We start from the raw sequence: 57671 nt of genomic DNA, 5'->3' as shown, positions 1-57671 counted from the left end.
TAGACTTACGAAGCGATACGATCACAAAGCCTTCTGCAGGCATGCTTAAAGCGATGATGAGTGCTGAGGTGGGTGATGATGTATATAAAGAAGATCCTTCTATAAATGCGCTTGAGAAAAAGATCGCAGACCTTTTTGGGATGGATGATGCGCTGTTTTTTCCTACCGGGAGTATGGCAAATCAAGCGGCGATAAAAATGCATACGCAACCTGGCGAACAGCTTATTGCTGATAAATATGCGCACGTTTATAATTATGAAGGTGGCGGCGTTTCGTTTAACAGCGGCGTGTCTTGTAAGTTGATAGATGGTGATCGCGGTATGATCACGGCAGAGCAGGTTAAAGAAAGTATCAATCCGCCAGATTTTTATCACAGTCCATTGACGTCACTGGTGTGTTTAGAGAATACAACAAATAAAGGTGGCGGCGCGTGCTATGATTTTGGAGAAATTCTTGAGATCAAAAAAGTATGTGACGATCACGGTCTGGGTTTGCATCTGGATGGCGCTCGTTTATGGAATGCGCTTTTAGTAACTGATGAGTCGCCTAAAGACTATGGTAAAGTGTTTGACACTATCTCTGTGTGTTTAAGCAAAGGTCTAGGATCGCCCATGGGATCTGTACTGGTGGGCAAAAAGAAGTTTATGGATAAGGCTATGCGTGTGCGCAAGGTGCTAGGTGGCGGGATGCGCCAAGTAGGTTTTATGGCTGCCGCCGGAATTTACGCCATAGACCACCACTGGCAATTGATGAAAGATGATCACAGACGCGCCAAAGAACTCGCTGCGGCACTTGCCGGTCATGCTAAAGTAAAAGCGGTAGAGCCAGTAGAGACAAACATCTTGATCTTTTATCTTAATGACGATGTCAATGAAGCCGACTTTATGGCGGAGCTTAAAGAAAACAACATCCACATAAGCTCAATGGGACAAGGCAAACTACGCATTGTGACCCATTATGATTACACGGCAGAGATGCATGATAAGTTTTTAGAGTTCTTAAGTTAGAAACTTAGAAGTATGTAAAACAAAAAGACGGCACTTGCCGTCTTTTTTATTTTAGAAAATTTAGATTGTTATAAAGCTAATTTCTCTAGCCATTCTAGGTTGCGTTTATCCATAGCCTCCTGTGATATCAACCTTCCATTTTTAATGTCGTCTTCGCTCATATCAAGCATTTCTTTTTGAGCTAAAGTCAACTCAACAACATCTGATTCACTCTTGCTAGTAGAAATTAGATGATCAATTGCCATTAAAAACTCTTTGTTATTTATATTCATGATCTTGTCGATCAGTCCGCTGCGTATTTTGTCTACCGTTGCCATGAATCTACATTTATTTTACAATTTCGGGAATTATAATGAGATTTTATAATCTTAATTAATTCTATTCTATCGCTTTCGCGGAAATGAAACACAATAGCATTAATGACTTTTAATTAAAATTTTGCTTCTTGATTGAGACAATATAGCTCTTAAACCCATTAATGATTGAGAAGCATATTGCTCTATCGTCCAATCAGAAATAGGTATGGTGTTCAATCCTTTTTTAAAGTCTTTATGAAATGTACTCCAGAGGTCTGGTAGTAAAAGCGCACCAAATAGAAATATGGTAAATGACGGAATAGAATAATTGCCATTACCTATCATAAAGGCCTGCATGCGTATCTCATCTTCTGGTGTCATATCATACCCTAACAGAACATGCTTTAGATCATGACTTTCATAACGAGGCACAAGAGTAACATTATGGTGTGCTAGCGTATTAGCAATTTCTTTTCCTAATGAACCTTCTTTTAGAAGCTGTAAATCATCAACCTTTTTAGTATAAACATCCATTGTGCTAAAAAGCTGAATACAATAAACAGAAGCATCAAAGCAATACTTGATTATTGATCGAGATATCTTTTGGAGCAGGTTCAATTTTTAAGGTGGGTTCAAATTAATTAAATATCGTTTTTTCTAAAAAGGCGATGCCTAATAACAGCATCGCTTAATTTGCTCCACTGTAAAGAATCGGCAAGAACGAATTTGATATTCTGATTTCCGGAATTAAGAAGATGTTTAGGTATGTTGCGAAGATTATCTTCTTTAGTGTAAAAATAAAAGATTATATCGCTCGTGAAAATGGAATAGCAATCATCAGACATTTGAAAAGCGGTGAATATTCCTTTAAATTCTCTTTTGCCGGCTTGTGGTTTGTATGCAATAAATTCAAAATCTGGAGAATTAATAATATTGTCTATATTTCTAAGAAGCTCTTTATGCGAGTCGAATAGGTTTTTATCTAAAAAGGATCTTATAGTCGTTTCTACAAAATTTGATAATTTAAAGTTCGTGAACATTGGATGTGTGCAAACAGAAATTCTCCATAGAATTGAATAATAAAAAAGTTTGAAGATTGATGAATTTAGATCTAAGCATTCCAAAACTTTATTAGGAGATATTTCATAAATCTTAAATTTCTCTTTTCTGTTATTGTAATCATTTATACTGATAAGTTTTCTTGCAAAGTATGTCTCAAGTACTTCAAATCGCTTTTCACATGAGGAGCAGATTAGATGATCTTCTTTAGGAGTGTCCTGTGTTTTTAGAATTTTTCCATTTCTATTTATTTGGAGAGAGTGTCGAGGTTTACTTTTTTCGAATAGTGGTTTTCCTAAGAATTTAGGTATAATGTGAGAATTCTCATTATCAGCCTCATTAATTTCACAAAGAGGGCAAATTTTCATAAGTATTCTTATATATAGAGTTTGTCCTTCAATATACCACTTTCTCCTTCAGTACAATACAGTCACCCGCTAACAAACCTAAAAACTCTACCAAACGTTAAAGCCGCTGCACAGTCCGCTAAGGCAATGCAGAGCGTGCTAAGGCGTTGCACAGTACGCTAAGGCGATGCAGAGCCCGTCCCGGAGGTTGCAAAACGCGTTCCGGCGATTACACAGTGCGCTAAGTCGCTGCAGAGCCCGTTCCGGAGGTTACACAGTGCGTCCTGGAGGTTACACAATGCGTTCTGGTGATTACAGAGTGCGCTAAGTCGCTGCAGAGCCCGTTCTGGCGGTTGCACAACGCGTTCCGGGCGTTGCACAATGCGTTCCGGGCGTTGCAGAGCCTGTTCCGGAGGTTGCACAACGCGTTCCGGTGATTACACAGCCCGTCCAGACGCTGCACAGCGCATCTGCAAGGCGCCTAACTGAGGTGCATAAAAAACAGATGACCCCTTTGCAGTGATCATCTGTTTGTTCTTTTGGCGAAAGCCATATTCTCAGTTTGCAGTTTGCAGTTCTCAGTTCTCAGTTCTCAGTTCTCAGTTTACAGTGTTCAGTTTACAGTTTTAAGCAGTAAGTTGTATTAGCTTCACTGCCTACTGAATACCGCCGACTGCCGACTGATTACTGAATACCGCCGACTGCCGACTGAACACTGCCCGCTGAATACTGACTATTTAAACATATCCAGCCCTGGGATGTCTGGCATACCTTCTTTTGCCACAGCGGCAAGCTCAGTGTCGTGAGTGGTTTTTGCGCGGTCTAGTGCTTTGTTAAGCGTTAAGATCAGGTAATCTTCCAGCTGCTCCTTGTCTTCTAGCAGTTCGTCGCTTATCTCAAGTGATTTGATCTGTCCTGCCACAGATACAGAGGTTTTTAGCAGTCCGTCGCTGCTGGCTTCGTCAATATATACGGTCTCTAAGCGTTTTTTAGTCGCTTCGGCTTTTGCTTTTGCTTCCTGAATTTTGGACATCATGCCCATCATATCTCCAAACATATCTCTCTTTTTAAGTTTTCAACCCTCAAAATTACTAAATTGAAGAAGTTCTAAACGTTAACCATTCATGAAAAAAATTACTGCTGTTGCCCTCGTAACGTTTATTTTTGCGGTTGCTTGCAAAACTGAAAACAACAAAGATTTGAAGAATACCATAGCCCCGCCGGTAGCACAAAAGATCCCCAAAGAACTGGAGAAACACGGCGACGTTCGCATAGATGATTATTTCTGGATGAACGAGCGCGACTCCCAGCCAGTGCTAGATTATCTCAATGCAGAGAACGACTATTATGATGCGCTTACCGCACATACAAAGCCACTGCAGCAAAAACTTTTTGAGGAGATGAAGGCGCGTATTAAGGAGGACGATGCTTCTGTGCCGTATAAATACAACGGCTACTGGTATTACACCCGCTATGAGACGGGCAAGAACTACCCGCTGTATTGCCGCAAAAAAGAAAGTATGGATGCGCCAGAAGAGGTGATGTTTGACAACAACGCCATGGCAGAGGGGCATTCTTATTTTAATCAGGCGGGTTACAGTGTGAGCACAAATAATCAGTTGGCTGTCTTTGGGGTAGACACCGTGAGCCGTCGCAAGTATGTGATGCAGTTTAAGAATCTTGAGACGGGTGAGATCTACCCAGAGAAGATAGAGAATACTACCGGTCGCGCCGTTTGGGCAAACGATAACAAGACCATTTTTTATACCCGCAAAGACGAGCAAACCCTGCGCAGTAGCCAAATCTTCATGCACGTTTTGGGCGAAGACCCAGAAAAAGACACCCTGGTATATGAGGAGGAAGACGAGACCTTTAGCGTGGGAGTTTTTAAAACCAAGTCTAAAGAGTATATCATGATCGCTAGCAGTAGCACGTTAACGTCAGAGTATCGTTTCGCTTCCGCGAAAGGGACGCAGTTTGACTTTAAAGTGGTGCAACCCCGTGAACGCGGACTAGAGTATAGCGTGTCGCAGTTTGAGGATCATTTTTATATCCTGACAAACAAAGACGATGCGACAAACTTTAAACTCATGAAGACGCCTGTAAGCCTTACGGCGAAAGAGCATTGGGTAGAGGTGATTCCGCATCGAGAAGATGTCTTGCTTGAAGATATTGAGATCTTTCAGGATTATCTTGTGGTAGATGAGCGCAGCAACGGTCTTAATAAGATAAATATAAAACGCTGGGATGGGTCAGTAGATTATTACTTACCATTCTCTAGTGAAACATACACCGCATATATTGGTATTAATCCAGAGTTTGAAACCCATAAGTTGAGGTTTGCATACAATGCGATGGATACGCCACCATCTGTGATAGAGTTTGATATGCAAACTAAAGAAGAGGTGGTGCTTAAGGAAGCTGAGGTTTTAGGCGGTGATTTTGAGAAAGAGAATTATGAGACTAAGCGTATCTGGGCAACCGCTGAAGATGGCGTTAAAGTGCCTATATCATTAGTATATAAAAAAGGCATTGAGCTAGACGGAAGCAATCCTGTGTTGCAGTATGCGTATGGTAGTTATGGCCACACCACAGATCCTTCGTTCTCAACTTCGCGCATCAGCCTATTAAACCGCGGATTTATTTTCGCAATAGCGCATATACGTGGTGGAGAATATATGGGTCGCCAGTGGTATGAAGATGGTAAACTCTTTAAAAAGAGAAATACATTTACAGACTTTATCGCTTGCTCAAAGCATTTGATCAATGAGAAATACACCAGCGCAGAACATCTTTATGCTTATGGCGGTTCAGCCGGTGGCTTGTTAATGGGTGCAGTAGTAAATATGGCACCAGAATTGTACAATGGCGTGATAGCGGCAGTCCCTTTTGTAGATGTGGTTACCACAATGCTAGATGATTCTATACCGCTCACCACATCAGAGTATGATGAGTGGGGTAACCCTAATGAGAAAGACTATTATGAATATATGAAGTCATATTCTCCATACGATCAGGTGGTAGATACAGCATTCCCAAATATCCTAGTAACAACAGGATATCATGACAGCCAGGTGCAATACTGGGAACCTGCAAAATGGGTCGCAAAAATGCGAGAGCATAATACAGGAGAAGCTAAGATCCTTTTTCATACAAATATGGATGCCGGGCACGGCGGTGCATCGGGTCGTTTTGAGGCACTTAAGGAAATTGCGGAGGACTATGCTTTTATTATTGATTTAGAAGGTAAGAACGAGTAATTGAAATAGAATGCGTAAATTTGCAAGGTTTTGAAAAAAGGATTTACTAGAATCCATTCAAAAAGCAAGTTGGCAACAAAACTTCTTTTATGAAAGAACAACTCAACGTTTACGATAACGTACTTCAGCTTATAGGCAACACACCGCTTATAAAACTCAATAAAATTGTAGAAGATTTTCCTGGTGAATATTTTGCTAAGGTAGAAGCTTTTAATCCTGGTCATTCTGCAAAAGACAGGATCGCTTTCCATATTCTACAGAGCGCTGAAGAGCAGGGAATTTTAAAACCCGGCGACACCATTATTGAGACTACATCTGGTAACACCGGTTTTAGTATCGCGATGGTTAGTATCGTAAAAGGATATAAGTGTGTTCTTGCAGTAAGTTCAAAATCTTCTAAAGACAAGATCGATGCATTGCGCAGTATGGGAGCAGAGGTACATGTTTGCCCAGCTCACGTTGCAGCAGATGATCCTAGAAGTTATTATCAGGTTGCTAAAAGACTACATGAAGAAACTCCGGGTTCTATATACATTAACCAGTACTTTAATCAGCTTAACACAGAAGCGCATTACAAAACTACTGGTCCTGAGATCTGGAAACAAACTGAAGGTAAGATCACTCACTTAGTTGCATGTAGTGGTACTGGAGGTACTATTTCTGGAACAGCAAGATTTTTAAAAGAGCAAAACCCAGAGATCAAAATATTAGGTATTGATGCATACGGAAGTGTGCTAAAGAAATACCACGAGACACAAGAGTTTGATAGCAATGAGATCTACCCATACCGCATAGAAGGTTTAGGTAAGAACCTTATTCCTACAGCAACGGACTTTGATGTGATAGATCACTTTGAGAAAGTATCAGACGAAGAAAGCGCGCACATGGCTCGCAAGGTTTCAAGAACTGAAGGTATGTTTGTAGGATACACTTGTGGAGCAGCTGTGCAAGGTGTGAAGCAAATGGCCGAAGATGGTGTTTTTGACAAAGACAGCAAGGTGGTTGTTATCTTCCCAGACCATGGTAGAGCATACATGAGTAAGATATATAGTGACGACTGGATGCGTGATCAAGGCTTCTTTGATGATCATGAAATTGACCAGCCAAAAAAGATAGAGTACGTTAAATAACACTAAATGCACTAATAATCAAGGCTTCTCACGCGAGAAGCCTTTTTTAATTTTATTGAATACTGCGATGTGTTAATTTATTGTTATGCTGTTAAAAATGTGTAGTTTTGCTACCTGTTTGAAAACCGTTGTATGAAAGACTTATTTGATAAAATTTACAAGGATAAAGGCCCCCTTGGGAAGTGGGCATCTCAAGCTGAAGGTTACTTCGTATTCCCAAAATTAGAGGGTCCTATTTCAAACCGTATGAAATTTCAGGGCAAAGATGTTATCACATGGAGTGTGAATGATTATCTAGGTCTTGCAAATCACCCTGAAGTGAGAAAAGTAGATGCAGAAGCCGGTGCTGAATATGGTTCTGCATACCCTATGGGCGCTCGTATGATGAGTGGTCATACTTCTCTACACGAGCAATTACAAGATGAACTTGCAGCTTTCGTGAAAAAAGAAGCAGCATATCTATTGAACTTTGGATACCAAGGGATGGTTTCTACAGTAGATGCTCTTGTTTCTAAAGATGATATTATCGTTTATGATGTAGATGCACACGCATGTATTATAGACGGTGTTCGTTTACACATGGGTAAGCGTTTTACATACAAGCACAATGATGTAGAAAGCATTGAGAAAAACCTGCAACGAGCTACTAAACTTGCTGAGCAAACTGGCGGTGGTATCTTGTTGATCTCAGAAGGTGTTTTTGGGATGCGTGGTGAGCAAGGAAGACTTAAGGAGATCGTTGCGCTTAAAGAGAAGTACAACTTCCGTCTTTTTGTAGATGATGCACACGGTTTTGGAACATTAGGAGCTACAGGTGCTGGAGCAGGCGAGGAGCAAGGCGTACAAGATGGTATAGATGTTTATTTTGCAACTTTCGCAAAGTCTATGGCAAGTACAGGAGCTTTTATCGCGGCAGATAAAGAAATTATAGATTACCTAAAATATAACCTGCGTTCACAAATGTTCGCAAAGTCGCTTCAAATGCAACTTGTAAAAGGAGCGCTTAAGCGTCTTGATATGCTACGCAGCATGCCAGAACTTCGTGAGAAGCTTTGGGAGAATGTAAACGCACTACAAGGCGGACTTAAAGAAAGAGGTTTTGATATCGGTACAACACAGAGTTGTGTAACGCCAGTGTATCTTAAAGGTAGCATTCCAGAAGCGATGGCGCTTGTAAAAGACCTTCGTGAAAACCACGGAATTTTCTGTAGTATCGTTGTATACCCTGTGATCCCTAAAGGTTTGATCTTACTTAGACTTATCCCAACGGCTACGCACACGTTGCAAGATGTTGAAGAAACACTAGACGCTTTCTCAGCAATACGTGAGCGACTTGAGAACGGTACTTACAAAAGACTTTCGGCTAGCGTTGCTGCGGCAATGGCAGGAGCAGAATAAGCATATTTAGCTTTCGCTAAAAGTACAAAGCCGTCCCATCTGGGCGGCTTTTTTATTTTGGCTTAAAGCCAAAACCATAAAATCTTAAACCTTAAAATCCTCCGGAAAAACTGAAATATCAAAATCCCAAATTGCCGGCAATAGGAAGTATGTAAAAAATGTGATCAGCACGATTGAAAATATATTCAGCCAAATTCCAGTTTTCATCATGTCTGGAATTCTTAAATATCCAGAACCAAATACGATCGCGTTAGGCGGTGTCGCTACCGGAAGCATAAAAGCGCAAGAAGCTGCAACAGTAACGCCCACCATTAGTAAATAAGGATGCGTATCAAACAAAACCGCAACCGGAACTATGATAGGAAGCAACATTGCTGTGGTGGCAAGATTAGAAGTTATCTCGGTTAAAAAGTTTACCGCAGCAACCAGCAGAAGCACAAGAACAAATAACGATATCCCTTGAATAGAAGTGAGTTTATCACCAATAAACTGAGCCAAACCAGAATTAGTAAAACCTGTGGCGAGTGCTAGACCGCCGCCAAAAAGCAGAATAATGCCCCATGGTAATTTAATGGCTTCTTCCCAATGTAGAATACGTTTCCCTTTTTCGCCGGAAGGCAAAATAAAAAGCACAATAGCAAAGAAAATCGCGATCACTGTATCGTCAATTCCCGGTAATAGCTTTGCTAGTATAAAAGATCTGGAGATCCAGCAAAGCGCTGTAAGAATGAAAACTATGAGGACTGCGCGTTCTTGCTTTTTCATTTTTCCTAGTTCGCTGAGTAATCTTTTTACTTCAGCGCGACCACCTGGGAAGGATTCAGGGATTTTGACATCTTTACTTTTAAAGGCAAAGCGAGTGAGATAAACCCAGCATACAAAAAGCATGATCACAGATATGGGTAAACCGTATTGAAGCCATTGCATAAAGCTGATCTCAACACCGTATGTTTTCTCGAGTACGCCGGCTAGAACCAGATTAGGCGGTGTGCCGATCAATGTCGCAACACCACCTATGGACGCAGAATACGCAATCGCAAGCATCAGCGCTTTGCCAAATGCTTGCTGTTCATTTTCTTTTGTGGCGGCGTTATCTTTTAATTGCGTTACTATCGCCATACCTATGGGTAGCATCATTACGCTTGTCGCCGTGTTTGAGATCCACATAGATAAAAACGCGGTTGCCGCCATGAAACCTAAGATGATTCGGTTTGTTTTTGTGCCCATGAGATTGATGATGTTCAAGGCGATGCGGCGGTGTAAATTCCATTTTTCAATAGCGATGGCGATTATAAAGCCGCCCATGTATAGAAACACATATTTATGACCGTACGACGGTGTGACTTCCTCGATATTCAGTGCTCCCGTGAGCGGGAAGAGAACAAGCGGTAATAAGGCTGTTACTGCAATGGGTACAACTTCTAGCATCCACCAGACAGCCATCCAGATCGCGGTTGCGAGTACTGCGTGGCCTTTTGGCGAAAGCCCATCTAACTGAATGAATTGAGTAAAAAGTAAGAATAAAAATGGCCCTAGAATTAGACCAATGATCTTTGAAACTTTCATAAATAGGGTAAATGAGACGGCTTACAAGATAGTGAAATAGCGTTAACGCTGGTTTAAAATTGAAAAACTAGGCGGTATGCAGGAAGTTTCTTTTTTACATAAATATGTATTTTGTGAGCTGAAAATTATCCAAATAAAAAATAAGCGTATTTTTTACGTTTTATAACGAAATCGATGTATATTTAACCCAGTTAAACCTTTTTTAACTGCTTAAACAATTTTAAAGATGACTACATTTCGCTTAAGCGCAACGGCATTATTACTATGTTTAGTGAGCCTATCCTGCAAAAATGAAAAGAAAGAAGCGGTTACAGAAACCGAAGCTCCTGCACCAGAATATTTGTATGCTCAGCATATAGATTCTACTGCATTTATTCAAGATTCTGATTCTATACCGTTAAAATTATATACCCTCAAGAACAAAAATGGTATTGAGGTGACTTTTACAAACTGGGGTCAGCGATTAGTTTCGTTATACACGCCAGACAAGAATGGAGAGTTTGATGATATCGTTCTTGGTTTCCCAACGCTTGATGGGTACAAGAATGCAAATGAGGTTTACATCGGGTCTACAATAGGTCGTTATGGAAACCGTATTGCAAAAGGTAAATTCTCAATAGGTGATGAAGAATACACGCTAGCGACAAATAATGGTGAGAACCATTTGCACGGTGGTGGTCCAGCAGCTTTTAATAAAGTGCCATGGAATGCTGAGCAAATAAACGATAGCGAAGTTGTATTTACACGTCTTTCGCCAGACGGCGAAGAAGGTTATCCTGGTAATCTTGAGGTGCGTGTAGAATATACACTTACTGATGATAATGAACTTGTGATCAAATATTTTGCAACTACAGACAAGACAACTCCGGTTAACCTTACGCATCATAGCTTCTTTAACCTTACGGGCGAAGGTAGCGGCGAATCTGTAAATGGAAATTTACTTACCATTAATGCAGACAAATTCACTCCGGTAGATTCTGGTTTAATCCCAACGGGAGAATTAAGATCTGTAGAAGGAACTCCGTTTGACTTTAGAGAAGCAAAAGCAATAGGTCAAGATGTAGAGGCAGATAACGAGCAACTGGCAATGGGTAAAGGTTATGATCACAACTTTGTGCTTAACGCAGAGCCTAAAAATGACGACGGACTAACATTTGCAGCAAAAGTTGTTGACCCAAAAAGCGGTAGAACACTTGAGGTTTATACAGATGAGCCAGGACTTCAATTCTACGGAGGTAACTTTATGGATGGGTCTGACACTGGTATCGCTGGCAAAGCTTATGAATTCAGAACTTCATTTGCGTTAGAGACTCAGCATTTTCCAGATTCTCCTAATCAGCCAGACTTTCCATCTACGTTGCTAGAGCCAGGACAGCAGTACACTTCAACGTGTGTTTACAAATTTGGTGTAGCAGAAGGTCAAGAGTAAAAAACAGTCGTCATGAAAAAACAGATCTATATTTTACTTGTTTTGGCTTTAAGCCAAATACCTTTTACTGCGACCGCTCAGGGCGAAAGATGGACCATTGAAGAAGCCGAAGCTTGGTATGCAAAATACGACTGGCTGAATGGTGCAGATTTCTTGCCTAGCACAGCGATAAATCAGCTAGAGATGTGGCAGGAAGACACGTGGGATCCTGAAACAATTAAGAGAGAATTGGGTTATGCTTCTAAAATTGGCATGAACATAATGCGTGTGTATTTACACAGTTTAGCATACAAAGCGGATCCAGAAGGTTTTAAAAAACGCATGGATGAATATCTTAAGATCTCTGATGGTCTGGGAATAAAAACCATGTTTGTGATCTTTGATGATGTGTGGAATGATCAACCAAAAATTGGTAAACAACCTGAGCCAAAACCAGGAACACACAACTCTGGATGGGTGCAAGATCCAGGTTACCCAATGTCTAAAGATGAGAAGAACTTCCCTGAACTTGAGAAATATGTAACTGATATCATGACGACATTTAAGGATGATGATCGTGTGATTTTTTGGGACGTATATAATGAGCCAGGAAACTTCAATAAAGGAAATGAGAGTTTACCATTGCTTAAAGCTATCTTTAAATGGGCACGCGCGGTAGATCCTTCTCAGCCTATTTCTGCAGGGATATGGAGCTGGCCACTTACAGACCTTGGCGCAGTACAAGCTTTAAATTCTGATATTATTACATATCACCACTACGGTCCGCCAGAGGATCACCGTAAGATCATCCAATTATTAAAAACCCATGGTCGCCCTATGATCTGTACAGAGTATATGGCGCGTACGCGAAATAGCCGCTTCTCTAATATCATGCCTGTTCTTAAAGAAGAAAATGTAGGAGCGATAAATTGGGGTCTTGTAAATGGTAAAAGCAACACGATCTATCAATGGGATACACCCATAGATAGTGGTGAAGAACCGGATGAATGGTTTCATGATATCTTTAGAAAAGATGGAACTCCATATCGCCAAGATGAGGTAGATATGATCATGAAACTTAACGGAACAAAAGAATAAACACAATCAACCTATAACAACAATGAAAAAGTACAATTTTCTACTTCTTGCTTTTTTGGCGAGCACATTAACTTTTGCTCAGTGGAAGCCGGAAGGAGATAAAATTAAAACAAAGTGGGCCGAAGAAATTAACCCAGATAACGTATTGCCAGAATATCCACGTCCTATTATGAAACGTGGTGAATGGAAGAATCTTAACGGACTTTGGGATTACAGCATCGTAAAAGCCGGTAGCGCAAAGCCATCTAAATTTGATGGTGAGATCTTAGTTCCTTTCGCAGCAGAATCTTCTCTTTCTGGTGTGATGAAAGAAGTAGGTAAGCAAAACGAACTTTGGTATGAGACTTCGTTCTCTGTGCCATCTAGCTGGTCTAGAAAAAATGTTTTGCTACACTTTGGCGCTGTAGATTGGAGAGCTGAGGTATATATCAATGATGTTAAGATCGGGATGCACGAAGGTGGTTATGATCCTTTCTCTTTTGATATCACTCCTTTTATAGGTAGAGGAACTCAAAAACTTTCAGTTAAAGTTTGGGATCCATCTAACGAAGGTCCTCAACCTCGCGGTAAGCAGGTAACAAAACCAGAGGGAATTTGGTACACACCAGTAACTGGTATTTGGCAAACCGTTTGGCTAGAGCCAGTAGCAGAAAAAAGCATCGCAGATCTTAGAACTACTCCAGACATTGATGCAGGAACGATCAAGTTTGAGGCAGAAGTTGATAATGCTTCTTATGGCGATGTTGTAGAAGTAACCGTTTATGATGGTGGCAAGCAAATCGCAAAAGCATCTGCAGAGGCTTCACAAGAGGTTGTGATCCGTATTCCAGATGCTAAACTTTGGTCTCCAGAGAGTCCATTTCTTTATGATACTAAAGTAAAAGTGATCAGCAATGGTAAAACTACTGATGAGGTAGAAGGATATTTTGCTATGCGTAAGATATCATCTAGAAGAGATGATAAAGGTATCATGCGTATGCAGCTTAACAATAAAGATTACTTCCAGTTTGGTCCTTTAGATCAAGGATGGTGGCCTGACGGATTGTACACTGCTCCAACTGACGAAGCATTAAAATATGACATCGTTAAGACAAAAGAGCTAGGATACAACATGATCCGTAAACACGTAAAAGTAGAGCCAGCGCGCTGGTACACCTATTGCGATCAATTAGGTATGCTTGTGTGGCAAGATATGCCAAACGGTGACCATCAGAAGGACTGGCAGTCTAGAAGATTTTATCAAGGTAGCGAGTTTGAGCGTAGCGAATACTCAGAGAACATCTACAAAAAAGAATGGAAAGAGATCATGGATGATCTTTACTCATATCCTTCAATCGTAGTTTGGGTGCCGTTTAATGAAGCTTGGGGTCAGTTTAAAACTGTAGAATATACAGAGTGGACAAAAGAATATGACCCTTCAAGGTTAGTGAATTCTGCGAGTGGTGGTAACCACTTCCTTCAGGCGGGAGATATTCTTGACCTGCACAGCTATCCAGATCCTAATATGTTCTTGTTTGACGCAAGTCGTGTAACAGTATTAGGCGAGTATGGAGGTATAGGTTTACCGCTTCAAGATCACCTGTGGAGACCTAATCAAAACTGGGGTTATGTGAAATTCAATAGCTCTAAAGAGGTTACAGATGAGTATGTGGCTTACGCCAAAAAACTTCAAGACCTTGTAGCTTCAGGATTCTCTGCGGCGGTTTACACACAAACCACAGATGTAGAAGGAGAAGTCAACGGCCTTATGACGTATGACCGTAAAGTAGATAAAGTAGAAATTGCTCGTGTGCGTGCAGCAAATGAAGCTGTAATAAACGCGATCAATGATTAAGTTCAGTTTAGTGTTTTAATTAATGAAATAGCCTCGACTACAATCGAGGCTTTTTTAATTTTTATCTTTTCGCCGAAAGGCAAAGTAAAAAAATAGCGAAGTGTTTTAAGTTCTGGCTTACGCCGAAATATACTTTATGATAGTCTCATTCACATCATCACTATACAGCGAGTGATTTAAACCTTCAGTCACTACAAGTTGTGAATTCTCCCAATGTTTATGAATGTTCTGTGAACCGCTACACGATGTGATCCTGTCATCCTTATCATGAATGATCAACCCGGGAATCTTAATTTTTTCGGCAAAGATAGATCCGGCAAATGCATCAGATCTAAATCCAAACCTTTCTAAGAAGTACTGATCCATCTGATTCATCACCCTTTGGCTCAAGCCAAGTATTGATCTGTATTCTTTAAGAATGCTATTTAGATCATCTGGCGGGCCTAGGATCACTGCTTTTTCAATAGCATGATCGTTGTTTTGTGAAAGATGATAGAGCGCTGTCATTGCACCAACGCTGTGACTTATGATAAGACTAGGGCTGCAATAAGATATAACTTCTTCTAGAGCTTGCCTGTATAGCGGGACATACAGATTACTGCCGGTGCTGTAGCCATGCGCTGGTGCATCAAAGGCGTAGATGTTAAAATCCTTTTTCTGTAACTCTTCTATGAGCATCTTCCAGCGGTGCGAGTGACTTTCCCACCCGTGAACAAGTAATACCGTTTTGCCTTTGCCCGGCCAATGATAGGTCTGTAGCTTGAGGTCATTTAAGTTGATGATCGTGTCTTTTGCAGGATCTAGAAATGGAGTGTGATGTTCTCCTATCGCACCACGACGCGGTTTACTAAACAGGTCAAAGGCTTTTTCTTTAGTCGCAGAAGGTGAGATATAGCTCAACGTGTTGAGGTATTTGCCTATGATCTTAGGGACTAATTTTTTGAAACTTTCGCGCATAATAAAACCCTCTTAAGAGAGGGTTCAAAGATAGGGGTTAAAGGCGGAAATGTTATTTGTTTTCAGCCTCAATAACGTCTGTGTCTTTTCTGTACTTTAATAAAGAAATTCCCGAAATAAAGAATATCACTCCAAGAATTGCTAGTGCCCATGGGCTAATTCCTAACGATGCGCTACCAAAAATTCCTAGCACACCTGCTACTAAACTAATAGCTCCACCTACGGCCAAAATTATTCCTAATATCTTGATCATTTTTTCTAGTTGTTATGGTTATGTGGTGCAATGTATAAAGAAAGGTCACTGGCTTGTAGGTAATTAACGATGCTTTAGATGCATTTTGGCAATTTTTTAAAGAATCTTATTGCTTCATATTGATTTTGAAAATGTTATAATATTCTTAAAATCAAATATAAATCCTTCGCCTAAAATGATTTATTAGCCGTCAAAATACTTGTATTATTAAAAATATGACGAGCGTCATTTTTTTAATTGTCACTATGAGACACTTTTGTAGTGTTATGATTCCCAGCGAGAATATATAAAGAGGGCTCCTGAAATCTCATTCACCCCTAAAATTAGATTTTTTAAGGAAGCTCTCTTTTTATTTTCGAATCACTACAAAGTTCTAGGTGTTTAATCAAATTCTACTGCCATGGTAATCTCAGAAGGTATATTTCACGATGAAGCTTCAGTAAATGCTATTGATGAACGTGGCGAATATGTAAGATACCGAGTGATCTTTAGAAAAGAATCTTGGGATTTTGATATCAAAAAACTAGATGAATACGGCTTCATCAGCACCGAAAAAATGGCTCTTGTGCAGGCTTATAATTTGTACAAATCTCTACGCAATTGGATTAAAAATTGATCTTTAGATCATGCCGTTTTTTAATTGATATCTCTTCTTTGAAGCTGCATTTCAAATAGTTTTTTGCCTTTCGGCGAAAAAATCGCATCGTCAATTTCTGATTGTTTTGAGTGGATTGCAGTTAATCAACTGAGAACAACAGATAATCCATTCTCTATTTAAAATCGTGTTTAAGCCCAGCATCTTTGGGTATCAATTTTAAACAAAACACGATGAAAGGTTTACTAAGATTTTTAATGATAGCCATCTTGCTTTTTATGGGCGTTACCACTGTTGCCCAAGAAATAAATACTGATGGTTTGCAGATTGCGCCACGCGTAGGATACGATTTTCCTACCTACGAGAACAACACGCCTTATATAGATTATAAAGGCGGTCTTGATTTAGGTTTGTCAGTAGATTATTACTGGAAATGGTTTGGTATAGGAGCAGATTTTGATTTCATAAAAAACCGACCAGAGAGTACGTATCCCACCGAAAATCTCCTTGATGTCGGGGCAAATCCCTTTACAAGCTTCAGCCTTAGTGAAGACAAGATCACCCGCATGTTTTATGGCTTAGGTCCAGATTTTAAATGGAATAATAAGAAAGGTAATTTTATTGCAGAGTTAAACACTCGTGCCGGTTTAGGTTCAATAAAAGGAGGACGAACACTACTTGAAGGAAATACCGCAATGTCCTCAAATCAATTATTGAATTTTCATGCGGGTTATGACGTGAAGAATGTTTTTTCAGCAAAAGGGCAGTTGAGGTTTACTTATATGTTCAACAGGAATATAGGGGTGAATCTAGGAGGATATTATTTAAGGCATTTTGGTGCCACAGAACTTATAGAAAGCGGAATTTCTACAGCTTATCACCCCATAAATGCTGATGGAGACGTGAATATGCTCTTTCAGGGAAACCCTACATTTAGAGAAGAGCCTTGCGACTGTGATATATTTTCGGTTGGAGTTTTTGCAGGGTTGACCATAAAATTCAATAAAGTAGAAAAGGATGCTTGCCCTGTTTGTGGTGAAGACCACCAGCCACATTGCTGTGTCACTTGTGGATGTTCAATTACAGTGACTGCAAAAGACAAATTTACCGGTCAAGTGCTACCTGATACTGATGTTGTGCTCGTAGACCTTCAGGGGAATATAACTCATGAAGGAACGACAAATTCATATGGTGTAACTGTTTTCGACGATGTGAAAACTGATGATTACATTATAAAAGCTAAACTGTACGAGGTAGATCTTGAAGAAGTTGTTTTGGCGAAAGCCGATTTTAAAGACTGCCAAAAAACAGCGGGCATACAAAAAGAAATCTTTTATGATGATGAGAATTTTATCTTGAAAGGAAAAGTGCTTGAGTGTAGCACTACCGCTGGGATTGATGGAGTGGATGTAATCCTGAAAGATACCGTGAATGCTATGCAAAAGAATACACTTTCAGATACTGACGGCGACTTTATTTTCCACCTTAAACAAGCTTCAAATTACACGCTCAAAGGAAATAAAGATGGCTATTTTTCAAATGAAGTGGGTGTTTCTACAACTTCCTATAACCGTAACAGTACATTGTATATAGACTTTGAAATGTGCGTAAATCCTTGTGGTCAAGCGATAAGGTTAGACAACATAAACTTTGATCTTGATAAATGGGAGATCTTGCCAGAGTCAATCCCAGATCTACAAAAGGTTGTGAATCTGATGAAGACAAATCCAACTATTAAAGTTGAAATGTCATCTCACACAGACTCACGAGGAAGTAACGCTTACAATCAAGAGCTTTCGCAAAAAAGAGCCCAGGCTACCGTAGATTATCTAGTAGCACAAGGAATTGTAAGAAATAGGCTAATCGCGAGAGGCGCAGGTGAAACTGAACTCCTTAACAAATGTGCTGATGGCGTTTCTTGCCCAGAAGCAGAGCACCGTGTAAACCGTAGAACTGAGTTTAAGGTGGTTTGTCCAGAACAATAATCTCATAAAATTTTTGAATTAGCTAAATAAGGTACGGCCCACTTTACTAAGTGGAGTGGGCTTGCCTTTTAAAATGATACCATTATGAAAAATTTTAATGTAAATAATACGGAAGGCCCAGATAAAATGGGGCTTAACATAGCGAATATCATCGCTATCATCATAATTCTACTTTCACTACTGGCATGTAGTACTGAAGATTGTGAGTATGCCGAGTGTAATGATGAATGTGTAATCTTTGAGGATTTTGAGAACACTGAAAAAGGAACCACAGGAAATTGGATAGGAATTGACGTTCAGGAGATAGAAGTGCGAAATAATGGAGGTTCAAACGTGTTGTACGTGCAAGACGGTAGTGGTGGTTCTTGGGCTTATAATACAACAGATTTTCCATCAAATCTATTAGCGCAGGGCTGTGATCTTAATTATGATGTACAATATTTGGCAGGTGCTATCAATGGTACAACAAGTGATAACGGTATCTTGATTTTTTCTGGAGGAAGTGATCCGCTTTCGGCTACGAGCAGGGCTATCTTTATTTTGAACAGCTCAAATTTGATTACTTCAGGAGGTGGTTTTCTAAATGTTACGGTGCCACTTGAACTCGCCACGGGTACTACTTTACCTACAAATAGTATGGGAACTTGGTATATCAATGGGGTTTCAAATAGTACGCCGCCCACGGCATCAGACATAGCCGCTTTTAACACGCTTATCCAAAACATAGATGGAGTTGCTTTTGCAATTGATGAAGGCGGTAACCCTGCCGAGCAATGGTGGTTTGATAATTTTTGCTTTAAGCAATGCTGCGGTAGATAATTTATTAAACTAAAAATTACGTCTGCTAATAATTTGATGAGCAAATGCAATAAAAATCAGATATTTATAAACCTAACTTTAAAATTCAAAACAATGAAAAATCAAATTTTTATAATTTCAATTTTAATAACAGGAATATTTCTTTCCTGCAGTCAAAATGATGATGACAACAATAATAATGATGACTGTTCTCCCACTGGTCTTCTGACTTACGAAGAGGCTAATACAATGGAAGAGAATTATAAAACAAATCAGTATGCTGCGCTTTCTGAAGCTTTTGCTGAAAACGGTGTTGCTTTTTCAGATAAGCGTGAGTTTAAATATTCAGTTGAAGAATTGCAGTGTTATCTTGATTATGTCAAGAAACTAGGAAATGATAACGGTATTCCAGTTTCACAAATGGGGATAAGAGTTTATTTAGGAGCTAAATATGAAAATGATGAAGATACAAGGCCAAAGACTCAGGTGTTTTTTGTGCCAACGGTAAATAGTTCTAGCAGAAGTATTGCTCCTAACGAAGCATTCTACCCAGCACAACCTAAGGACTATGGAAGTTCAGGAAGACCACCCGTAGAATTAGAAACTCAAAATTAACACCTATGCAATTGGCTCTTAGTATAGTTCTCTTGTTAATTCAGGTGGCTGCTCTTGTGCAGGGCTTAAGGAATTTTTCCTTTTTAAGAACCACGACTGAAAAGTATCTTGTTTATTACATGGTGCTCGTGGTTCTTGTGGAGGTTCCGGGATTTATCATGAGTAGATGGTTGATCAATACCTCACCGTTGTACAATACTTATATGCTGCTGTCATTTTCAATTTTCTTTATCTGGTTCTTTAAAATATTAAAATCAAGATCCATTGTGTTATTGAGCGCTTTTTTGTTTTTGGCGGGTTATGTCTATAGCTTGATCACACAGGATTTTATGTATGGTTTGCTTAGCTATGCACTGGCAGTAGGCACTGTTGCGATTTTGATTTTGGTTTTTATGCTTTATCTGCATATGCTGCAGTCTGATAATGTGATCAACTATAAGGATTCAAGGCGTTTTTGGATAGCGACGGGTTTGTTACTCTTTCATATAGGTTTTTTACCCATTAGCTTTTTTCAATCTGTTGTTGATGTGTATGGTTTAGAGTATAGTTTTATCCTAACAGGATTGAACGTGATTGTGTATGGATGTTTCATCAAAGCCTTTTCATGCATAGAGAAGTAGACGACATATACCTTATTCTTCCGGTGATCGTTACTATCATTGCTTTTGCTATGGTGGTAATGTTTATCGTATTCAATAATCGGAAGAATAATCTTTTGAAGAAGAAGTATGAAGATGAAATTGCCTTTCAAAAGAAACTCCACCGCATAGAACTCGATGCATTGCGAAGCCAGTTAAATCCGCATTTTATCCATAATTCACTCAATGCAATTCAATATTACATTCAGCGGAACGAAGTAGAGATTTCAGAGAATTATCTGACTAAATTCTCAAAACTCATGCGCCTGTTTTTTGAGTACTCAAAAAGGCCTAGTATCACAATTTCAGAAGAAGTTTTCTTGCTGAAAACTTATCTTGAAATAGAGAAACTTCGTTTTGAAGAAAAGGTGGATTACAAAATTCATATAGACAAAAAATTAGACGCCGAAAGTATAGAAGTGCCTACGATGATCGTTCAGCCTATTGTTGAAAATGCCATAAACCACGGACTTTTTCATAAAAAAGGAAAAGGAACTGTTGAAGTGAATTTTATACACCTTGACCAGAATTCTTATAAAATTGTGGTCAAAGACGATGGCGTAGGAATCAAGAAAACACTTGCTATGAAGGTAAAAGGAGTTAATAGATTAAACTCTTCTAAAATTATTGAAGAGCGTTTACTGTTGCTGAAGAAATCAGAGCAAGTGAACATAGAACATAGTATTGTAGATCTTTCAGAAAATGGAGATTCTACAGGAACCGAAGTTACTTTGATCATCACTCAAAACAATGAATTATGAAAATCAGGACCGTGCTTGTTGATGATGAGCCCAAGGCTATTGCAATACTTCAAAACAAACTGCAGCGTTTTTGCCCCAGCATAGAGGTTGTGGCTACAACACAGTCTGGCCATGATGCCATTGCTTTAATACAAAATATAGGTCCAGATCTGGTTTTTCTGGACATCGCCATGCCTGAGATAAATGGCCTAGAAGTCCTCAAGCAGTTTGAAAAACCTGAATTTGAAGTCATTTTTGCGACAGCTTTTGATGATTATGCCATAGAGGCCATTAAGCATTGCGCCATAGGTTATCTCGTGAAACCTGTGGATAATGAAGACCTCGTGATTGCAGTAAATAATGCAATCACAAATATTGAAGAAAAGACAGCCTTGCGTAAAAACATGAAGTTGATTGAAAACCTTGGTGTACAAAACTTCAGGAATAAAACAATCGTCATACCCTCAGTTGAGGGACTTGAGTTTGTGAAAATTGAAGAAATCGTACACTGCGAAGGCGTTGATGGCTACACAAAAGTCTACCTTAAAAATGATAAACCTATTTTAAGCTCTAACAGTATCGGTCACTTTAACAAGATTCTCGATAACCATAATTTTTATCTTATACACAAGTCACACCTCATCAACCTAGATTATATTGATAAATATCTTAATGAGGGTTATGTTGTCATGGGTCAAGACAAACTACCCGTTTCCCGGAACAAGAGAAGTGCCTTCCTAGAGATGATGCGCAATGCATGATTTGCCTTGCGGCGAAAAGTAAACAAGTTTGTTTTATAGCATTTTAATGTAGATATTACATATTCTAAACAGTTGTATGAAATATCTCAAAATTATTCCGCTAGCCTTGTTATTATTGTTTTCTTGTTCTAAAGGTGATGACGGTTCTACAGAGCCTACAAATCAGCCTGACCCAGAAAATCCAGAGCCTGAAAACCCAGTTGAGCCAACTGAAGTAAATCTACTAACACTAAAGAATACTTCTAATCTGTCTGGTGATGCTGAATATTACGTTATTATTTCTGACGTAGATGGTGAAGCGATCACTACTTCTAAAATCACGAATGATTTAGAATTAAAAGCGAAAACGGAACTAGACCAAGTAAATATCACGCTTCTTACGGCCATCCAAGAATATGATAATTTTAAATTGGTAACATATACAAATGTGCCGATTGGTAAAACCTGGATTTTTCAAAAAAGCGTTCAATCTTCAGCAACTGGATCAGAAACTTCAAAGTCGATTGCTATAAAGAATTCTAACCTAGTTCAAGGAAATAATTATTTCAATGCGGTTGCGAGCAATAAGAATGGAACAATTGCAGTGGGAGGTGGAACAGTTGAGGATATAGAGATGAACTTGACGCTTAAAGAAAACGACTCAAAAGATATATTGATCATGCTTCATGACGGTATAACGCATCCCAAATTTAAATGGCTCGATTTTGACTCGCTTTCTGATGGAGCAAATTTTGACTATGAAACTGATCTTAATAATGTAAACAAACTTCTTGAGTATAATTTTCAAAACTTAGTTGGTTTGTCCATGAGCATAAATGCTTTTGAGCCTCAGACAAGTAATGTGATTAGTGCTGCGAATGGCTATCAAATGACAGATTTTGTCTACGACGGTAATACTGCACCTGGAGATTATCTAGCAGTTGGTTATTTAGAAGGCGACTTTGATTATTATAGTAAAATGTTTTTAAATTTTGGAGACTATAACTACCACTATATCAAATTTGGGGATGCGCCAGAGGTATTTGATGAATCTTTTTTTGATAGCGATTTTGAGATCACAGATTGGTCGGTAGATAATTTCTCTTTTACTACTACAGGAGATTTTGAAGTCGCCTCAGGTTTTTATACAACGACTGATGGTAAAATACAATGGCAAGTTTACTATCCAGAATCTAAAGAAGCCAACAAAGTGCTAACGAGCATTCCTACAGATATCGCTGTGCTTTACCCAGATCTCAATATTGCAAATCTTGATTTCACATCCGCGCGTTTTACAGATATGATTCAGGATGAAGGCTATAATGTTTTTCTAGAAAATATCTTCAATAATGAACTTAATAATAATGTTCGCGAAGAATATGTTCTAAGTAAAAACAAGCAATAATTTTCTTTGCCTTTCGGCGAAAAGCAATCTTTGGTATAAATATAAGAAATTAGAGGTGTGTATTTTTGGCGAAAGCCAAATGCTTACCAGCCTATCATAAAATATTTGATCTTAGCAGTATCTGGGATCTGAGCTTCGCTGATCTTAACATCACGGTCAAACTGTAACTCGCTTGAAAGTTCTTGCTTGTCAATAGTGAAACTTGCGTTGATCTCGTCTACAATAATTACAACGCTGCTAAGTAATGTTTGGATTTTAGAGATCTCATAGGCATCTCTAATGTCGCCAAATGTACTTTTAAGGTTGATGCCTTCTGAGGTTTTGTATCTGTCGTCAAAGACCTGTACGGTTCTAATTTTACTGCTATCTGCAGCGGTTGCAGGCGAAATGCTCAACAACTGGTCGCCACCTTTTGCATAAACCTCTATTGAACCTAAACTGCTCAAGGAATTATCTTCAGTAGGTTTTACAATACTATCATTGCTGAAGAGTGTTTCTAATTCGCTTACCTTAGTTTCTTGAGTTAACGGGCCTACACTTGTGGGTGTAACTTTGTAAGCGGTATCTCCTTCACAAGAGATGAATAGAACAGATGTTAATGCTAGTGCAGATAGTATTTTTTTCATTTTTTAAATTTCTTTATTGAATATTTTATTTGATCATTTTTCCTAAAATCCCAAGAACTCCGCGTATTACAGTAGCACTTGTGAGTACTTTGATGATCGCTTTTTGAGTTGTGTTTGAGGAGCGTGATCTGGTTGATCTTTGTACTTTTTCCCGTTCTTTTTTTGCCTTAGCTTTTACTTCTTCAGTTTCGGCTTTTTCTATTTTTTTGTTCAGCAGTTCGTATGCGCTTTCTCTGTCAACAACGTCATTGTATTTTTTTACTAAAGACGAGCTTTCATTAATTGCATTTATTTCGGCTTGTGATAGAATATCCATTCTAGACATAGGTGCACGCATCATAGTTGCTGCAAGCGGCGTTGGTCTTCCTTTTTCATCTAAAGCAGAAACTAAGGCTTCTCCTATTCCTAACGATGTCAAAACTTCTGTGGTATCATAAAATTCAGAAATAGGATAATTTTCTGCTGTGAGTTTTATCGCTTTTCTGTCTTTCGCCGTAAAGGCACGCAAAGCATGCTGAATTTTTAACCCTAACTGACTTAAAACTCCATCTGGAACATCTGTGGGATTTTGGGTGACAAAATAAAGACCGATGCCTTTAGAACGTATTAGTTTTACAATACTCTCTATCTGATCATGCAGCGCTTTTGAAGCTTCTTTAAAGATCAAATGCGCTTCATCAATAAAGATCACAAGTTCTGGCTGTCCGCTGTCTCCTTGTTCTGGGAATGTGCTGTAAATCTCAGCCAGCAAGCTAAGCATAAAAGTAGAGAAGAGACTAGGCTTGTCTTGAATATCTGTAAGACGCAAGATGTTTATCATCCCGTAGCCGTTCTCGTCTAAGCGAGTAAGATCTTGCACGTCAAATGATTTCTCACCAAAGAAAATATCAGCGCCTTGTTGCTCTAATTGTACGATCTTTCTCAAAATCGCCCCTGCAGAAGCTGTAGAGATCCTGCCATAAAGCTCTTGAATTTCTTCTCTTCCTTCGTTAGTAGAATATTGTAATACTTTTTTAAAGTCTTTTAAATCTAGTAACGGCAGCTTATTGTCATCGCAGTATTTAAATAAGATCGCAATAATGCCGGCTTGAGATTCGCTTGCATCAATAATTCTAGAAAATAACACTGGGCCAAATTCACTCACAGTCGCTCTTAAGCGTGTTCCATCTTGTTCAGATAGCGTGAGAATTTCAACAGGAAAACCTTTTGCTGTAAATGGTAAACCTATTTTTTCATGGCGTTCATCAATTTTAGGATGGCCTTCGCTCGCTTTTGCGATTCCGCTAAGGTCTCCCTTCATGTCCATTAACAAAACAGGAATACCTTTTTCGCTAAGATTCTCAGCAAGCACTTGCAGCGATTTTGTTTTTCCGGTTCCTGTTGCGCCGGCGATGAGTCCGTGGCGGTTTAAGGTTTTTAACGGGATCTTTACATGTGCACCGGTAATAGTTTCTCCATCCAACATGGCGGCACCCACGGTGATACTATCTCCTTTAAAGGTGTTGCCTGCAATAATGTGTTCTTTAAAAGCGTCTACGTTAGCCATTAGCTCAAAATTTGCTCTAAAAATAACGAATAGAATTTAAGCAACATCAAGAAATTAGTCTTCTAAGATTTAGTTCATTTTTGTAACACCTATGTTGAAAAAGCGTGCGCTCACTGTATTCCCATTATTATTTAGCACATATCGAAAGGTAATCTGATCGTTTACATCTAAATAATACATGAGTGTACCGCTTGTCCCAAAATAATCTGTACCGCTCATATCAACAAAACCGCGAGTGAGGTAACCTATTAAACTACCATTGAGCTCTACAGCAATAATATATTTATGATTACCAGAAGGAAGATTTGTTACAGAAAACGATGCTGTCATCACAAAAATACCTGCTTGCTCTATGCGTAAAGTGCCGTTAGAAAGTACTGTATACACACTGGGGTCTCCCGTGCCTGCCAATATATGTGATGTTCCTAGCGGGAAGTCGTAATAGGTATTGTTGGCTGTTGAGACGGTACCGCCACTTCTGTTTAAAACAATAGAGGAGTTTGAAATAGTTTTCCAGGAAGAATCTGAGTAAATATAATATGAGCTAGTGTCTGTATTATACACCATAGCGCCGTTGAGTGGCGATGGGATAGCATTCATTTGCGCAGCAGTCATGCGAGGAGGTACAAAGGCTCCACTAGTACTTTCTATTTCAAAGGCAGAACCATCATCAGGATTTGTAGTTCCCACCGCAACTTGAGCATGGGTTATACTAGAAACAATTAATAGAAAGCTAAAGGCAAGCTTCTTATAGAGATTCATAGCTATTGTTTTCTCTGGAAGTTAAGCTTTTAAAATTAACAAGTAAAAAATATAACGTTTTTTTCAATTTAATGGCATAGATATTTAAATGGAGTTAAATAGTCTTAAATTTGCGCCCTTATGACAAAAGAAGCAATTGAAAGTAGGGTAGAGTTAGGCGAGTTATTACCGCTTATGGAAGAATTCTACACTATACAAGGTGAAGGCGCGCATACGGGTAAAGCTGCATATTTTATACGTGTGGGCGGTTGTGATGTGGGATGTCACTGGTGTGATGTTAAAGAAAGTTGGGATGCAGCGATCCATCCACCCACAGAGGCTACACAAATTGTAGAAAATGCTTCAAAATACAGCGACACCGTTGTTGTTACAGGTGGCGAACCACTTATGTGGGATATGGCACCGCTTACAAGTATGCTTAAAGAAAAAGGGATGAACGTGCACATAGAGACATCTGGCGCTTATGAACTTTCGGGTGAGTGGGACTGGATCTGTCTTTCGCCAAAAAAACGCATGCTTCCCAAGCCTCGTATTTATAACGAAGCGCATGAGCTTAAGGTTATAATTTATAACAAGTCAGATTTCGCTTTCGCGGAAGAACATGCGGCAAAAGTCAATGATAAATGTGAACTGTATTTACAGCCAGAATGGAGCGTGCGTGAAAAAATGACTCCGCTTATCGTGGATTATGTAATGCAAAATCCAAAGTGGAAGATAAGTTTGCAAACACATAAATACCTTAATATACCATAACAAAAAAGCCTTCCACATCTGGAAGGCTTTTTTGTTGTACGGTTGCGGATCTTAACTCTTTTCGGCGGGCACTGGTGCTGTGGTAAAAGGAATTTTCACGTAAGTGCTATCCCAACCTATCAACATATCTGCGCCATTTGCCGCTGGTTGAAAAGTGATACTAAAATCTTGAATGGTCGCGCTGGTTTTTCTTGCCGGCGCTGTGATGCGCGCAATGTCTCTTTCTTCTTTATAACCAAAAGCGCCCCAAGTATTCACATCTTTATTAAGGATCACCGTCCACTCTTTTTCTCCTGGGATGGTAAATAAAGTATAAGTGCCGGCTTTAATAGTTTTTCCGCCTACGGTCATATCTTTATAAAGAGTGATCTCTGTAGACTCATTAGCTCCTGTTCTCCATACTTCGCCAAATGGCACTAACTCGCCAAAGATCTTACGATCATTAACCTGCGGTCTACTGTAGATCACGCGTATCAGCGCGCGCTTGTCTGGCGTTCTGTACATCGCGATATCTAGCGGACTAGCATCTGGTTGGTCAAAAGTTTGTGCGGTCACAGTGTCTGGCAATGCGATCGCAAAGACCGTGAACATTGTGATATATATAAGTTTTTTCATGATTTAAAACATTGGGTAAAAAACACTGCAAAATTAGTGTCTTCTAGTGATTTGCAAGTTAATGATTTGATAAGTTTTATAGGTTTTTTGGCTGCAGCCAAAAGATATTCTAAACGATTACAACTTTATTTGAATAATTTGCTCCTTTTTGATTTCAAATTTCAATAAAAACCATTTTAAAAATTACATTTTGTAACTGAAAAGTGTTTAAGGGTTTTAAAACAGAACCTGTATGCGCACTTTTGAATCAGATTTAAAAACAAAACGAAAAGATATGTGCGGAATTGTTTGTGCTTATGAATTAAAGCAAGGAACTGAAGAAGTTAGACAACAAGTATTAGAAATGTCTAAAAAAGTGCGCCACCGTGGTCCAGACTGGAGCGGTATCTATAGCGATGATAAAGCTGTTTTAGCGCACGAGCGTCTTTCAATTGTAGATCCAGCCTCTGGGAAGCAACCACTTTTTTCTCCTGATGGGAAACTTGTTCTTGCTGCTAATGGCGAAATATATAATCACCGCGAATTGAGAAGACAATTTGAGGGTAAATACGATTTTCAAACCGAGTCTGATTGTGAGGTGATCCTTGCATTGTATCAAGAAAAAGGTGCAGACTTTGTAGATGAGTTAAACGGGATTTTTGCATTCTCAATTTATGATTCTGAGAAAGACGAATATTTTGTTGCTCGTGATCATATGGGGATCATTCCGTTGTATCAAGGATGGGATAAATATGGAACTTTTTATGTAGCATCAGAGCTTAAGGCTTTAGAAGGTGTTTGTACAAAAATTGAACTTTTTCCTCCGGGGCACTATTTGTCTAGCGCAAAAGGAGAATTGACAAGATGGTATAAGCGTGACTGGATGGAGTATGAAGCTGTAAAAGACAGCGAGACTAGCATTCAGAAATTAAAGGATGCTCTAGAAGCTGCGGTAAAACGCCAGTTGATGTCTGATGTGCCTTACGGAGTTTTACTTTCAGGAGGTTTAGATTCTTCGATCACTTCTGCTGTTGCAAAAAAATATGCTGAAATGCGTGTCGAAAGTGATGATACGCAAGGCGCATGGTGGCCGCGACTGCACTCGTTTTCTGTAGGTCTTGAGGGATCGCCAGATTTGGCTGCAGCCCAAAAAGTAGCAGATCACATAGGTACCGTGCACCACGAGATAAAATTTACAATTCAAGAAGGTCTTGACGCTATTCGCGATGTGATCTATAACCTTGAAACGTATGATATCACAACAATTAGAGCTTCGACCCCGATGTATCTTATGGCTCGTGTGATCAAGTCTATGGGTGTGAAGATGGTATTGTCTGGTGAAGGAGCAGATGAGATCTTTGGAGGATATCTATACTTCCACAAAGCGCCAAACGCTCAAGAATTTCATGAAGAGACTGTGCGTAAATTGAGCAAACTTCACATGTATGATTGCTTGCGAGCAAACAAGTCGCTTGCTGCATGGGGAATTGAAGGTCGTGTGCCATTCTTAGATAAAGAATTTATGGATGTTGCGATGAGCATCAATCCGCAGGATAAAATGATCAACGGAGAACGCATGGAAAAATGGGTGATTCGTAAGGCTTTTGAAGAATATCTTCCAGAGAGTGTGGCTTGGCGCCAAAAGGAGCAATTCTCAGATGGTGTAGGTTACAGTTGGATCGATACCTTAAAAGAAATGGTAGGAGAGAAGGTGACAGATGAAATGATGGCAAGTGCACATTTCCGTTTCCCAATCCAGACACCACAGAACAAAGAAGAATACTATTATAGAAGCATTTTTGAAGAGCACTTCCCAAGTGATGCTGCTGCGCTAAGCGTACCCCAGGAAGCTTCTGTAGCTTGTAGTACAAAAATAGCGTTAGAGTGGGATGAAGCGTTTAAGAACATGAACGATCCTTCTGGGCGTGCAGTTGCAAATGTACACACAGACGCGTACAAAAAAGGTGTGGAGACACCTGTTTAATTTAGAATTAGAGTCAATATTCTAGGCAGGCTCGTCACAGTGTGGCGAGCCTGTAATTTTTGGTAAAAATTGAAGTTGAGGTTGATCTGTTGCATAAGCTTCAAAAAAGTGGCTGTTTTTCCACAATTTGTTGATAACTTCAAGGGTTTGTGAGGCGCTTATAAGGTCATTTGGGATGGCTTTTTTTATATTTGTTTGCTAGCGAAATTTTAGTCAATTGTGGCTTTAGTTTTTTGGCGAAAGCCAAATAATCACGCTGGTTGAAAACCCGGATAATAAATACTAAACAATATGAGCGAAGAACCGAAGAAGCAATATTCGGCGGATAGTATTCAGGCGCTGGAGGGAATGGAGCACGTGCGCATGCGCCCCTCAATGTATATAGGTGACGTAGGCGTACGCGGTTTACACCACCTTGTTTATGAAGTTGTAGATAACTCTATTGATGAGGCTCTTGCAGGGCACTGTGATCACATAGATGTTGTCATAGAAGAGAATAATGCTATTACCGTTAATGACAACGGTAGGGGTATTCCTGTTGACCTTCACAAAAAAGAAGGTGTTTCTGCACTTGAGGTTGTAATGACTAAGATCGGTGCGGGTGGTAAATTTGATAAAGATTCTTATAAAGTTTCTGGTGGTCTGCATGGTGTAGGTGTGAGTTGTGTGAACGCACTTTCTGATCATTTGCATGCAAAGGTGTATCGCAATGGCCAAGTCTGGGAGCAGGAGTATGAGCGTGGTAAAGCGCTTTATCCTGTAAAATCTACAGGAGAAACTGATCTTTCTGGTACGGTAGTGACTTTCTTGCCAGACAAGAGTATCTTTCAACAAACTACAGAATATAACTACGATACGTTAGCAAGCCGTATGCGTGAGCTTGCTTATCTTAATAGAGGTATCACCATCACGTTGACTGATAAGCGTGAGACTGACGAGAAAGGTGAGCATCCTACTGAGATTTTCCACTCTGAGGAAGGTTTGAAGGAGTTTGTTCGTTTCTTGGATGGTAACCGTAATCCTATTATTGCGGATGTTATCTCTATGGAAGGTGAGAAAAACGACATTCCTGTGGAGGTTGCGATGATCTATAATGATAGCTACGCAGAGAATCTACACAGTTATGTAAACAACATTAACACGCATGAAGGTGGTACGCACTTGGCAGGTTTTAGAAGAGGACTTACTGGTTCTTTGAAAAAATATGCTGATGCCAGCGGAATGCTTGATAAGCTAAAGTTTGATATTACTGGTGACGATTTCCGTGAAGGATTAACGGCGATCATTTCTGTAAAGGTTGCAGAACCACAGTTTGAAGGTCAAACAAAAACAAAACTTGGTAACCGTGAGGTTACATCTGCGGTGTCGCAGGCCGTTTCTGAAATGGTAGAGATCTACCTAGAAGAACATCCTGATGATGCTAAAACCATTGTGCAAAAAGTGATTCTTGCTGCTCAGGCACGCCATGCGGCGAAAAAGGCTCGCGAGATGGTACAGCGTAAGACCGTTATGAGTATAGGTGGTCTTCCTGGTAAATTATCAGACTGTTCTGAAACTGATCCTGCTGAATGTGAAGTATTCCTTGTGGAGGGTGACTCTGCAGGAGGAACTGCAAAGCAAGGGCGTGATAGAAACTTTCAGGCTATTCTTCCATTAAGGGGTAAGATCCTTAATGTTGAGAAAGCGATGCAGCACAAAGTTTTTGAGAACGAAGAGATCAAAAACATCTTTACTGCGCTAGGTGTAACTATAGGAACAGAAGAAGATAGCAAGGCGCTTAACCTTTCTAAACTGCGTTATCATAAGATCGTTATTATGTGTGATGCAGATGTGGATGGTAGCCACATTGCAACGCTTATTCTTACATTCTTCTTCCGTTATATGCGAGAGCTTATTGAGAACGGACATATCTATATCGCAACGCCACCATTATATCTTTTGAAAAAAGGAAAGAAAATGCGTTATGCATGGTCCGATAAAGAGCGTGATGCGATAAATGCAGAAATGACAGGAGGTGCATCAGTACAGCGTTATAAGGGTCTTGGTGAGATGAATGCTGAACAATTATGGGATACAACAATGAATCCTGAGTTTAGAACATTGCGTCAAGTAACTATTGATAATGGTACAGAGGCTGATAGAATTTTCTCAATGTTAATGGGTGATGAGGTGCCGCCTCGTCGTGAATTTATTGAGAAAAACGCGGTTTATGCAAATATCGACGCGTAAGTCAAAATATATATAATGTATTAAACCTCAAGCGCTAAGCTTGAGGTTTTTTTATTTAATGTGTTGAGGTCTAATGTTTTTACCTAAATTAGCATCACTCCAAATTATCTAACATGAAAAAAAATACTTTACTTCTTTTTGTCTTTATTATGTCCTTTTCGGCGAAAGCCCAAGTAGATGGCGGATTTGAATCTGTGATCGCTGCAGGAAAACAAGATGCTTCTACATTGATGGGAGCATATATCAATCCTGCGATGGAAGGTTTGATCTTTGCCATGAATGGCGGTTGGTATCACACAGCAAAAACGCATAAGAAACTTGGTTTTGATATTACTATAGGTCTAAATGCTTCAATGGTTCCGACGGAGCAAGAGAATTTTAATTTTTCTGATTATAATTTTGAGGGGACGCTAGTTGCTAGTCCAAATTCAACGCCAACAGTTATGGGTAACAGTAATCCTGCGACTGTAATGTATACGACAAGTGATGGAGAAGAAACGGTAGAGTTTGAAATGCCAGAAGGTATAAAAGATGATCTTCCTTTAAATGCTGTGCCAGCGCCGATGATCCAAGCGACGATAGGTACATTTTTTGATACAGATGTGACTGTGCGTTATACGCCAAAGGTGGGTGATGACTCTGTAGAAGGTCAACTTTATGGTGTGGGGCTAAAGCATAATATCATGCAATATTTTGGTCCGCTTGAAAAATTGCCGCTTAATGTTGCGATCTTGGGCGGTTTTACAAATATGACTGTAGATTATGATATAGAAGAAGGTGAAAGTTTTGATGGTAGTAATCAGCGTGCTGAGTTCAAACTTAATTCTTACACTGTTCAGGCGGTGGCTTCGCTTGATTTTCCTTTTGTAACGCTTTATGGTGGCTTAGGTTATGCAGGCGGGAAGTCATCGTTAGGAGTGCTGGGAACGTATATTGTGCAATACAGTAGTGGTGATACAGATACGATCATAGATCCTATTAATATTAATTATAATCCAGGCGGTGTGCGTGCTAATGTGGGTGCAAAATTAAAGCTTGCTTTCTTTCATATTTTTGCAGATTACACCATTCAAGAATATAGAAATCTTACGGCTGGGGTAGCATTTAGCTTCCGCTAAAATTTCTCAGCCTCGATCGCCATTTAAGTAGGCGATTTTATGGATAAAACCCTGTGAAGTTGTAATTTCGCAGGGATTCTTTTTTTTGGCTACAGCCAAATAGAAAAATCATAAAATTTAACTGTTAATTACTCAATAAAACCACATACAATGAAAGTTACCGTAGTAGGTGCAGGTGCCGTGGGCGCTAGTTGTGCCGAATATATCGCAATTAAAGATTTTGCATCAGAAGTAGTTTTACTAGATATCAAAGAAGGATATGCAGAAGGTAAAGCGATGGATCTTATGCAAACTGCTTCGCTGAACGCCTTTGATACTAAAATTACTGGTACAACTGGTGATTATTCTAAAACTGCAGATAGTGATATCGCGGTAATTACAAGTGGTATTCCGCGTAAGCCAGGAATGACTCGTGAAGAGCTTATAGGTATAAACGCAGGTATTGTAAAGGATGTTTCTTCTAATTTGATCAAACATTCTCCTAACGTGATCATTATTGTTGTAAGTAACCCAATGGATACTATGACATATTTAGTGCACAAAACTACCGGTCTTCCTAAAAACCGAATCATTGGTATGGGTGGAGCTTTAGATAGCGCACGTTTTAAGTATCGTCTTGCTGAGGCTCTAGAATGCCCTATCTCTGATGTAGATGGTATGGTAATAGGCGGTCATAGCGATACAGGTATGATTCCTTTAACAAGACTTGCTACACGTAACAGTGTGCCAGTTTCAGGATTTCTTGCAGAAGATCGCTTAGAGCAGGTAAAAGAAGATACTAAAGTAGGTGGAGCTACGCTTACAAAACTTCTTGGTACTTCTGCGTGGTATGCGCCAGGAGCAGCGGTTTCTGGACTAGTACAAGCGATTGCTTGCGACCAGAAAAAGATGTTCCCGTGCTCTGCTTTATTAGAAGGAGAATATGGTCTAGAAGATATTTCAATAGGTGTTCCTGCGATTTTGGGACGCAATGGTCTTGAGCAGATCGTTGAGATAGAGCTATCTGACGCTGAGAAAGAAAAACTTCAAGAAAGTGCAGCAGCTGTTAAGAAAACTAACGGTTTGCTAGAATTATAAGAGAATTTATATTCTTGATAATCAATAAAAAAGGATCGAATTCTTCGGTCCTTTTTTTATGTGTTAAATGTTAAGGAAATCTGAAAAAGATTTATTGGCATTTCTACCATATAACCATATATTTGCACGTTTTAAAAATTAGCCGCAAAAGTGCGGATAGAATACTAAATCTTAAAAGAGAATGCAGAACAAAGGACTCATTAGAGTATTTGCGATTTTATTTGGATTAGTGAGTTTGTATCAACTATCGTATACATACTTCACTTACAAAGTAGAAGAAGAGGCAAAAGTCTTTGCAGCGAACAAGGTGCCTAATACCGTTGAGGGGTATGTAGATGAAAGAGGCGCGGTAGAAACAAAATATCTTGACTCTGTAGGAGATAATCCTGTTGCGCTAGGTATTACTTACAACGAGGCTAAAGAAAAGGAGCTTAACAAAGGTCTTGACCTTAAAGGTGGTATGAACGCCACTCTTGAGATCTCTGTTGCAGACATCCTTGTAGGTCTAAGTAATAACAGTACAGATCCAGCTTTTAGACAAGCCCTTGATGATGCGGCTGAGCGCCAAAAGGACAGTCAGCAGAGTTACCTAGAAGACTTCATTGATGCATTTGAAGCAATACCAGGAGACAACAAACTTGCGTCTCCAGATATTTTTGCTAATAGCTTATTAAGCGAAAAGATCAACTTCAATATGACCAATGGTGAAGTTGAGCCTATCATCACTGATGAGGTTGAGCAATCATTAAGTTCTGCGTTTGAAGTATTGCGTAATCGTATTGATAAATTTGGGGTAACTCAACCTAATATTCAACGTCTTGATAACCCTAGCCGTATTCTTATCGAGCTTCCGGGTGCTACAGACATTGAGCGTGTAAAATTCCAGTTGACATCTACAGCTCAACTTGAGTTCTACAAGACGTATCTTACAGATGCTTCTACTTCTCAATTCTTGATCCAATCAAATGCTTTATTGAAAGATCTTATCAGCCCAGAAATTGTAAATGAAGAAGAAAGTGCAGTTGTTGCACAAGATTCTACTGAAGCAGATGAGGAAGGTCTTGATGGACTTCTTGCTGGTGATGATGAAGCTGAAGAGCCACAAGAAGGAGAGAATCCTTTATTTGAAAAATTTGTTCCTACACAATATCAAGGTGCATCTATCTTAGGGTATGCTGCTGTGGAAGATACTGCAACTGTAGGAGAATATTTAAGAATGCCAGAGGTTATGAGACTTCGTCCTCAAAACCTAAGATTTGCAAAATTAGCATGGGGTATTCCTTTAGGTGATGATGAAGATGTTTTACCATTATACTTCTTGCAATCTAACCGTGCAGGTGAGGCTGTAATGAGTGGTGATGTTGTTCAAGATGCGCGTCAGGATTATACACTACGTAGTGAGCCTAACGTATTGATCAACTTTGATGGTCAAGGTCCTGGTCAATGGGCAAAACTTACCCGTGAAGTTGCTCAAACAGGTGAGTCTATCGCTATCGTATTAGACGGTGTTGTATATTCTGCAGCGACGGCTAAAGCAGAAATAAGCAGTGGTTCTACAGAGATCTCAGGAAACTTTACTGTTTCAAGAGCTCAAGATTTAGCAAATGTTCTTAAAGCTGGTAAACTTCCGGCGTCTGCCAAAATAATTTCTTACGATGTTGTAGGACCATCTCTAGGTCAGGAAGCAATTAACAGCGGACTTATGTCTTTCGTAATTGCACTTCTACTTGTACTTGTATGGATGATCTTCTATTATGGTAAGGCTGGTCTTTATGCAGATATCGCTCTTGCGGTAAACATCCTTTACATTTTTGGGATTCTTGCAGGTCTAGGAGCTGTGCTGACATTGCCTGGTATCGCTGGTATCGTATTAACTATAGGTATGTCTGTGGATGCAAACGTACTTATCTTTGAGCGTATTCGTGAAGAGCTTGCAAGAGGTAAATCACAACGTGATGCTATCAAGGACGGTTTCAACAATGCGTTGTCATCAATTCTTGATGCAAACATCACTACGTTCTTAACGGCGTTGATCTTATTCTTATTCGGTACAGGACCTATTCAAGGTTTTGCCACTACGTTAATGATAGGTATTGGTACTTCACTATTTACTGCGATCTTTATCACAAGATTATTTATTGATAGTTATGGTAAGAATGGTAAAGCATTAGAATTCTCTACTGCTGCAACTAGAGGTCTTTTCCAGAACATCAATAGAGATTTCTTAGGTAAGCGTAAAGTAGCTTACATCATCAGTGGTACTTTGATCACGATCAGTTTGATCTCTTTATTTACAAACAGCCTTGATCAAGGTGTGGATTTTGTAGGAGGTCGTAACTATACTGTGCGTTTTGATAAAGAAGTTAATCCAACTGATGCTGAAGCTGCGCTTGTGGATGAATTTGGTAGTGTATCTGCTAAAACTTATGGTGAAGGAAACCAACTTAAGATCACTACAAAATACAGAATCGATGAAGAGTCTACAGAGGTAGATGATGAGATCCAAGAGTCAATGTTTGAAGGATTGAAACAATTCCTTCCTGCAGATATCACTTATGCAGAATTCGTACGTGGATCTGGAGAAGATAAAATAGGTATTCTAGAGTATAACAAAGTAGGTCCTACTATTGCAGATGATATTAAGAAAGATTCATTCTGGGCAGTTCTTGGTTCACTTGTAGTTGTATTCCTTTATATTCTTCTACGTTTTAGAAGATGGCAATTTTCTCTTGGTGCGGTTGCGGCTGTATTCCATGATGTGTTGATCACGCTTGGTATCTTCTCGCTTACGTATAAGTTCATGCCGTTTAACATGGAGATCGATCAAGCATTTATCGCTGCGATCCTTACGGTAATTGGTTACTCATTGAACGATACCGTGGTTGTGTTTGACCGTATTCGTGAGTATCTTAATGAATATGGTGGTAACAAGACTATGTTTAACATCATCAACAGTGCTATAAACAGTACTTTGAGCCGTACGTTAAACACCTCTATGACTACACTAATTGTGTTACTTGCTATCTTCATCTTTGGTGGAGCAAGTATAATGGGCTTCATGTTCGCATTGATAGTAGGTGTGATCGTAGGTACATACTCATCAATCTTTATCGCAACTCCTGTAATGTTTGATACAGTGAAGAAGAAAGGATTGAAGATGAAAGAAAAGAAAGAAGAAGAGCAGGTTAATGCTTAATTCTCTCAAGATATATGAGTCGTCCTAAAATAGGTTGACAGTTTTTAATAATTTAAATCAATCCCTTGGAGCTAACTTCAAGGGATTTTTTGTTGTGTATAAAATTAGGTGTTTTGTAGTTAAGGCTTAGATGTGGTCTTTGATTATTATAAGTTTTAATAGACTGCTGAACTAGCAGGCTGAGTTCTTTGCCTGTATTGCATTTGTTTATTAAGAACTCACTCTTCAATATCCCGTTAATTCGTTCTGCTAATGCATTTTGATAACAGTCATATCCATCTGTCATTGAAGGTATCGCATTTGATCGCTTCAATTGAGTTTGATACAACGAAGAACAATACTGCAAGCCTCTGTCAGAATGGTGTATTACCTCGCTTGATGTGGTTCTACTCTTATTAGCCATTTTCATTGCTTTAACTACATTTTCTGCACTCATGTCATCACTTAGATGATAGCCCATTATTTTTCTGCTAAAAGCGTCTGTCACCAAGGAAAGATAATGTGTCCTTTCTCTACTCTTGATGTAAGTAATATCGCTTACAAAGTATTGCTCTGGTCTTACGGGTGTAACATCTTTCATTAGGTTAGGGTGTTTTTTTAGCCAATGCCGAGAGTCTGTTGTCCTTGTGTAATTCTTTCTTGGTTTTATAAGCATTGATTCTGACCTGAGATAATCAAATAAGGCGTCCCTGCCTATTTTAACTCTCATCTTTTCAAACTCAACGTTGAGTAAATAATACAGTTTACGAGTACCTAGTCTTGGCATTTGCTGGCGCACCCTTAAAATCAGCGGTTTGATCAAGGCAAGTTCATCAGCTCTTGTCCTTTCTCGCATTTCTGCTTGATAGACAGCCTGTCTGCTTATCCCAAACAATCTGCAACAACGTGACAGGCTTAGTCGGTGTTCTTGCCGGATTCGTTGGATTGATTGGGCAAATACTTTTTTCGAATAGAAGTTCCGTATTGCTGATCTGAGATATCGATCATCGTGTTGAGAATCTTATTCTTAAGCTTCTCATCTGACAGCTCTTTTTCAAGCCTCTTGATCTTTTGAGCAGGTGTTTCTTTCATTGTATTACAGCTAAGTCTTGTCTTTGGTTTACTCCAGTCTAAGATACCGTGTTTGCGCAACCAAACCAAAACAGTACTCCTTCCTTGAATACCGTACGCTTTTTGGGCTTGCTTATAAGTCATTTCGCCCTTTTCTACCTGAGATACAACCGCTAATTTAAAGCCTAAATTGTAATCACGCTGAGTCCGTTTCTTCTCAGCTCCTTCTGAGTCTTTCATAAATAAGTCGAATTTGTGTCAACTTATTTCAGGACGGGACAATAGATGTAAAAAAGCCCTCGCAATTGCGAGGGCTTTTTTTATGTCGTGTATTTGTTTATTTCGCTTTAAGCGAAAAGGAATCTCTTATAAAGTCTGGTAAGAAATGCTATCGCCTTTTTCTACGCCCCATTTTGAGGTCATGCCAGCATTTACTTCAAGAACATACTTTACAGGTTCGCCAGAAGGAATAGAGGTCTCATCCATAGGCTGAGCGTTTGCAGCGATCTTTTTGATCTCCATATCTTCGCCTATGTAAAGAATGTCTAAAGCGATCTCTGTATTTTTCATGTAGAAGAAGCGTTCTCTCACCTCTTGAAAGACAAAAAGCATTCCGTGGTCTTCTTCCATTGAAGTGCGGTACATAAGGCCTGTTTCAGTCTCAAAAGCGTTGTCTGCTAGTTCTACTTTAAGATTCTTGATCGTTTTGCCTGAACGCATGATCACAAGATCGGCCTCGTGCTTAAACTTTACTTCTTCTCTTAAATTTTCAGTAGAAGTTTCGCCTGTGTCATTTTTGCAACTAGCCGTTAACAGTGCAGAAAGTAATGCTGCAGATATCCAAAGTTTACGCATATGTCTTGATTTCTTTTTGCTTTAAAGCTCTTAATACAAGAAATATACCTAAGATCATAAAGGGTATACTAAGTAGTTGACCCGTATTTAGGTTTAAAATAATGTCTTCGCGTTCTTCTAGCTGAGCGCGTTTAAAGTTTTCTACAATGAACCTTACGGTGAAAAGAAGTATTAAAAACAGCCCAAAAAGCAATCCTTCTTTTTTTCTTGCGCTGGTCTTCCAGTAAGCAAACATCATAATAAGGAATACGATCACATAACCTGCAGATTCCATTAATTGTCCTGGGAAGCGGTAAGGGATCTCTGCGATATAGTTTGCAAATTGAGGGTCGTCTGTAAGCGCCTGGAAGGCTTTTTGCTCATTTTTAATACCTGTGATGCGCATCGCTTCGTATTTGCTGTATTGATCTTGCACAAACTTGATCCCGATGTTGCTGTTTGTAATTTTTCCTACCATCTCACTGTTGAAAAAATTTCCTATTCTCACAAAAATAGCTCCGAAGCTAACAGCAAGAATTACACGATCAAGCAGCCATAAAACACTTTTGTGCAATACTTTCTTGTTGTAAAGCCACATAGCAAAGATCATCCCGATGGCAGCGCCATGACTCGCTAACCCTTGAAAACCGGTGTATTCAATTTCTGGAACAAATCTAAATGGAAGAAAAACAGCAAAAGGGTCAGTCCAGATAAGATCTGTTTGATAAAATATCACATGTCCCAATCTTGCGCCCACAAGTATTGCAACAACTGCATAAATAAATAGAGAGTCCAACTTCTCCATTGCAACTTCTTCTCTCTTGAAAACGGCCTTTGTAATATACCATCCCACCATAAAAGCCACTACAAACATCAAGCTGTAATAGTGAATGGTTAAAAAGCCCAGTTCGATTCCGGTAGATGGGTTCCAGGTCATTTTTAAGAAGTGTGTCATGGTCGTTTTTCGGTTTGTTGTAAATATAGAAAATGCGTCAGCCAGGCTGTCGCATTTTATTCGGTTTTATGATTATGTTTTTTCGGTACAGGGTCGTAACCACTGCCTCCCCAAGGATTACAGCTTGCAATTCTTTTGGCGCCCAGCCAACTACCTTTTAATAATCCATACTCTTGCAATGCCTCAATGGTGTATTGTGAGCAGGTGGGTTGATATCTGCAGGCAGATGGTAAAATTGGAGAAATAAACCGCTGGTAGAACCGTATCAAGATGATAAATGGTGCTGTGGCGATCTTCCTCACAATGCTTAGTTTATGCTAAAGGTAGTTCCTTCGCGACCGTCTTTAAGTTGAATTCCTATTGCAAGAAGTTCATCTCTTATTTTATCGCTCATGGCGAAATCCTTATTAGCGCGAGCTTGATTGCGAAGACGAATAAGCATTTCTACAGCGCCATTAAGTTTATCTGCATTATCATCTGCAGAAGCATTGACATCATCTAATCCTAACACATCAAAAACAAATGTTGTGATCGTTTCTTTAAGATCGTCAATGTCTTCTTGTGTTAGCGTGGCTTTCCCGTCATTTACCTGATTAATGTGCTTCACAGCTTCAAAGAGTTGTGCGATAAGAATAGGCGTGTTAAAATCGTCATTCATCGCATCGTATGCCGCCTGCTTCCAGTTTTGAATATCAATAGAACTTTTGCCGGAAGGCTTAAGAACATTTAAAGTCGCGATCGCTTCCATAAGGCGATGATAGCCTTTTTCGCTGGCAAGCAAAGCTTCGTCACTAAAGTCAAGAACGCTTCTATAGTGCGCCTGCATGATGAAGAAACGCGCTACGCTAGGCAAATATCCCTTAGATAGAAATTCACTGCTGCCGCTAATGATCTCTGCTGGGAAAATATTATTGCCGGTACTCTTTGACATTTTTTTGCTATTGAGCGTAAGCATATTTGCATGCATCCAGAATCGCACAGGGCTTTTACCGCAAAAAGCTTCATTTTGTGCAATTTCGGCTTCGTGGTGTGGGAATTTAAGATCAAGACCACCGCCATGAATATCAAATTCTTCTCCTAAATATTTTGTGCTCATCGCAGTACACTCAAGATGCCATCCTGGGAAACCATCGCCCCAAGGTGAAGGCCAGCGCATGATGTGTTCTGGTCCGGCTTTCTTCCAGAGAGCAAAATCCTGAGCATTTCTTTTTTCGCTTTGCGCGGTAAGTTCGCGTGTATTTGCGATCATATCTTCAAGATTACGACCGCTAAGAAGACCATATTCAAAATCTTCATTGAATTTGATTACATCAAAATACACAGAACCATTCTCAACATAAGCATACCCTTTTTCAAGAATTTCTTCAATGATCGTGATCTGCTCAATGATATGACCAGTCGCGGTAGGCTCAATACTAGGAGGGAGACAGTTAAATTTCTGCAGAATATTGTGAAAGTCTACCGTGTATTCTTGCACAACTTCCATTGGCTCGATCTGCTCTAGACGCGCCTTTTTTGCAATCTTATCTTCGCCTTCATCAGCATCGTCAGTAAGATGGCCGGCATCTGTTATATTTCGCACATAGCGCACTTTATATTCTAGATGCTTCAGGTATCTAAAGATCATGTCAAAAGAAATAAATGTACGCACGTTACCTAGATGAACATTGCTGTAAACCGTAGGTCCGCAGACGTACATCCCCACATTACCTTCGTGAATGGGAGTGAATTTTTCTTTTTTCCCCGAAAGGGAATTATATATATAAAGCTCTTGCTTGTTGTGTGACGCCATTGCTTTGGGCTATGGATTTATGATCTAAAAATACAAGAAATTTTAGGGATCTGGCTTTCGCCAAAATTCTAGAAATCGGTATCCAGATTGATGTAATCAAGAAATTCTCTACGCACAGACTCTTGTTTGAACTTTCCGCCAAACTCACTAGTTACTGTGCTGCTCTCGATATCGCGAATACCTCTACTGTTTACACAAAGGTGTTTTGCATCGATAACGCATGCTACATCTTCTGTACCTAGTACTTCTTGCAGTTCTTTAACGATCTGCATGGTAAGTCTTTCTTGCACTTGAGGGCGCTTTGCATAATAATCTACAATGCGATTCATTTTTGAAAGTCCAACTACAGTACCATTACTTATATAAGCAACGTGCGCTCTACCCACGATAGGTAGCAAGTGATGCTCGCAAGTAGAATAAACCGTGATGTTTTTTTCTACAAGCATCTCGCCGTATTTGTAGTTGTTGTCAAATGTGGATGCCTTAGGCTTACGGTCAGGATGTAAACCGCCAAAGATCTCATTTACAAACATCTTTGCGACTCTATTAGGAGTTCCGCGCAAACTGTCATCTGTAAGATCTAGGCCTAGCGTGTGCATAATATGTTCAACATCTTCGCGTATAAGCGCAATTTTTTCAACATCGCTCAATGCAAATGCATCGTCGCGCATAGGAGTTTTTGCAGTGTTGCCTAAGTGTGCATCACCTAACTCTTCTATCGCTTTTAATTCTTCTTTATCAAGATCGGTCTTCATAAGCTCTTAGTCGTAGCTTTCTTTTAAGGCTTGCAAAGATATGGAATAAAAGATTTAAACGTTTTAAGATTTAAGCTAGAGTATTAAGTGTCAATGTTTATTTTTGATTTACTCAAATAAACAACTGCTAATAATGAGATCCTACTTGCTCATTTTCTTTAGTTTATGTGCTTCTATTTGTTCAGGGCAAGGTTCAAATTGCAACAATCTTCAGCCCTTTTGTGCCGACAATTCTGGTGCTATAGTTTTTCCTAATTCTAATCCACGCAACTCAACAGAGATAAGTGCAGAAGAAGGTCCGGATTATGATTGTCTTGAAGAGACGCCATTTCCTTCTTGGTTTTTTATGCAAATAGACAAGCCGGGAGATCTAAGTTTTAGGCTATCGCAGAATACTGAAGAAGATTTTAGTGGCCGTGGTTTAGATGTAGATTTTATTGTGTGGGGACCATTTACTGCGCGTGATGATCTTTGTGATTATGACGAAAGTCTGAACTATGAAAATATATTGAGTTGTGGTTTCTCTGAATTTCCCATTGAACATTTTCAAATTACGGGAGCGCAAAGCGATGAGATCTATGTTGTTCTCATTACAAACTATGCAGGTCAACAAGAGCTGGATAATCCCAATGCTATTTTTGATTCTAGTGGTTATATAAAATTAGAGCAACTTAATCTAGGTAATGCTGGAGCAGGCTCAACAGATTGTTCGATTTTAAATGGTTTACTTGGTGAAAATATCCAAACCTGCGATCCAGCGCCAATAACGCTGGATGCGACCTATTCGCTTGCGCAATCTTATGAGTGGCAAGTTGATTTTGGCTCGGGCTATCAAACGATTGTAGGTGAGACTAGCGAAACCCTTATAGTAGATCAAACGGGGTATTATAAAGTAATTGTCACTCGCGCAGATGGCGATTTAGAAGAAGATAGTATAAGCATAGAATATCTCACTGCGCCCACTGCCGGTACTCCGCAGGATCTTCAAACTTGCGAAAATGATAATTCTTCGGCGACCTTTGATCTTACCGAACAAGACGCCGTAATTCTTGGGTCTCAAGATCGTGCTTTGCACGCTGTGAGATACTTTAATTCTTTGGCTGATGCCGAAAATGACTCTTCAGCGATCGATCAGCCTGAAAGTTATACTTCTGCATTTCCGGGAGAAACGATCTATGCGAGATTAAATGCAATCGATAGAGAAGAAACTTGCTTTGATATAACTTCATTTGATCTTATAGTTGATGCTATACCTGAAATCACGCAACAAGAACTGCTGAATAATGGTGATCAAATTATTTGCCTCGATGCCAATGGAATTTTACTGGGTGAAGATCTGGGTAGTGATTACGTTTATGATTGGACGCCTAATAACGATCAAGATAATAACGGAGTAGAAGAGCCTATTTTTAACGTGATCACTGGCGGCACTTATACATTACAGATCACAAATAGTTTTACGGGATGTATAAGTGAAGTATATACAGCAAGATTCGTGGAGCAGCCTGTTGCAAACAAACCGGTAGATATGGTAAGTTGCGAAAGTGAGGCGGGTGTGTCAACTTTCGATCTTACCGCGCGAGAAGCTGGTATTTTGGGTGCTCAAGATCCATCAGAATATGATATTAGATTTTTCACTTCACAAGCTGATGCTGAAGCTCTGACAAATGCAATAGCAGATCCAGAAAATTACGCATCGCAAGAACGTATTGTTTATGCACGGGTAGATTATGTGGAGCAGGTTGAACTAGATTGTTATGATATAACAAGTTTTAATCTAGTTGTAAATCAAAATCCATTTGTGATCGATCCTTATTTTGAAAATGAATCCTCTTTCATTTGTGTAGATTCTTCTGGTGTGGCACTTAATGGCGGAGTGTTAGTAGGTGAAGATCTAGGTTCTGGTTTTACGTATGATTGGACACCAGATAATGATCTAAATAATGATGGGGTAGAAGAACCGATATTTAATGTGCAGCAAGGCGGCACCTATTCTCTAGTTGTTATTGATAATACTACAGGTTGTCAAAGCGAGCAATATTCAGCAACATTTCAAGCTTCTGGTCCGCCTAGTAAAGTTTCTGTGGTTATAGAAACAGATAGTTTTAGTGACAATGGCTTGCATACGGTTTCTGTGGAAACTGAAGGAGGCTTTAGTGATTTTCCTTATGAATTTGCTCTAGATGATGAGTTGGGACCTTACCAAGAAAGTAACGTTTTTACAGGAGTTATTGCTGGTGATCACATAGTTTATGTACGAGATATAAATAGTTGTGGTGTTGTGTCAAGTGCTGTTTTTACTATAATGGACTACCCAAGGTATTTTAGTCCTAATGCAGATGGAATTAATGACACTTGGAATATAAAAGGCCTGGATCCAAAGGTGAATGGCCAGGCCTTGATTTATATTTTTGATCGCTATGGTAAACTTTTAAAGCAGATCAATCCATTTGGTGAGGGATGGGATGGTACCTATCGTGGTAAAATTCTCCCTGCTACAGACTACTGGTTTCGTATAGAGTATATAGAACCTCGAGATCAAACTATGCGTTCGTTCAAAGCGCATTTCGCTCTAAAGCGATAAAATATTACAGATTTAAAGAATAGGTCAATAAAACTGTAGATTGAATATTATCTACAAAAGCAAAATTATTACCGTAAATAGAAGGATTACGCTGCTGCGAAAATCTATCATACGCAACATCTATTCTTGAATCACCGAAAGTATATCCTAAACCAAGCGAGTACCCTTTGGAATCTCCAATGGCATATTCACTTTTATATGGACTTTCTTGAAATCGGTATCCTGCTCTAAACGCCCAATTCTGTGCTTTATACTCACCACCTAATTTATAGGTTGAAACAGCTTTAAGTGTATTAGCAATATCAGCATTCACACCTTGAAAGTAAGCGTCATCCTTAGGTCTAAATTCAATAGTGCTAAAATCTTGGTATGAGTAATCAAAACTTATAAAACCTAAGTTTCTAAAAATATAAGAAGCACTTCCTGTGATCTTTCCTGGAGTTTTTAAGTCATAATCCTGGTAAACATTTACTACATCAGGAAAGACGCTTTGATTACCATTTGTTCCGCTAGTAGCAAGTCCTTGTGTTAATTCTTCTGAGATCGTGTACCATGTAGGAGTGTCGTATGTTCCCGCTATTCTAAAATTTGGCGCAAGCTGATAAATACCTCCTATTTGAGCGCTGAAACCGTCGCCTAGCACGTCAAGATTATTTTCAAATCTCAAGCTAGTAACTTGACTTCCTTCATTATCATTATCCTCAAAAAATGTAGTTCTCTTACTGTAATCAATGATGTGTGCATTTAGGTTTAAACCTAAATAGAGTTTTGGGCTCAATTGTGCCGCGATATTAAATGTCCCCTTGCTGCTGTAACCGTTAGTGATTTGATTCATTTCTTGATCAAAGCTACCAGGGGCAATATTGCTTACATACTGAGTGTTATCTTCAGAATCAGTTAAGGGATCAATGATATACCCTTGAAATCCTAAAAATGCTTGTTGAGCACCAAAACTTTCAAACTCTCCGAGATATTGATAAAGATCATCAATAGTTTCTCTGTCTTGAGTTTGTAAAAGGCTCAGTGGTGTGCCTTGGGCATAATTCAAGAAATAAGAATCAATTGAATTGTTATTCATGCCAGAAGCAACAAAAGCATCGTTGTAATTTGCAGTTTTGTCATAGTTGAAACCAATGGCGATCTTTCCGGCATCTCCGTTGTTCTCATTAACTAGATATACAATACCTGCTTGACTTAAGTCAAAATCTGAATCATTGGTCACTGTTATCCCATCATTATAATATGTCTGGTTGTCAAAGGTTGTCATGCCTAAGGTAGCAGAACCGTGTGATGTATTGAATATTGCAGATCCCGCAGGATTATTGTTTAAAGCTGAAAGATCTCCGCCTAGTGCTCCAAAGGCTCCGCCTACACCGCGGTAGCGAGCGGTTCCCATTATATTTTGAGTGCTATAGCGTACTGCGTCAGAAATATTCTGTGCGTTTAAACTAAGCGCAGAAAGTCCTATTAGTAAAAGTATAGATAACTTTTTCATGCTAAATTTTTAAAAATTGAAATGTGTTTTTTGATTATTGGCCTCCGCCTCTTCTGCCTCCAGAGCTACTTCTTGAAGCGCCGCCACCAGAACTTCTAGATGAACTGCTAGAGCTTCTGCTTACACTTGAGCTAGAACTTCTTGATGAAGAGCTGCTACTTCTTGAATAAGAAGAAGAACTTGAGCTTCTGGTAGGAGTAGAGTAAGATGAACTTCTACTTGAGCTCGTGCTTCTGCTAGGAGCGGAGTATGATGAATTTCTAGAACCTGATGAGTTTGATCTGCTGTATGTGTTGTTAGAAGTTGTTCTTCTGTTAGAGCTTTCTCTACTGTAAATAGAATTAGATCTACTTCCAGATGCGCTGCTGCTTCTCGTCGCTGTACTTCTGTTGCTTCTACTGTAGTCAACACCTACATTATTTCTGCTGTATGTTCTACTTGTTCTACTATATGGAGAATCGCTTGATCTGCTTTGTGTATTAGATCTGCTATATGCTTCATTACCTCTAGAATTGTAGTAACGGCGATTAGAATTGTAAGCTACATTACGATATGCTCCGTTTCTACCATAGTAGAAAGCGGGATTACCATAGCGTACTAAACCATAATTGTAAAAACCGTAGTAGTGGAAACCGTAGAATCCAGCAAAGCCATATCCCGTGTAAGGGTTAAATCCATAACCCCAGCGGCTCCAATAAGGATTATAATAACCGCCATAATATCCAGGATATCCCCAACCATTAAAGCCAAAGCCGTTATATCCTAAGCCCCAGTATGGAGAATAACCATAACCAAACATTGGATTGTACCATCCCCAAGTAGGTCCCCATGAATTGTCTATATAATTAATGCTTACAGAATCATAAACATCTCCCCAACCAGGATTTCCTCCTGCATATCCCATATCAACTTGAGTAGCTAGATCTGCATCTGTGTAATCCCCTGTTGAACTGTATGAGTCAATATCAGTAAAAATTGAGTCGTTCTCTTGAGCGCGTCTTATTTGTTCTGCACCTTGATTGAAATAATCAGCATAATAATCAGCTCTAGAATCAGTTTCTGGTTCTTGAAATCTTTGATTATTTACTGTGTTTGAACTGTAAATTCCGTCTTCAGCCGTGTACTGAGCGGGCCCACAAGCAACAAAAGTAATTGTGGCTGCAATAAGCGTAAAAAATTTTGCTGGTGCTTTCGTCATTATATCTATCTGTCGCATTACTATAAGTGTATTTTGTTATCGTGGGATTATAAATTTAGTTAGTTTTGCGCTCATTCTGGTTTCATTTAACAGAAATTAGCGAATCGTAACAATTTATAAGTCACAATATTTGTGCCAAATTTAAGTCATGGGAAAGAATTTAACCACTAGAGAAGAAGATTATTCAAAATGGTATAATGAGCTGGTAGTGAAGGCTGATCTTGCTGAAAACTCTGGTGTGCGTGGATGTATGGTTGTAAAACCTTACGGATATGCCATCTGGGAGAAAATGCAGGCAGAGCTTGATAGAATGTTTAAGGATACCGGTCACCAAAATGCTTATTTCCCATTATTTATTCCTAAATCATACTTTAGTAAGGAGGCGAGCCATGTAGATGGATTTGCAAAAGAGTGTGCGGTTGTAACGCATTATAGATTAAAGAATGATGAAGATGGTAGTATCATTGTAGATCCAGAAGCAAAGCTTGAAGAAGAGTTGATCGTGAGACCAACTTCTGAAACTATCATTTGGGACACTTATCGTAAGTGGATCCAATCGTATAGAGATCTTCCTATTCTTGTGAACCAGTGGGCAAATGTTGTTCGTTGGGAAATGCGTACGCGTTTGTTCTTGCGTACAGCAGAATTTCTTTGGCAAGAAGGTCATACTGCTCACGCCACTGAAGCAGAAGCAATCGCAGAAGCGAAACAAATGATGAAGGTTTATGCAAATTTTGCGCAAGACTTTATGGCGATTCCTGTGATTAAGGGAACTAAAACAGAAAGTGAGCGTTTTGCAGGAGCGATAGAAACATATTGTATTGAGGCTTTGATGCAAGATGGTAAAGCGCTTCAGGCGGGTACTTCACATTTCTTAGGACAGAATTTCGCGAAAGCGTTTGACGTAAAATTTGCTTCTAAAGAAGGTAAGCAAGAACATGTTTGGGCAACTTCATGGGGAGTTTCTACACGTTTAATGGGTGCGCTTGTTATGACGCATAGTGATGATAATGGCCTGGTGCTTCCTCCTAATCTTGCTCCTATTCAAGTTGTGATCGTGCCTATTTATAAAGGAGAAGAGCAGCTTGAGTCTATTTCGCAAATAGCGAAAGAATTACAGAGAGAATTGCAATTGCAGGGCGTTTCTGTGAAATTTGACGATAGAGACACGCATAAGCCGGGGTGGAAATTCAATGAGTATGAATTAAAAGGTGTGCCGATCAGAATTGCAATAGGTCCTCGTGATCTTGAAAAAAGAACGGTAGAGTTAGCGCGTAGAGATACGCTAACTAAAGAGGTGGTTTCTAAAGACAATATCGTAGATCGCGTGCGCGAATTGCTTAAGGAGATGCAGAAGAGTCTTTTTGAAAAAGCTAAGACCTTCCGTGATGAGAATATTCGTGAGGTGAATTCATATGATGAGTTTAAAGAAGTTCTTGAAGAAAAGGGCGGATTTATCAGCGCTTTTTGGGATGGAACGATAGAAACTGAAGAAAAAATTAAAGAAGAAACAAAAGCAACGATTCGCTGTATTCCTTTGAAAAACAAAGAGGAAGAAGGTGTTTGTGTGTATAGTGGTAAGCCTGCTACACAGCGCGTTCTTTTTGCAAAAGCATATTAATTTTAAAAAAGTTTGCAAAGGGCTTGCGGCATTTAAAAATAGTTGTATTTTTGCATCCGCAATTAAGCAAACTAGATGGTCCGTTCGTCTAGGGGTTAGGACGCCAGGTTTTCATCCTGGTAACAGGGGTTCGATTCCCCTACGGACTACAAAGAGTTAGGCAAAGTATTTTTAGTATTTTTGTCTTGAAATAATGGCCCGTTCGTCTATCGGCTAGGACGCCAGGTTTTCATCCTGGTAAGAGGGGTTCGATTCCCCTACGGGCTACAATTTTTTTAATAAAGAAAAGAAAATGGCAAATCACAAGTCAGCATTAAAAAGAATTAGAAACAGCGAAGTAAAAAGACTTCGTAACAAATATCAGCACAAAACTACACGTAACGCTATTAAGAAATTGCGTGAGGCTGATAAGAAAGAAGCTGAGACTTTGTTTCCTTCTGTTGTTAGCATGATAGATAAGCTTGCTAAGAATAACATTATTCATGACAACAAGGCTTCAAACCTTAAATCTAAATTAGCTAAGCACGTAGCTGCGCTTTAATTTTAGACTTTATAACGATTTTAAAACCTCGTTGAAAGACGGGGTTTTTTGTTGGTTAAATGATTGAGTTGGTTATTGGTTAAAACTCCTAGTTTCTCTGGGAGTTTTTTTATTTGGCTTTAAGCCAAATAAAAAAGCCCACAATACATTGCGGGCTTTTGAAATATCTAAAAAGGTTTTTCTATTTATCCATTCATGGAAATTAGGAACTCCTCGTTGTTTTTAGTCTGCTTAATGCGATCATTGATGAATTCCATCGCTTCTACTGGGTTCATGTCTGCAAGATACTTGCGCATTACCCACATACGTTGAATCGCATTTTCGCTAAGTAATAGGTCGTCACGACGCGTGCTTGAAGCGGTAAGATCGATCGCTGGGAAGATTCTGCGGTTTGCGATTCTTCTATCCAGTTGAAGCTCCATGTTACCTGTTCCTTTGAATTCTTCAAAAATCACTTCGTCCATTTTAGAACCTGTTTCAGTAAGTGCTGTAGCAATGATCGATAGTGATCCGCCACCTTCAATATTACGAGCGGCTCCAAAGAAACGTTTAGGTTTATGCAATGCATTTGCATCTACACCACCACTTAAGATCTTGCCAGAAGCTGGCTGTACCGTGTTGTATGCTCTTGCTAGACGTGTGATAGAGTCTAGTAGTATCACAACATCATGACCACATTCTACAAGTCGTTTTGCTTTTTCAAGAACGATATTCGCAACGCGTACATGCTCATGTGCTTCTTTGTCAAAAGTAGAAGCAACAACTTCACCTTTAACGTTGCGCTGCATATCTGTAACTTCTTCAGGGCGCTCATCGATAAGTAAGATCATCTGGTAAACCTCTGGATGGTTTGCTGCAATTGCGTTTGCAACATCCTTAAGAAGCATTGTTTTACCAGTTTTAGGTTGAGATACGATCATACCTCTTTGTCCTTTACCTATTGGAGCAAAAAGATCCATCACTCGAGTTGAGATCGTGCTTTGACGATCACCTATGTTGAACTTTTCTTTAGGGAAAAGCGGTGTTAGATGCTCAAAAGATACACGGTCTCTTACGACATTAGGGTCAAGACCATTGATCTTGTTTACCTTGATCAACGGGAAGTATTTCTCGCCTTCTTTAGGAGGGCGAATAACACCTAATACTGTATCTCCAGTTTTAAGTCCAAAAAGACGAATTTGTGATTGTGATACATAAATATCATCAGGAGAAGCAAGATAATTGTAATCTGATGATCTTAAGAAACCATAACCGTCTTGCATGATGTCAAGAACACCTTCGCTCTCAATAATTCCTTCAAACTCATAATCTGGCTCGCGATAGCGGTTGCGGCTATCTTTATTGCCATTATTATTTGAGCTGTTATTGTTGTTATTCTGGTTGCGGTTATTGTTGCGCTGATTGCGTTGCCCGCTGTTAGAATTATTATTGTTGTTATCCTTAGCGCTGTTGTTACTCTTAGAATGTGTCTTCTTGTTATCGTTGCTACGATTGTTGTTAGAAGAGGTATTTTCTTTAGTGTCTTTGTTATCGCTCTTAGATTGTCTGCTGTCTTTGTTGTCTGTAGCAGCAGGTTTTTCTTTTTTAGTAGTGCGCGCTCTTTGAGGTTTTTTCTGCTGAGGTTTGTCCTCAGCTTTAGGAGAGTCTACAACCTCTGCAACTGCCTTTGGGTTAGTTGCTTGTTTGTCTAAGATCTTGTAAACCAGATCTAATTTCTTTAAAGTTCTAAACTTTGGTATTTCTAAACCCTTAGCGATTTCCTGTAATTCAGGTAGCTTTTTGGCTTTTAATTCTGCAATATCAAACATTAAGAATTGATTAAAATTTCCAGATTGTGGTAATAATTGAATTGTGCTGTATGCTTAAAAAAATCTCGAGAGAAGATTCTAAGAAATTTTTGGCAAGAAAGAATGGTCGTTAAAGAGTTGACCATAACTTGTTATTGCAATTATACAACATTATTTTGAATTTAAAACCTTCGGTAATTAAAAGAAGTTTTTATTTTTGTGCGCCCAAAGCATTTTTAAAATGATTCAAAGAATACAGAGTATTTATCTATTACTTGCCGCTGCTGCGTCATGTGGTTTGATATTTGTATTTCCGCTTTATGCTAATGAAGCTGGCCTTGTAGAAGCAACAGATAGTATGCTATATTTAGGTTTGTTTCTAGGTAGTGGCGTGTTATCATTGATCACGATATTTTTATACAGCAAAAGACAAAACCAGTTTGTAGCTGGCCGTCTTAATATAATATTGAACTTTATTTTACTAGGTGTATTGGTTTACCAGTCGCAAATCTTATCTGGAGGGGCGGCGGCCCCAGAGAAGGGTATTGGGATGCTAATCCCCATCATTTCTATCGTTTTTATCGTCCTTGCAAATAGGGCAATTAAGCGGGATGAGGATCTTGTAAAATCTGTAGACAGGTTGCGATAGACCTAATATCTTAGTTTATTAGTGCGTAAACCCCATAGTCTGCCAACTGTGGGGTTTATTTTTTTATCGCTTCATCTCAATTACCTCGAGATTGTCAATCTTTGCATCATCAATTGTGAATCGCAATATGGTGCGCACTTGATGAAAACCATGTTTGCCTATCGCGCCAGGATTCATGTGTAGAAGATCTAATTTTCTATCTGGCATCACCTTAAGAATATGTGAGTGTCCGCAGATAAAAAGTTTCGGTGGGTTTGCTTGTATTTCTTCTCTAATGGCAGGAGAATACCTCCCGGGATAACCGCCTATATGCGTGATCCACACGTCCACAGCTTCACACATAAATCTGTTATTTAATGGGAATTCTTGGCGTATTTCATGATTGTCAATATTGCCATACACGGCACGCAATTTCTTCACTTTTTTAATCGCATCAGTCACTGCGAGATCGCCTATATCGCCAGCATGCCACACTTCATCAGCTTTTTCGGCATGAGCCAAAATTTTATCATCAATATAACTGTGAGTGTCACTAAGGAGAAGGATTTTTTTCATTTTGGCGCAAGCTAAATTGTTATCATCATTTTGCCTAGTTGCAAAGATGTATCTTTGTTATCTTACAGGCAACAACTTTACCTTTTGAGATATTTTATAGAAATAGAGTATGACGGCACGACGTATCACGGTTGGCAACGCCAGCCCAATGCGATAACGGTGCAAGAAGAGTTAGAGAATGCAATGTCTACGCTGTTGCGAAAAGAACTACAAATTACAGGCGCCGGCCGTACCGATGCTGGTGTGCATGCGATGCAGCTTTTTGCTCATTTTGATCTGGAAGAAGATCTAGATGAACAAAAACGGAAGGATTTTATGTTTCGTTTAAATAGGTATTTATCACATTCTATTGCGATAAAACAAATTTTTAAAGTAAATGAGAATGCGCATGCAAGGTTTGATGCTGTTTCTCGTACTTACTTCTATAAAGTTGCAAAAAAGAAGCTGGCTTTTGGCCATTTAAGATCTTATTTGGTTGAGCAAAAACTGGATAAAAAAGCGATGAACGAAGCTGCGAGCGTACTTCTGGGAAGGCACGATTTTCAATGTTTCAGCCGGACAAATACAGACGTGAAAACTTATATTTGCGACGTCGTAGAAGCAACGTGGATGGATGCAGGAGATGAGTTGATCTTCTCTATAAAAGCAGATCGATTTTTGCGTAATATGGTGCGTGCTGTGGTAGGAACTTTAATTGAAGTAGGCAAAGGAAAACGCACGGTAGATTCTATGAATCACTTACTCGCGAGTAAAGATCGTTCTCAAGCTGCGGCAAGTGCGCCAGCACACGGACTTTATCTAATGGAGGTGAAATATCCCGATATAATCAAAAATTTATAATGGCAGAAAACGGTAAGGGAAACGCTTTTGACTATGGTCTTTTTAAAAGACTCATGACCTTTACAAAACCATACAAAGGCTTTGTTGCGGGAGCGGCAATTGCAGCTGTATTATTGTCGCTTTGTGCGGCTTTGAGACCTTTGTTCTTACAGCAAGCAATAGATGAAGGTATGACGCCTAAGGATATGGATACTTTATTGTATTTCTTAGGAGCGATGTTTGTTGTACTGATGGGCGAAGTGCTTTCTCAATTCTTCTTTATCTACTGGGCAAACTGGTTAGGTCAAAATGTTGTGCGCGATTTGCGTATCAAACTTTTTGATCACATGATGAAGTTTAAAATGCAGTATTACGATAAGTCTGCTGTGGGTCGCCTTGTTACCAGAGCGGTAAATGATATTGAGACCATTGCAAGTATCTTCAGTCAGGGATTGTTCATGATCGTGAGCGATCTATTAAAAATGGCTGTGATCATTGGCTTTATGCTTTGGAAAAGTTGGGAGCTATCTTTGATCGTTTTTGCAATACTTCCATTTATCGTTTATGCGACTAGAGTTTTTCAAAAAGCTATGAAAGTTGCTTTTGAAGAAGTGCGTACACAAGTTGCTAACCTTAACACATTTGTACAAGAACGTGTGACCGGTATGAAGATCGTTCAGGTTTTTACACGTGAGAAGATAGAGCGCGAGAAGTTTAGCGAGATCAATAAAAAACACAAAGACGCCTGGAACAAAACAGTGTGGTACAACTCTATCTTTTTCCCTATTGCAGAGATCGTTTCTTCGCTTACCATTGGTCTTTTAGTATGGTATGGAGGTTTGCGTTCTGTGGGTGATGATACAATTACCATTGGTTTAATAACTGCATTTATCCAGTTTTCTCAAATGCTGTTTATGCCGTTAAGACAAATCGCAGATAAGTTCAATACTTTACAAATGGGGATGGTTTCGGCAAATCGTGTGTTTGCGATTCTCGATACTGATTCTCGTATTGCAGATGAAGGCAACAAGCGTCTGGATCACGTTAAAGGTGCGATAGAATTTCAAAATGTGCGTTTTAGCTACGTAGAAGGCGAAGAGGTTTTAAAAGGCATCAGCCTTTCTGTAAATCCTGGAGAGACCGTGGCGATCGTTGGTGCTACTGGTGCAGGGAAGTCTACTATAATAAATCTTTTAAGTCGTTTTTACGAAATAGACAGCGGTACGATCACGATCGATGGTGTAGATATTAAAGAAGTTGAGATCGCCTCGCTTAGAGAGCAAATCGCAGTTGTGCTTCAAGATGTATTCCTGTTTGCAGATTCTATTTATCAAAACATCACATTAGGACAATCTTCAATATCAGAAGAGGATGTGGAAGAAGCAGCCAAGATCATTGGGGTAGATGATTTTATCAAAACCTTGCCTAACGGATATCATTATAATGTGAAAGAACGTGGAGCAATGCTTTCTAGCGGGCAGCGTCAATTGATAGCGTTCTTGAGAGCTTATGTGAGCAATCCTGCGATCTTAGTGCTGGATGAAGCAACATCATCGGTTGATTCTTATAGCGAGCAATTGATACAAAAAGCGATCAAGAAGATCACAAAAGACAGAACTTCTATTGTAATTGCTCACCGCCTTGCGACTATCAAGAAGGCAGATAAGATCATTGTCATGGAAAAAGGTGAGATCGTAGAAATAGGCAATCACAAAGAGCTTTTACTTAAGGAAGACGGCTACTACCGAAACCTTTATGAAGTTCAATTTATGGCAGAACAAGCTATTTAGCAGCAGCTGCAGCAGCAGCTTTTCTTGTTTCTTCAATTACTTCGTCAAGCAAACCTAGTTTGTAAGCGATGAACATGGCTGCGGTTGAAAGTACTATAACAAATATTGCACTTATTCCCCAAGCTAGCAAAGTCTTCAGGATAGTATTTTCTGCGTTAAGCTGATACAATTTCTTAAATGTATACGGGATATATATAAATTGAAAAAGTATTGAAAGTGTGCTTGCAGCCATAAATGCTACTGGCGAGAACATGCTAAAAATATACAATACAGAAGATATCAAGTTGATATGACTGTAAGTGTAAAAGAAGATAATGAGGTGTTCTATATAATTGTATTTCTTATTCTTTAAAAAGGTGAGACGCGATACGACTGCCATGATAGGTAAAAGCAGAAATGTCAATAACCCTTGAAAATCCTGAACTTTATTAGACAGATCAAAAGAAGATTGCGTTCTTCCATCTAAACCTCCATCAGTAAAGGATCCAAACCAAGCTGCATAATCTTCAGAGAAAAAATGCTGATATAAAAAGACGTAGATCCCGCCCAGCGCTAATGAGATGGCGAAGTAATTAAAGGCAGCGACATATTTTTTTCGGACGCCAGTGATGTAACCATCTATCACATCATCTGGCCGTGTGAACATCGCGATAAAGGTTCTTAAAAACGTATTCTCAATATTAAAATAACGCTCAGTAAACTCGTAAGCGACCTGCTTGTAGGTGAGTCTATTTTCTATGCGTTTAGCGCCACATTTAGGACAATATTGAAAGTCGGTTTTTAATTTTTCCCCACAATTTTTACAAAAGGCGGCAGCACTTCTTACCAGATGTCTTTTTTTCTGTTCGGCAGGATGCATGGCTTATGAAAGGTCTTTTATAAGAATTCCACGAAGTTCATCAATATCTTCAAACAGTTCAAAATCACCATCTTTAATGTAGCTTATTTGTCCTGTTTCTTCACTTACCACAAGCGCTACAGCATCTGTTTTTTCAGAAATTCCCACGGCGGCTCGGTGTCTTAAACCAAATCTCAACGGAATATTACGCTCATTACTCACGGGTAAAATTGCTCGGGTAGCAGTGATCCTGTTATCTTCAATGATCACAGCGCCATCGTGAAGTGTTGAGTTTTTAAAGAAAATACTTTCTAAGATTGGACGATTAAGCTCTATGTTCATCTCGTCTCCTGTGCTTTTTACAAACTCAAGATTTGTAGCGCGTTGCATCACGATAAGCGCACCTGTTTTTGACAAGCTCATGTTGCTGCAAGCATCAAGAATAGAATCTACATCTATATTAAGCGATTCATTTACATCACGCATAAAGCGAAAATGCTTAAAGAATCCTTTTCTGCGCGAAATGTTGGTTGTTCCTATCATGAGTAGAAACTTCCTGATCTCTTGTTGAAAAACTACGATCAAAGCAAAAATCCCGGCACCTACAAATTCTCCTAGGATGGTGCTTAAAAGTTCCATTTTAAGGAGTTCTACCAGTTTTGAGATAAGGTAAATAATAACAATACCTAAGAAGATATTGATGGCTACGGTGCCTTTTACCAGTTTGTAAACATAATAGAGTAGGAGGGCGACAAGAACAATGTCTATGATATCAAGAATGCGATAATTTTCAAGAATGTCCAAAGCGCGGTACTGTAGTTTAATGTAAAAGTAAATAAATAAAATGGGTGATGAATACGCTTAGTAAAACAATTAATTTTTGATAATAACTATAAAAATAGTTGTAAAACTAAAAATATCGTTATATGTTTGAACTGTGCTAGGGATAGTAGTGAAAATCATGCGCCTTTTGGCGGATATTGTAACGAATAGCCCGGCCGCGCCAAAGCGCGGAAGCACCCAAAACATTTTTATATGGAGAAGCTTACAAATAAAGAAGAAGAGATCATGCATGTTTTATGGAGGCTTGAGAAGGCTTTTGTAAAAGAGGTGCAGGCAGAGCTCACAGAGGAGACTTTGCATTACAACACGGTGTCTACCATTGTGCGTAATCTGGAAGAGAAGGGTTTTGTAAATCACAAGGCTTTTGGCAAAACGCATCAATATTATCCGGTTGTGACGCGCGATGAGTATGGCAAGAAATTTATGAATGAGGCGACGCGCAAATTCTTTGATAGCAGTTATAAAGAGATGGTTTCTTTTTTTGCTCGCGAAGAGAAGATCACTGCAGAAGAGTTGAGAGAGATCTTAGAAATTATCGAAAAAGGAGAGTA

General features: G+C 39.3%; 51 protein-coding genes and 2 tRNA genes (2 of these 53 running past the window's edge). 30 read left to right on the top strand and 23 right to left on the bottom strand.

Annotation, left to right across the window (positions count from 1 at the left end):
- Window positions 1-1007, top strand: the 3' portion of a protein-coding gene (locus ACZ5L8_RS09875) for a threonine aldolase family protein (protein WP_464437061.1). It extends 7 nt beyond the left edge of the window; the window shows 1007 of its 1014 coding nt (coding positions 8-1014); its start codon lies beyond the left edge, outside the window; its stop codon occupies window positions 1005-1007.
- A 68-nt stretch (window positions 1008-1075) separates the two neighbouring features.
- Here the strand turns inward: ACZ5L8_RS09875 and ACZ5L8_RS09870 are convergent, their stop codons facing one another.
- The 4 genes from ACZ5L8_RS09870 to ACZ5L8_RS09855 form a co-directional block, all read right to left on the bottom strand.
- Window positions 1076-1324 carry a hypothetical protein gene (locus ACZ5L8_RS09870; protein ID WP_464437059.1) on the bottom strand — a complete coding sequence of 83 codons (249 nt, stop codon included), beginning with the start codon at window positions 1322-1324 and terminating at the stop codon, window positions 1076-1078.
- A gap of 99 nt (window positions 1325-1423) precedes the next feature.
- Window positions 1424-1837, bottom strand: coding sequence for a hypothetical protein (locus ACZ5L8_RS09865; protein ID WP_464437057.1), 414 nt, complete (start codon window positions 1835-1837; stop codon window positions 1424-1426).
- Between the two features lie 107 nt (window positions 1838-1944).
- Window positions 1945-2730, bottom strand: coding sequence for a hypothetical protein (locus tag ACZ5L8_RS09860; RefSeq protein WP_464437056.1), 786 nt, complete (start codon window positions 2728-2730; stop codon window positions 1945-1947).
- A gap of 712 nt (window positions 2731-3442) precedes the next feature.
- On the bottom strand, window positions 3443-3766 hold the full coding sequence (locus tag ACZ5L8_RS09855) for a YbaB/EbfC family nucleoid-associated protein (protein ID WP_464437054.1): 324 nt from the start codon (window positions 3764-3766) through the stop codon (window positions 3443-3445).
- A 67-nt stretch (window positions 3767-3833) separates the two neighbouring features.
- Between ACZ5L8_RS09855 and ACZ5L8_RS09850 the strand changes: the two genes are divergently transcribed.
- The 3 genes from ACZ5L8_RS09850 to ACZ5L8_RS09840 all read left to right on the top strand — a co-directional run bounded on the left by ACZ5L8_RS09850 (window position 3834) and on the right by ACZ5L8_RS09840 (window position 8497).
- Window positions 3834-5969, top strand: coding sequence for a S9 family peptidase (locus ACZ5L8_RS09850; protein ID WP_464437052.1), 2136 nt, complete (start codon window positions 3834-3836; stop codon window positions 5967-5969).
- Window positions 5970-6058: 89 nt separating this feature from the next.
- The gene (locus ACZ5L8_RS09845; RefSeq protein ID WP_462597447.1) at window positions 6059-7099 is read left to right on the top strand and encodes a PLP-dependent cysteine synthase family protein; all 1041 of its coding nucleotides are present in this window, start codon (window positions 6059-6061) and stop codon (window positions 7097-7099) included.
- A 132-nt stretch (window positions 7100-7231) separates the two neighbouring features.
- Window positions 7232-8497 carry an aminotransferase class I/II-fold pyridoxal phosphate-dependent enzyme gene (locus ACZ5L8_RS09840; RefSeq protein ID WP_464437050.1) on the top strand — a complete coding sequence of 422 codons (1266 nt, stop codon included), beginning with the start codon at window positions 7232-7234 and terminating at the stop codon, window positions 8495-8497.
- Window positions 8498-8581: 84 nt separating this feature from the next.
- On the opposite strand, the gene ACZ5L8_RS09835 is transcribed toward ACZ5L8_RS09840, so the two are convergent.
- On the bottom strand, window positions 8582-10063 hold the full coding sequence (locus tag ACZ5L8_RS09835) for an SLC13 family permease (RefSeq protein WP_464437048.1): 1482 nt from the start codon (window positions 10061-10063) through the stop codon (window positions 8582-8584).
- Between the two features lie 226 nt (window positions 10064-10289).
- On the opposite strand from ACZ5L8_RS09835, the gene ACZ5L8_RS09830 reads away from it, so the two are divergent.
- From ACZ5L8_RS09830 to ACZ5L8_RS09820, 3 genes are read left to right on the top strand one after another with little or no spacing between them, the layout of a single operon-like run.
- A complete protein-coding gene (locus tag ACZ5L8_RS09830) occupies window positions 10290-11492 on the top strand; it encodes an aldose epimerase family protein (protein WP_462597450.1) in 1203 nt (400 codons plus the stop codon).
- A 12-nt stretch (window positions 11493-11504) separates the two neighbouring features.
- Window positions 11505-12569, top strand: a complete 1065-nt coding sequence (locus ACZ5L8_RS09825) for a cellulase family glycosylhydrolase (protein ID WP_464437046.1) — start codon at window positions 11505-11507, stop codon at window positions 12567-12569.
- 22 nt (window positions 12570-12591) lie between these two features.
- The gene (locus tag ACZ5L8_RS09820) at window positions 12592-14403 is read left to right on the top strand and encodes a glycoside hydrolase family 2 protein (protein ID WP_464437044.1); all 1812 of its coding nucleotides are present in this window, start codon (window positions 12592-12594) and stop codon (window positions 14401-14403) included.
- Window positions 14404-14520: 117 nt separating this feature from the next.
- Here ACZ5L8_RS09820 and ACZ5L8_RS09815 read toward each other — a convergent pair whose 3' ends face one another.
- Both ACZ5L8_RS09815 and ACZ5L8_RS09810 read right to left on the bottom strand, forming a co-directional pair.
- Window positions 14521-15360: an alpha/beta hydrolase gene (locus tag ACZ5L8_RS09815; RefSeq protein ID WP_464437042.1), complete on the bottom strand. Its 840-nt coding sequence runs from the start codon at window positions 15358-15360 to the stop codon at window positions 14521-14523.
- Between the two features lie 52 nt (window positions 15361-15412).
- Window positions 15413-15613, bottom strand: a complete 201-nt coding sequence (locus tag ACZ5L8_RS09810) for a hypothetical protein (RefSeq protein ID WP_464437040.1) — start codon at window positions 15611-15613, stop codon at window positions 15413-15415.
- Between the two features lie 400 nt (window positions 15614-16013).
- On the opposite strand from ACZ5L8_RS09810, the gene ACZ5L8_RS09805 reads away from it, so the two are divergent.
- From ACZ5L8_RS09805 to ACZ5L8_RS09770, 8 genes are all read left to right on the top strand, one after another.
- A complete protein-coding gene (locus tag ACZ5L8_RS09805; RefSeq protein ID WP_464437038.1) occupies window positions 16014-16229 on the top strand; it encodes a hypothetical protein in 216 nt (71 codons plus the stop codon).
- Window positions 16230-16441: 212 nt separating this feature from the next.
- Complete coding sequence (locus ACZ5L8_RS09800; RefSeq protein ID WP_464437036.1) at window positions 16442-18193, top strand: OmpA family protein; 1752 nt, start codon at window positions 16442-16444, stop codon at window positions 18191-18193.
- An 84-nt stretch (window positions 18194-18277) separates the two neighbouring features.
- A complete protein-coding gene (locus tag ACZ5L8_RS09795) occupies window positions 18278-19012 on the top strand; it encodes a hypothetical protein (RefSeq protein WP_464437034.1) in 735 nt (244 codons plus the stop codon).
- Between the two features lie 93 nt (window positions 19013-19105).
- Complete coding sequence (locus ACZ5L8_RS09790) at window positions 19106-19606, top strand: hypothetical protein (RefSeq protein ID WP_464437032.1); 501 nt, start codon at window positions 19106-19108, stop codon at window positions 19604-19606.
- 5 nt (window positions 19607-19611) lie between these two features.
- Window positions 19612-20226, top strand: a complete 615-nt coding sequence (locus ACZ5L8_RS09785; RefSeq protein WP_464437030.1) for a hypothetical protein — start codon at window positions 19612-19614, stop codon at window positions 20224-20226.
- Window positions 20211-21005, top strand: coding sequence for a sensor histidine kinase (locus tag ACZ5L8_RS09780; RefSeq protein ID WP_464437028.1), 795 nt, complete (start codon window positions 20211-20213; stop codon window positions 21003-21005). The genes ACZ5L8_RS09785 and ACZ5L8_RS09780 overlap by 16 nt, the downstream gene beginning before the upstream one ends.
- Window positions 21002-21745: a LytR/AlgR family response regulator transcription factor gene (locus ACZ5L8_RS09775; protein WP_464437026.1), complete on the top strand. Its 744-nt coding sequence runs from the start codon at window positions 21002-21004 to the stop codon at window positions 21743-21745. The genes ACZ5L8_RS09780 and ACZ5L8_RS09775 overlap by 4 nt, the downstream gene beginning before the upstream one ends.
- Before the next feature lie 76 nt (window positions 21746-21821).
- The gene (locus ACZ5L8_RS09770) at window positions 21822-23129 is read left to right on the top strand and encodes a hypothetical protein (RefSeq protein ID WP_464437023.1); all 1308 of its coding nucleotides are present in this window, start codon (window positions 21822-21824) and stop codon (window positions 23127-23129) included.
- An 83-nt stretch (window positions 23130-23212) separates the two neighbouring features.
- Here ACZ5L8_RS09770 and ACZ5L8_RS09765 read toward each other — a convergent pair whose 3' ends face one another.
- The 3 genes from ACZ5L8_RS09765 to ACZ5L8_RS09755 form a co-directional block, all read right to left on the bottom strand.
- Window positions 23213-23755, bottom strand: a complete 543-nt coding sequence (locus ACZ5L8_RS09765; protein WP_464437020.1) for a hypothetical protein — start codon at window positions 23753-23755, stop codon at window positions 23213-23215.
- A gap of 25 nt (window positions 23756-23780) precedes the next feature.
- Window positions 23781-25301 carry a helicase HerA-like domain-containing protein gene (locus ACZ5L8_RS09760; protein WP_464437018.1) on the bottom strand — a complete coding sequence of 507 codons (1521 nt, stop codon included), beginning with the start codon at window positions 25299-25301 and terminating at the stop codon, window positions 23781-23783.
- A gap of 69 nt (window positions 25302-25370) precedes the next feature.
- Complete coding sequence (locus ACZ5L8_RS09755; protein WP_464437017.1) at window positions 25371-26063, bottom strand: hypothetical protein; 693 nt, start codon at window positions 26061-26063, stop codon at window positions 25371-25373.
- 120 nt (window positions 26064-26183) lie between these two features.
- Between ACZ5L8_RS09755 and ACZ5L8_RS09750 the strand changes: the two genes are divergently transcribed.
- Window positions 26184-26816, top strand: coding sequence for a 7-carboxy-7-deazaguanine synthase QueE (locus tag ACZ5L8_RS09750; RefSeq protein ID WP_464437015.1), 633 nt, complete (start codon window positions 26184-26186; stop codon window positions 26814-26816).
- Between the two features lie 51 nt (window positions 26817-26867).
- Here the strand turns inward: ACZ5L8_RS09750 and ACZ5L8_RS09745 are convergent, their stop codons facing one another.
- On the bottom strand, window positions 26868-27431 hold the full coding sequence (locus tag ACZ5L8_RS09745; protein WP_464437014.1) for a DUF2911 domain-containing protein: 564 nt from the start codon (window positions 27429-27431) through the stop codon (window positions 26868-26870).
- A 274-nt stretch (window positions 27432-27705) separates the two neighbouring features.
- On the opposite strand from ACZ5L8_RS09745, the gene asnB reads away from it, so the two are divergent.
- The 5 genes from asnB (at window position 27706) to secDF (ending at window position 37014) form a co-directional block, all read left to right on the top strand.
- The gene (gene asnB, locus ACZ5L8_RS09740) at window positions 27706-29394 is read left to right on the top strand and encodes an asparagine synthase B (protein ID WP_464440945.1); all 1689 of its coding nucleotides are present in this window, start codon (window positions 27706-27708) and stop codon (window positions 29392-29394) included.
- A gap of 291 nt (window positions 29395-29685) precedes the next feature.
- Window positions 29686-31623, top strand: a complete 1938-nt coding sequence (gyrB, locus tag ACZ5L8_RS09735) for a DNA topoisomerase (ATP-hydrolyzing) subunit B (RefSeq protein WP_464437012.1) — start codon at window positions 29686-29688, stop codon at window positions 31621-31623.
- Between the two features lie 113 nt (window positions 31624-31736).
- Entirely contained in the window at window positions 31737-32741 is a 1005-nt protein-coding gene (locus tag ACZ5L8_RS09730) for a DUF6588 family protein (protein ID WP_464437010.1), read from the top strand.
- A 150-nt stretch (window positions 32742-32891) separates the two neighbouring features.
- The gene (gene mdh, locus ACZ5L8_RS09725; protein ID WP_464437009.1) at window positions 32892-33818 is read left to right on the top strand and encodes a malate dehydrogenase; all 927 of its coding nucleotides are present in this window, start codon (window positions 32892-32894) and stop codon (window positions 33816-33818) included.
- A gap of 181 nt (window positions 33819-33999) precedes the next feature.
- On the top strand, window positions 34000-37014 hold the full coding sequence (secDF, locus tag ACZ5L8_RS09720) for a protein translocase subunit SecDF (protein WP_464437007.1): 3015 nt from the start codon (window positions 34000-34002) through the stop codon (window positions 37012-37014).
- A gap of 52 nt (window positions 37015-37066) precedes the next feature.
- Here secDF and ACZ5L8_RS09715 read toward each other — a convergent pair.
- From ACZ5L8_RS09715 to folE, 6 genes are all read right to left on the bottom strand, one after another.
- A protein-coding gene (locus tag ACZ5L8_RS09715; RefSeq protein ID WP_464437004.1) for an IS3 family transposase occupies window positions 37067-38304 on the bottom strand; the annotation gives its coding sequence in 2 pieces (ribosomal slippage) (window positions 37067-37944 and window positions 37944-38304; 1239 coding nt in all).
- A 126-nt stretch (window positions 38305-38430) separates the two neighbouring features.
- Complete coding sequence (locus tag ACZ5L8_RS09710; protein WP_464437002.1) at window positions 38431-38919, bottom strand: DUF192 domain-containing protein; 489 nt, start codon at window positions 38917-38919, stop codon at window positions 38431-38433.
- Window positions 38912-39853 carry a prolipoprotein diacylglyceryl transferase gene (gene lgt, locus ACZ5L8_RS09705; RefSeq protein ID WP_464437000.1) on the bottom strand — a complete coding sequence of 314 codons (942 nt, stop codon included), beginning with the start codon at window positions 39851-39853 and terminating at the stop codon, window positions 38912-38914. The genes ACZ5L8_RS09710 and lgt overlap by 8 nt, the downstream gene beginning before the upstream one ends.
- Before the next feature lie 56 nt (window positions 39854-39909).
- A complete protein-coding gene (gene yidD, locus ACZ5L8_RS09700) occupies window positions 39910-40155 on the bottom strand; it encodes a membrane protein insertion efficiency factor YidD (protein ID WP_464436998.1) in 246 nt (81 codons plus the stop codon).
- Between the two features lie 5 nt (window positions 40156-40160).
- Window positions 40161-41645: a cysteine--tRNA ligase gene (cysS, locus tag ACZ5L8_RS09695; protein WP_464436996.1), complete on the bottom strand. Its 1485-nt coding sequence runs from the start codon at window positions 41643-41645 to the stop codon at window positions 40161-40163.
- A gap of 68 nt (window positions 41646-41713) precedes the next feature.
- The gene (folE, locus tag ACZ5L8_RS09690) at window positions 41714-42400 is read right to left on the bottom strand and encodes a GTP cyclohydrolase I FolE (protein WP_462597474.1); all 687 of its coding nucleotides are present in this window, start codon (window positions 42398-42400) and stop codon (window positions 41714-41716) included.
- 133 nt (window positions 42401-42533) lie between these two features.
- Between folE and ACZ5L8_RS09685 the strand changes: the two genes are divergently transcribed.
- Window positions 42534-44984: a T9SS type B sorting domain-containing protein gene (locus ACZ5L8_RS09685; RefSeq protein WP_464436994.1), complete on the top strand. Its 2451-nt coding sequence runs from the start codon at window positions 42534-42536 to the stop codon at window positions 44982-44984.
- Between the two features lie 4 nt (window positions 44985-44988).
- On the opposite strand, the gene ACZ5L8_RS09680 is transcribed toward ACZ5L8_RS09685, so the two are convergent.
- Entirely contained in the window at window positions 44989-46479 is a 1491-nt protein-coding gene (locus ACZ5L8_RS09680) for an OmpP1/FadL family transporter (RefSeq protein WP_464436993.1), read from the bottom strand.
- Between the two features lie 34 nt (window positions 46480-46513).
- Window positions 46514-47695 (bottom strand): hypothetical protein, encoded by a 1182-nt coding sequence (locus ACZ5L8_RS09675; RefSeq protein ID WP_464436991.1) that lies wholly within the window; start codon window positions 47693-47695, stop codon window positions 46514-46516.
- 130 nt (window positions 47696-47825) lie between these two features.
- Here ACZ5L8_RS09675 and proS point away from each other — a divergent pair, with 130 nt between their 5' ends.
- The 4 genes from proS to rpsT all read left to right on the top strand — a co-directional run bounded on the left by proS (window position 47826) and on the right by rpsT (window position 49839).
- Window positions 47826-49298 (top strand): proline--tRNA ligase, encoded by a 1473-nt coding sequence (proS, locus tag ACZ5L8_RS09670; RefSeq protein WP_464436989.1) that lies wholly within the window; start codon window positions 47826-47828, stop codon window positions 49296-49298.
- A 77-nt stretch (window positions 49299-49375) separates the two neighbouring features.
- Window positions 49376-49447 (top strand) — tRNA-Glu (locus ACZ5L8_RS09665).
- Window positions 49448-49493: 46 nt separating this feature from the next.
- A tRNA-Glu gene (locus ACZ5L8_RS09660) sits at window positions 49494-49565 on the top strand.
- A gap of 25 nt (window positions 49566-49590) precedes the next feature.
- Window positions 49591-49839, top strand: coding sequence for a 30S ribosomal protein S20 (gene rpsT, locus ACZ5L8_RS09655; protein WP_462597478.1), 249 nt, complete (start codon window positions 49591-49593; stop codon window positions 49837-49839).
- A 185-nt stretch (window positions 49840-50024) separates the two neighbouring features.
- Here rpsT and rho read toward each other — a convergent pair whose 3' ends face one another.
- Window positions 50025-51647: a transcription termination factor Rho gene (gene rho, locus ACZ5L8_RS09650; protein WP_464436987.1), complete on the bottom strand. Its 1623-nt coding sequence runs from the start codon at window positions 51645-51647 to the stop codon at window positions 50025-50027.
- A 220-nt stretch (window positions 51648-51867) separates the two neighbouring features.
- Here rho and ACZ5L8_RS09645 point away from each other — a divergent pair, with 220 nt between their 5' ends.
- Complete coding sequence (locus tag ACZ5L8_RS09645; protein ID WP_464436985.1) at window positions 51868-52275, top strand: DUF4293 domain-containing protein; 408 nt, start codon at window positions 51868-51870, stop codon at window positions 52273-52275.
- A gap of 63 nt (window positions 52276-52338) precedes the next feature.
- Here ACZ5L8_RS09645 and ACZ5L8_RS09640 read toward each other — a convergent pair whose 3' ends face one another.
- Complete coding sequence (locus tag ACZ5L8_RS09640; protein WP_464436983.1) at window positions 52339-52830, bottom strand: metallophosphoesterase family protein; 492 nt, start codon at window positions 52828-52830, stop codon at window positions 52339-52341.
- 84 nt (window positions 52831-52914) lie between these two features.
- Here ACZ5L8_RS09640 and truA point away from each other — a divergent pair, with 84 nt between their 5' ends.
- A complete protein-coding gene (gene truA / locus ACZ5L8_RS09635; RefSeq protein ID WP_464436981.1) occupies window positions 52915-53670 on the top strand; it encodes a tRNA pseudouridine(38-40) synthase TruA in 756 nt (251 codons plus the stop codon).
- On the top strand, window positions 53670-55439 hold the full coding sequence (locus ACZ5L8_RS09630) for an ABC transporter ATP-binding protein (protein ID WP_464436979.1): 1770 nt from the start codon (window positions 53670-53672) through the stop codon (window positions 55437-55439). Before truA ends, ACZ5L8_RS09630 begins: the two co-directional genes overlap by 1 nt.
- Here ACZ5L8_RS09630 and ACZ5L8_RS09625 read toward each other — a convergent pair.
- The gene (locus ACZ5L8_RS09625; RefSeq protein ID WP_464436977.1) at window positions 55432-56298 is read right to left on the bottom strand and encodes a DUF3667 domain-containing protein; all 867 of its coding nucleotides are present in this window, start codon (window positions 56296-56298) and stop codon (window positions 55432-55434) included. The two genes, ACZ5L8_RS09630 and ACZ5L8_RS09625, sit on opposite strands and share 8 nt — an antisense overlap.
- Before the next feature lie 3 nt (window positions 56299-56301).
- Entirely contained in the window at window positions 56302-57081 is a 780-nt protein-coding gene (locus tag ACZ5L8_RS09620; protein WP_462597486.1) for a diadenylate cyclase, read from the bottom strand.
- Between the two features lie 231 nt (window positions 57082-57312).
- On the opposite strand from ACZ5L8_RS09620, the gene ACZ5L8_RS09615 reads away from it, so the two are divergent.
- On the top strand, window positions 57313-57671 hold the 5' portion of the coding sequence (locus tag ACZ5L8_RS09615; RefSeq protein ID WP_462597487.1) for a BlaI/MecI/CopY family transcriptional regulator. The gene runs 1 nt beyond the window's last position; 359 of the gene's 360 nt are visible here — the first part of the coding sequence; it begins with the start codon at window positions 57313-57315; only part of the stop codon is in view: it crosses the right edge, with 2 bases visible at window positions 57670-57671.

This window comes from Leeuwenhoekiella obamensis (assembly GCF_055391795.1).
The sequence above is the reverse complement of the archived record's forward strand: the minus strand, read 5'-3'. Positions and strand labels throughout refer to the sequence as shown.

Bases quoted from the DNA above. Each gene is read 5' to 3' on its own strand.
- ACZ5L8_RS09870 (WP_464437059.1), bottom strand. From the start codon at position 1,324: ATGGCAACGGTAGACAAAATACGCAGCGGACTGATCGACAAGATCATG.
- ACZ5L8_RS09865 (WP_464437057.1), bottom strand. From the start codon at position 1,837: ATGGATGTTTATACTAAAAAGGTTGATGATTTACAGCTTCTAAAAGAA.
- ACZ5L8_RS09860 (WP_464437056.1), bottom strand. From the start codon at position 2,730: ATGAAAATTTGCCCTCTTTGTGAAATTAATGAGGCTGATAATGAGAAT.
- ACZ5L8_RS09855 (WP_464437054.1), bottom strand. From the start codon at position 3,766: ATGTTTGGAGATATGATGGGCATGATGTCCAAAATTCAGGAAGCAAAA.
- ACZ5L8_RS09850 (WP_464437052.1), top strand. From the start codon at position 3,834: ATGAAAAAAATTACTGCTGTTGCCCTCGTAACGTTTATTTTTGCGGTT.
- ACZ5L8_RS09845 (WP_462597447.1), top strand. From the start codon at position 6,059: ATGAAAGAACAACTCAACGTTTACGATAACGTACTTCAGCTTATAGGC.
- ACZ5L8_RS09840 (WP_464437050.1), top strand. From the start codon at position 7,232: ATGAAAGACTTATTTGATAAAATTTACAAGGATAAAGGCCCCCTTGGG.
- ACZ5L8_RS09835 (WP_464437048.1), bottom strand. From the start codon at position 10,063: ATGAAAGTTTCAAAGATCATTGGTCTAATTCTAGGGCCATTTTTATTC.
- ACZ5L8_RS09830 (WP_462597450.1), top strand. From the start codon at position 10,290: ATGACTACATTTCGCTTAAGCGCAACGGCATTATTACTATGTTTAGTG.
- ACZ5L8_RS09825 (WP_464437046.1), top strand. From the start codon at position 11,505: ATGAAAAAACAGATCTATATTTTACTTGTTTTGGCTTTAAGCCAAATA.
- ACZ5L8_RS09820 (WP_464437044.1), top strand. From the start codon at position 12,592: ATGAAAAAGTACAATTTTCTACTTCTTGCTTTTTTGGCGAGCACATTA.
- ACZ5L8_RS09815 (WP_464437042.1), bottom strand. From the start codon at position 15,360: ATGCGCGAAAGTTTCAAAAAATTAGTCCCTAAGATCATAGGCAAATAC.
- ACZ5L8_RS09810 (WP_464437040.1), bottom strand. From the start codon at position 15,613: ATGATCAAGATATTAGGAATAATTTTGGCCGTAGGTGGAGCTATTAGT.
- ACZ5L8_RS09805 (WP_464437038.1), top strand. From the start codon at position 16,014: ATGGTAATCTCAGAAGGTATATTTCACGATGAAGCTTCAGTAAATGCT.
- ACZ5L8_RS09800 (WP_464437036.1), top strand. From the start codon at position 16,442: ATGAAAGGTTTACTAAGATTTTTAATGATAGCCATCTTGCTTTTTATG.
- ACZ5L8_RS09795 (WP_464437034.1), top strand. From the start codon at position 18,278: ATGAAAAATTTTAATGTAAATAATACGGAAGGCCCAGATAAAATGGGG.
- ACZ5L8_RS09790 (WP_464437032.1), top strand. From the start codon at position 19,106: ATGAAAAATCAAATTTTTATAATTTCAATTTTAATAACAGGAATATTT.
- ACZ5L8_RS09785 (WP_464437030.1), top strand. From the start codon at position 19,612: ATGCAATTGGCTCTTAGTATAGTTCTCTTGTTAATTCAGGTGGCTGCT.
- ACZ5L8_RS09780 (WP_464437028.1), top strand. From the start codon at position 20,211: ATGCATAGAGAAGTAGACGACATATACCTTATTCTTCCGGTGATCGTT.
- ACZ5L8_RS09775 (WP_464437026.1), top strand. From the start codon at position 21,002: ATGAAAATCAGGACCGTGCTTGTTGATGATGAGCCCAAGGCTATTGCA.
- ACZ5L8_RS09770 (WP_464437023.1), top strand. From the start codon at position 21,822: ATGAAATATCTCAAAATTATTCCGCTAGCCTTGTTATTATTGTTTTCT.
- ACZ5L8_RS09765 (WP_464437020.1), bottom strand. From the start codon at position 23,755: ATGAAAAAAATACTATCTGCACTAGCATTAACATCTGTTCTATTCATC.
- ACZ5L8_RS09760 (WP_464437018.1), bottom strand. From the start codon at position 25,301: ATGGCTAACGTAGACGCTTTTAAAGAACACATTATTGCAGGCAACACC.
- ACZ5L8_RS09755 (WP_464437017.1), bottom strand. From the start codon at position 26,063: ATGAATCTCTATAAGAAGCTTGCCTTTAGCTTTCTATTAATTGTTTCT.
- ACZ5L8_RS09750 (WP_464437015.1), top strand. From the start codon at position 26,184: ATGACAAAAGAAGCAATTGAAAGTAGGGTAGAGTTAGGCGAGTTATTA.
- ACZ5L8_RS09745 (WP_464437014.1), bottom strand. From the start codon at position 27,431: ATGAAAAAACTTATATATATCACAATGTTCACGGTCTTTGCGATCGCA.
- asnB (WP_464440945.1), top strand. From the start codon at position 27,706: ATGTGCGGAATTGTTTGTGCTTATGAATTAAAGCAAGGAACTGAAGAA.
- gyrB (WP_464437012.1), top strand. From the start codon at position 29,686: ATGAGCGAAGAACCGAAGAAGCAATATTCGGCGGATAGTATTCAGGCG.
- ACZ5L8_RS09730 (WP_464437010.1), top strand. From the start codon at position 31,737: ATGAAAAAAAATACTTTACTTCTTTTTGTCTTTATTATGTCCTTTTCG.
- mdh (WP_464437009.1), top strand. From the start codon at position 32,892: ATGAAAGTTACCGTAGTAGGTGCAGGTGCCGTGGGCGCTAGTTGTGCC.
- secDF (WP_464437007.1), top strand. From the start codon at position 34,000: ATGCAGAACAAAGGACTCATTAGAGTATTTGCGATTTTATTTGGATTA.
- ACZ5L8_RS09710 (WP_464437002.1), bottom strand. From the start codon at position 38,919: ATGCGTAAACTTTGGATATCTGCAGCATTACTTTCTGCACTGTTAACG.
- lgt (WP_464437000.1), bottom strand. From the start codon at position 39,853: ATGACACACTTCTTAAAAATGACCTGGAACCCATCTACCGGAATCGAA.
- cysS (WP_464436996.1), bottom strand. From the start codon at position 41,645: ATGGCGTCACACAACAAGCAAGAGCTTTATATATATAATTCCCTTTCG.
- folE (WP_462597474.1), bottom strand. From the start codon at position 42,400: ATGAAGACCGATCTTGATAAAGAAGAATTAAAAGCGATAGAAGAGTTA.
- ACZ5L8_RS09685 (WP_464436994.1), top strand. From the start codon at position 42,534: ATGAGATCCTACTTGCTCATTTTCTTTAGTTTATGTGCTTCTATTTGT.
- ACZ5L8_RS09680 (WP_464436993.1), bottom strand. From the start codon at position 46,479: ATGAAAAAGTTATCTATACTTTTACTAATAGGACTTTCTGCGCTTAGT.
- ACZ5L8_RS09675 (WP_464436991.1), bottom strand. From the start codon at position 47,695: ATGCGACAGATAGATATAATGACGAAAGCACCAGCAAAATTTTTTACG.
- proS (WP_464436989.1), top strand. From the start codon at position 47,826: ATGGGAAAGAATTTAACCACTAGAGAAGAAGATTATTCAAAATGGTAT.
- rpsT (WP_462597478.1), top strand. From the start codon at position 49,591: ATGGCAAATCACAAGTCAGCATTAAAAAGAATTAGAAACAGCGAAGTA.
- rho (WP_464436987.1), bottom strand. From the start codon at position 51,647: ATGTTTGATATTGCAGAATTAAAAGCCAAAAAGCTACCTGAATTACAG.
- ACZ5L8_RS09645 (WP_464436985.1), top strand. From the start codon at position 51,868: ATGATTCAAAGAATACAGAGTATTTATCTATTACTTGCCGCTGCTGCG.
- ACZ5L8_RS09640 (WP_464436983.1), bottom strand. From the start codon at position 52,830: ATGAAAAAAATCCTTCTCCTTAGTGACACTCACAGTTATATTGATGAT.
- ACZ5L8_RS09630 (WP_464436979.1), top strand. From the start codon at position 53,670: ATGGCAGAAAACGGTAAGGGAAACGCTTTTGACTATGGTCTTTTTAAA.
- ACZ5L8_RS09625 (WP_464436977.1), bottom strand. From the start codon at position 56,298: ATGCATCCTGCCGAACAGAAAAAAAGACATCTGGTAAGAAGTGCTGCC.